The organism is Streptomyces sp. AM25 (genome assembly GCF_058146165.1).
Genome location: NZ_JBKIWN010000003.1, coordinates 308528 through 360813, shown reverse-complemented (window position 1 = coordinate 360813; position 52286 = coordinate 308528). Strand labels below are relative to the sequence as shown.

Sequence of the window (52286 nt, the reverse complement as noted above, 5' to 3'; positions counted from 1 at the left end):
GTTGCGGGCCATGGCCCGCAACGACTCACCGCCCGACACCCGAATCAAAGGCTGAAACCGCCAAAGAGAGCGGTTTCTGAGGCGATGAAGCAGATCCATCCCACTAGTGACAGAATGTGGAGATAGTTGCCCTGAACACCTTCTGAACATGGAAAGGCCCTTTGGGATGGTTCTCGCCCTGCTGCGCCGTCACCGGAGCTCCCCCTCCCGGGAGACCGCCCCGATTCCGCCCGGCGCGGGGGCACTCGACTGTCTCGTCCTCGATCCGGTGCAACTGCCGATGCACAGAGCCGAGGTCGCCGTCCGGGACCCGAACGGCCAGGAGGTCGTGCACGGTCAGACCGACCCGCACGGCCGGTTCGCCGCGACGGTCCCGCCCGGCGACTACAGCGTCGCGGTGACCGCCGAGGGGTTCCAGCCCGTGCGCCGCTCCGTCCGGGCGGAGGAGGGCGTGCGCGCCGTCCTCCACCCGGTGGCCATGGAGCCGGCCCCGCTGCCGGCCACGCCCGCACCGGGCGCCTGGCGCATCGATCCGGACCACACGGCCGTGCGGTTCGTCTCCCGGCACATCGGACTGGCCGAAGTGCACGGCCGGTTCAACCGCTTCGAGGGCACCCTCTGGATCGCCGACCGCATCGAGAACTCCCGGCTCGACGTCGTCGTCGAGACCGCCAGCATCGACACCGGGGTCGCCCAGCGCGACGAGCACCTGCGCTCCCGTGACTTCCTGGACGTCGTCAACTACCCGTACATGCAGTTCACCAGCGAGCGCTTCGTGCACCGCGGAGGCTCCCGGTGGTCGGTGCAGGGCGTCCTCAACCTGCATGGCGTCAGCCGCAACGTCACTCTCGACAGCCGGTACCTCGGCATCGGCACCGGCATCATGGGCGAGACCCGGGTCGCGTGCTCGGCCTCGACCGAACTGCACCGCGAGGACTTCACCCTCGACTGGCGCTCCATGCTCTCCCGCGGCATCGCGATGATCGGTGCGACCATCAGGGTCGAACTCGACGTCCAGGCCGTACCGGCGGAGTGACGGCCTGACGGAAGACCACAGACCTCAGGAGCCGAACAGCTGAGTCGGCAGATCGGTCGGCAGGGCCGTCGGCAGACTCGTGGGGAAGCCCGACGGCAGGGAGGTGGGAAGACCGCTCGGCCACTGCGACGGCAGCGTGAACGACGGAGAGGCCGACCCGGACGCGGAGGAGGACGGCGGGCTCGTGCCGGAGGGCCGGTCCCCGGTACCCGACTTGCCGCTGTCCCTGCCGGCCAGCGCGAACACCGCTCCCACCCCGATCGCCGCGAGCGCCACGAGGACCGCGGCCACCAACGCAATGCGCCGCCCGCCGCCCGGTGGGGGGTCCGGCTGCCAGGACGACCCGGCAGGACCGAAACCGCCCGGCGGCGGGCCCGGGGGCGGATGGTGGTGGTGATGCGGCGGTCCGTACGAAGGGTCGGGAGGAGTGGCCATACCTCCAGAGTCCTCTTGCCCGGCGTCCCGTCACCATCCGATGACGGGACTGCTACACGTTCCGCCACGGAGCATGACATTCCACGGAAACCGGATCCTGCGTGGCGCTCCTGGAAGAATGATCTTTTAACAGTACTCTTCATCCTGCCCGGACGGACGAGGAGGGCGCAACGGATGTCGCGGTACTGCTCAGCGCGCTGTGCGGAGGAACGCCTCCAGACCTGCCAGGTCGTCCGTGTTGAGATAGTCGGTGCCGGCGGCGAGCAGTTCGTGCCAGAGGGCGTCGCGGGCCGGGCCCGGCCGGTCGGGGGTGGCCCAGAACCTCACCTGCTGCCGGGCCGCGTGGGCCGTGGTGACGATCCGCCGGAGTTCGGCACGCTCCCGCTCGGGCATCGGTCCGGCGCCCTGCCAGGTGAAGACCTTCCCCCAGTCGTCGCTGACGAGCGGGGCGAAGGACGCGGGCACGCCGCTGCCGAGGTCGCTCAGCCTGGCGTCGTAGAAGGCGTGGCGCATGCGTTCCGCCTCCATCGGGGCCCGCGTACCGCGGTCGCCGGAGACCACGGCGGTCACCGCGCCGCGGCGGACCCGGCCGTCGGTGCAGGAGCTGAGCATCGACCGGTAACGGCGCAGGCGCCGGGACAGCTCCCGGTAGGTGGGGTCTCCCGCCGTCTTGACGTCGATGAGCAGTTGCAGAGTGAGGTCGTAACCCCGGTAGACCCGGCCGCCGTTGGCTCTGACCCGGTTCAGCAGCGGGTCCAGGTAGAGCGCTTCCAGCGTGCGCGCCGGGTCCAGCTCGGAGGCGTCGTGTGCGACGAGCAGCGTGCCGTCCGCCAGCCAGATGTCCGCCTCGACGCTGTTGAAACCGTGCGAGAGCGCGTCGGTGAGCGGATGCGGGTGCTCGTAGTCGTTGTGCGCGTGCGCGTGGAGCAGCGGGGGTTTGCCGCGCCCCGCGGGGTCCTGCTGCCGGGCGCCGGCGGAGGCGGGGGCCGCGAACGAGCCCGCGACGGCGGCTCCGAGGACGACGAGGGCTGCTCGGCGCGTGCGAAGGGCCATGGTGCCTCCCTGTCCGGCGGGCGGATATCCGTGGGCTGCGCATACCGACGTCAGTGAGTATCCGGGCCCGCAGGGCCGAGGGACAGGGATCACGCCGAGAGTTGCCGGGGTCGTCGACGGCCCGTTCCCTGTCGTTCTTTCGGGGCATGGTGAAGTCGCCTGTGTCGTGGCAGAGTTGACGGGACCTCTGGGGAGACAGTGAGCAGACGTGGACGCCGCCTGCGCGCGGTACTGACGGTACTGACGGCTTGGGTCTCGCTGATCTGCGGCGGTACGGCCTGGGCCGGCACGGAGGAGAGCGCCGGGCTGCGGCTCGGCGGCAGCACCGCGATCGGGCCGGGCGTGAGCTACCGGGAGTTCTCGCTGAACGGCTCGCACGGGGCGGCGTTCGGGCATCTGCTGACGGCCGACCTGCGCGAGCGGCGGGTGTCGGTGGACCTGCTGTACCCCGGCGTGGTCGGAGCACGGGGGCGGATCTCCGAACTGGCCGACCGCCGGGGCGCGGTGGGCGCGGTCAACGGGGACTTCTTCAACATCGCGGAGGCGCAGCACCCCGGCGTGGAGGCGACGGGCGCCCCGGTGGGTCCCGCCGTCGCGGGCGGGACGGACCTCAAGGCCGCGGTGCCGGACGGCCAGCGCTTCGGCCCGGCGATGCCGTCGGGCGTGACCACGGAGGACGTCTTCGGCGTGGGGACGGACCGGGTGGGCCGCATGGACCGGCTCCGGCTGCGGGGCGCGGTGCGCACCGGCGACGGCTCGCTCGCGCTCAGCGGGTTCAACCAGTACGCCCTGCCGCTGGACGGCATCGGGGTCTACACCCCCGCCTGGGGCAGGGCCTCGCGGCTCCGTGCGACGTGCGGCACCGACACCGACCGCGGTGCGCCGTGCAGTTCCGAGACCTGGGAGCTGACGGTGAAGGGCGGCCGGGTGACGTCGGCGAGCCGGACGCCGGGGCACGGGGCGATCGCGTCCGATGCGGTGGTGCTGGTGGGGCGCGAGGGCGGGGCGCGAGCGCTGCGGAAGCTGGCGCGCGGCAACCGGGTGCGCGTCGACGAGTGGCTCCAGCCGCGCCGTTACGGGCCGTTCCGGTGCGCGCTGGGCGGCTTCCCGATCCTGCGCGGCGGCCGGACCCTGGCGGGCCTGGACAACGAGACCTCCACCGTCCGCACGGCCGCGGGCCTGGCGGACCGGGGACGGCGCCTGTACCTGCTGGCCCTGGACGGCTCCGCCGACTACCGTTCCGGGCTGACCGTCGCCGAACTGGCCCGCGCGATGCGGAAGCTGGGGGCCACGGACGCCTTCAACCTGGACGGGGGCGGCTCCAGCACGCTCGTGACGCGCACGCACGGCGCGCACGCGACCGTACGCAACCATCCGTCGGGCGGCAGCGAGCGGCCGGTGGCCAACGGCATCGGGATTTTTGTACGACCTTGACATCCTCCGTCAATCCCATCCTTTTGAGTGACTGCACCCCCACAAGTGCGCTGCTAGCTTCGGGAGGGGCGGCGAGCGCGAATTCCTTCGCGGCTCCGTGATGCGCAATTCCGCGACGAACGCGACGAAGCACGCGACGAATGGGTGGGCATTCGAATATGACGACGTCTGTGGAGTCCGGCGCCGACGCCGGAATTCCCCCGGGCCGGCTGAGCCTCGGCACCGAAGCGGCCCGGAATCTGGCGACCACGACCAAGTCCGTGCCGCAGATGCAGGGGATCACCTCGCGGTGGCTGCTGCGGCTGCTGCCCTGGGTGCAGGTCTCCGGCGGCACGTACCGGGTCAACCGACGGCTGACGCACACACTGGGCGACGGACGGGTGGAGTTCGTCACCACCGGGGCCGATGTGAGCGTCATCCCGGCGGAGCTGGGTGAACTGCCGTTGCTGCACGGCTTCTCCGGGGCGGACGTGCTGGAGGAGCTGGCGGGCCGGTTCGTGCAGCGGGAGTTCCGGCCCGGCGAGGTGCTGGTCGAGGCCGGGCAGCCGGCCGACCAGGTGGTGCTGGTGGCACACGGCAAGCTCAGCAGGGCGCGCGAGGGCCGGTACGGGGATCCGGCCGCGCTCGGCGTGCTCGCCGACGGCGACTACTTCGGCGACCAGGGGCTCGCCGCCACGGAGGCCGGCACCTGGGGCTTCACCGTGAAGGCCGTCACGGCCTGCACCGTCCTGACCCTGCCGCTCCAGGAGTTCCACGAGCTGGCGGAGCGCTCGCCCGAACTGCGCGCCCACATCGAGGCGTTCCGCGAAGCCGCCTCGCGCCCGCGGAACGAGCACGGCGAGTCGGCGATCGACGTCGCGGCCGGCCACGTCGGCGAACCGGCGCTGCCCGGGGTCTTCGCGGACTACGAGCGCGCCCCCCGCGAGTACGGGCTGAGTGTGGCGCAGACGGTGCTGCGGGTCCACACCCGCGTCGCCGACCTCTACAACGAACCCATGAACCAGCTCGAACAACAGCTGCGACTCACCATCGAGGCCCTGCGCGAACGCCAGGAACACGAAATGGTCAACAACCGCGAATTCGGCCTCCTCCACAACGCCGACCTCAGCCAGCGCATCCACACCCGCAGCGGCCCACCCACCCCCGACGACCTCGACGAACTGCTGGCGACGGTCTGGAAGGACCCCACGTTCCTGCTGGCCCACCCGCGCACCATCGCGGCGATGGCCCGCGAGTTCAACCGGGCCGGCGTCTATCCGGACAGCGTCGACGTCAACGGGCACGCGGTGCCCGCCTGGCGGGGGGTTCCCATCTTCCCGTGCAACAAGATCCCGGTCACCGAGGACGGCGTCAGCTCCGTCCTGCTGATGCGCGCCGGGGAGCAGTCCCAGGGCGTGATCGGCCTGCACCGGACGGGAATTCCCGACGAATATCAGACCAGCCTTTCCGTGCGATTCATGGGAATCAGCGAACAGGCCATCATGTCCTATCTGGTGAGCGCCTACTATTCCGCCGCCGTGCTGGTCCCGGACGCCCTCGGAATTCTCGAGAACGTGGAAATCGGGCACTGAGCTCCGTCGCAGCCCGCACGCAGTGCCTCCCCGCACTGTCCGCATGCCCTGTACGTCAGTCACGCATCGCACAGTTAGGTGATCACCACTCATGACCACGTCAGTGGAGCCCGAGCCCACCGAGCAGGCGGCGGACCGGCCGCAGCTGAGCCTGGGCACGTCAGCCGCACGCCAGCTCGCGACGACCACCAAGTCCGTCCCCCAGATGCAGGGGATCTCCTCCCGGTGGCTGCTCCGCGTGCTGCCCTGGGTGCAGGTCTCGGCCGGCACCTACCGTGTCAACCGGCGCCTCACCTACACCGTTGGCAACGGCATCGTCGAATTCATCACCACCGGATCCGAAATCCGGGTCATCCCCGCCGAGTTGGGGGAGCTTCCCCTGCTGCGCGGCTTCGAGGACAACGCGGCGCTGGAGGCCCTGGCCGCCTCATGCGTCCAGCGCGAGTACGCGACGGGTGACGCCCTCGCCGAGCAGGGGCAGCCGGCCGACCAGGTGTTCCTGATCGCCCATGGCAAGCTCGCCAAGACCGGCCCCGGAAAATACGGGGACGAGACCGCCCTCGGCTCCCTGGGCGCGGGCGACTTCTTCGGCGAGCGCGTGCCCCTGGAGCCGGACGGCACCTGGGGGTTCACCGTCCGGGCCACCACGCGGTGCACGGTCCTGACGCTTCCCCTGCAGGCCTTCCAGGAAATCGCCGACCGCTCCGAGGCGTTGCGCGCCCACATCGCGGGCTTCGCCTCACGGCCCGCGCCTGCCGCGAACAAGCGCGGCGAGGCCGACATCACCGTGACCTCGGGCCACTCGGGCGAGCCGGTCATCCCCGGCACCTTCGTGGACTACGAGCCGGGGCCGCGCGAGTACGAACTGAGCGTGGCGCAGACGGTGCTGCGGGTCCACACCCGCGTCGCCGACCTCTACAACGAACCCATGAACCAGCTCGAACAACAGCTGCGACTCACCATCGAGGCCCTGCGCGAACGCCAGGAACACGAAATGGTCAACAACCGCGAATTCGGCCTCCTCCACAACGCCGACCTCAGCCAGCGCATCCACACCCGCAGCGGCCCACCCACCCCCGACGACCTCGACGAACTGCTCGCCAGGCGCCGCAAGACGCAGTACTTCCTGGCGCATCCGCGCACCATCGCCGCCTTCGGCCGCGAGTGCAACAGCCGGGGTCTCTACCCCAAGAACATCGAGGTCCTCGGTTCGGCGGTGCGCTCCTGGCGCGGGGTCCCGCTGCTGCCCTGCAACAAGATCCCGATCACCGAGCACGGCACCAGCTCGATCCTCGCCATGCGGACGGGCGAGGACGACCAGGGCGTCATCGGCCTGCACCAGACGGGAATCCCCGACGAGTACCAGCCCAGTCTGAACGTGCGGTTCATGGGGATCAGCGAGCAGGCGGTCTCGTCCTACCTGGTGAGCGCCTACTATTCCGCCGCAGTCCTGGTGCCGGACGCGCTGGGCATCCTGGAGGACGTCGAGATCGGCCGCTGAGCGGACCGGTCAGGGCCGTACGCCGCCCACGATGTGGGAGGTGGAGGAGATCCCGTTGTGGATGGTCGGCGCAACGCTGGTACTGGCCAGCAGGAAGCCCAGCAGGACGCAGACCAGGGCATGCGAGAACCGCAGGCCTCCGTTGCGCATGAAGACCACGGCCAGGATCAGCAGCAGCAGGACCACGGAGATCGATACGGCCATGGTGTACCTCCCAGGCGGAGCAGCGGACATCCGCCCGTGCAGCACGCTTGCGTGCGGTATGGCGGATGTCCGCCAGTCTGGCCCATGGGGCTGCCGTCACCGAAGCGCCGGGCATACTCCATTCGGGTATGGATTCACCGGTTCAGCCGGTCAGGCCCGTCGAAGTTCCCTGTGGGCGGCATGAGGGTGAATGTCCGTTCCGGCGTTCGACAGGCGTCCGGCTCGTGGCGTGCCTAGGCTGGCGGAATGAGCCGCACAGTCCGGGACGGCAGGCCGCCCGCCACGGTGCAGGGCACGGTGCCGGAGACACCGGCTGAGAGCGAATCCGCCTGGCAGCGCTTCCTGCATCGGGTGCCCAACGGTTTTGCGATCTTCTTCGGTCTGCTGGGCGTCTTCTGTGCGGTCACCTCACTGATCCCGCCGCTGCGGTACGCGGCGCACCCGCTGACCGACGCGCTCGACACGCTGACCGTGCCCACGGCCCCCAACCTGGCCTATGCCGTCTTCCTGCTGCTCCTCGCCACCGCGATGGCGGCGCGCAAGCGGGTCACGCTCTGGTTCGTCGTCGGCTACCTCACGCTGCTGGTGATCGCGGACGCGCTGCTGCTGGCCGTGGGGTACTGGGACACGATCCCCTCGCTGGTGCTGTCCTGCGCCGCGATCGTCCTGCTGCTCCTGGCCCGGCGGGAGTTCTACGCCGAGGTGCGGCGCGGCGCGTTCCTGCGTGCCCTGCTGGTGCTGGCCGCCGGGCTGGCCCTGGCGATCCTGGTGGGCTGGGGGCTGGTGTCGCTGTTCCCCGGCTCGCTGGAGCGCGGCGGCGGCAACCGGCTGCTCTTCGTCACCAACAAGGTGTGCGGCGGCCTGGTGAGCAACCGGCACTTCACCGGGCACCCGCCGCACTGGCTGTACTTCCTCCTCGGCCTGTTCGGCGCGCTGGCGCTGCTCAACGGGGCCATGGCGCTGTTCCGTTCGCAGCGCCTGGAGGCGTCCCTGCACAACGACGAGGAGTCGCGCATCCGCGCGCTGCTGCGCCGGTACGGCGGCCGCGATTCCCTCGGCTACTTCGCGACGCGCCGTGACAAGGCCGTGGTCTTCTCCCCCAGCGGCAAGGCCGCCGTCACCTACCGGGTCGAGGCCGGGGTGTGCCTGGCCTCGGGCGATCCGCTGGGCGACCCCGAGGCGTGGACCCCGGCGATCGACGCCTGGCTCGAGGTCGCCGGCCGCTACGGCTGGCAGCCCGCCGTGATGGGTGCCGGCGAGGAGGGCGCGCGGGCCTTCGCGCGCTCGGGGCTCGGTGCGCTGCAGCTGGGCGACGAGGCCATCCTGCGGGTCGCGACCTTCGACCTCGAGGGCCGGGAGATGCGGGTGACGCGGCAGGCGGTGAACCGGGTCGCGCGCACGGGCGCGACCACCCGCGTCCGGCGCCACTCGGCGCTCGGCGACGAGGAGATGGGCGAGGTCATCCGGCGCGCGGACGCCTGGCGGGACACCGAGACCGAGCGCGGCTTCTCGATGGCGCTGGGGCGGCTGGGCGACCCGGACGACGGGGACTGCCTGCTGGTCGAGGCCTTCGACCAGGACGGCACGATGATCGCGCTGCTGTCCTTCGTCCCCTGGGGCTCCGACGGGGTCTCCCTGGACGTGATGCGCCGCGACCGTGCCGCACCCAACGGCATCATGGAGTTCATGGTGGCGCAACTGTGCGCGCAGGCGGGACAGTTCGGCATCAAGAACATCTCGCTGAACTTCGCCGTCTTCCGCTCGGCCTTCGAGGAGGGGGCGCGCATCGGGGCGGGTCCGGTGCTGCGGCTGTGGCGCAGGCTGCTGCTGTTCTTCTCCAAGTGGTGGCAGCTGGAGGCGCTCTACCGCTCGAACGTCAAGTACAACCCCGAGTGGCACCCGCGCTTCCTGTGCTACGCGGATGCGGGGGCCCTCGCCCGGATCGGTCTGGCCTCGGGCATCGCCGAGGGCTTCGTGGCCGTGCCGAGCCTGGGCAAGATGTGGGGCCGCGGCCGTCCGAAGAGCGCCGCCCTGCCGTTGTCGACGGAGGGGCTGCCTCCGCTCGCCGAACTCGGCCTGGCCGAAGGCACGGAGGCCGGCCCGGCCACCGAGGCGGACGAGCTCGCCGGCCTGCCCGAACAGGTCCGGGTGCGGCGGCGGAAGCTGGAGCGGCTGCGTGCGGCGGGCGTCGACCCGTACCCCGTCGACGCCCGCCGCACGCACACGCTCGGCGAGATCCGCGCAGCACACGGCGGGCTGCCGGCCGCGTCGCGCACGGGCGAACGGGCCACGGTCGCCGGGCGCCTGCTGCTGACCCGCAACCACGGCGGGATCGCCTTCGCCGTCCTGCGCGACTGGTCCGGCGATCTGCAGCTGGCCTTCACCCGCGACGTCTCGGGCACGGAGTGCCTGCGCCGGTTCGCCGCGCACGTCGACCTGGGCGACCACATCGAGGCCGAGGGCGAGATCGGCACCACGGACCGCGGCGAACTCACCGTCTTCGTCAGCGGTTTCAGGATGCTCGCCAAGTGCCTGCGCCCGCTGCCCGACAAGCGGCACGGTCTCAGCGACCCGGAGACCCGGGTGCGCATGCGCTACGTGGACCTGGCCGTCTCGCCGGAGGCGCGCGCCACCGTACGGGCCCGCAGCGCGGCCGTGCGGGCGCTGCGCCAGGGGCTCCTCGACCGGGGCTTCCTGGAGGTCGAGACCCCGATGCTGCAACAGGTGCACGGCGGCGCCAACGCGCGCCCGTTCACCACGCACATCAATGCGTACGACCTCGACCTCTACCTGCGGATCGCGCCCGAGCTGTATCTGAAGCGGCTGTGCGTGGGCGGGCTGGAGAAGGTCTTCGAGCTGGGCCGCACCTTCCGCAACGAGGGGGTCTCGTACAAGCACAATCCCGAGTTCACGATGCTGGAGGCGTACCAGACCTTCGCCGACTACGACGTGATGCTCGGCCTCACACGCGAACTCATCCAGGCCGCGGCCGTCGCGGCCAACGGCGCGGCCGTCGCGCTGCGGGCGGAGGGGGGCACGGGGAAGCCGGTCGAGTACGACATCTCGGGGCAGTGGCCGGTGCGGACGGTCTACGGTTCGCTCTCCGAGGCGCTCGGGGAGGAGGTCGGCCCGGACACCCCCGTGGAGGTGCTGCGCCGGCACTGCGACCTGGTGGGGGTGCCGCACCGGCACGAGCACGGTCACGGGGCCATCGTGCTGGAGCTGTACGAGCGGCTGGTGGAGGAGCGCACCACGCTGCCCGTCTTCTACAAGGACTTCCCCACCGACGTCTCGCCGCTCACCCGCCCGCACCGGCAGGACCCGCGCGTCGCCGAGCGCTGGGACCTCGTGGCCTTCGGCACGGAGCTCGGCACGGCCTATTCCGAGCTGGTCGATCCCGTCGAGCAGCGCCGGCGGCTGACCGCCCAGTCGCTGCTGGCGGCGGGCGGCGACCCCGAGGCGATGGAGCTGGACGAGGATTTTCTGCGCGCGCTCGAATACGCGATGCCGCCGACGGGCGGGCTGGGCATCGGGGTGGACCGGCTGGTGATGTTCCTGACGGGCCTGTCGATCCGGGAGACGCTGCCGTTCCCGCTGGTCCGGAGGCTATAGAAGAGTTTCTTTGAGATCGTTATAGAATTCATTATTTGCCTTATAGATCTCGCGTTGTTAATTTCCGGGATATGACGGTGACACCGCGCACGACGACTCCCTGGATACCGATGGCCGCGACGGCCGTGCTGTGGGGATCCGCCTTCCCCGCGATCCGCATGGCCCTGCCGGACTATTCGCCGGCCACGGTCGCCCTGCTGCGGATCACCATCACGGTGCTCCTGCTGCTGCCGTTCCTGGCCCTCGGGAAGATCGGCCGGCTGCAGCGCGCCGACGCGCTGCGGATGGCGGCGTTCGGCATCACGGGCATGACGGCCTATCAAGTCCTGCTGTGCTTCGGCGAGAAGAGCGTGGAGGCGGGTACCGCGGCCATGCTGATCGCCGCGTCGCCGGTCTTCACGACGATCCTGGGCATGGCCTTCCTCGGCGACCGCCCCGGTGTCCGCGGGATCATGGGGCTGGGCGTCGCACTGAGCGGTGCGCTGCTGGTCGCCTTCACGTCGGGCAGCGGAAACGGTTCGCTCGTGGGGGCGCTCATGGTGATCGCCGCCGCCGCGACGCAGGCGACGTCGTTCGCGCTGCAGAAGCCGCTGCTGAAGAAGTACTCCGGCGCCGAATGCGTCTTCTACGGCAGCCTCTTCGGGCTGCTGCCGCTCCTGCCGCTCGCGCCGGGCGCGGTCGGACAGGTCGCGGCCGCGGAGGGGCAGCGCACGGCGGCCGTGGTGTGGCTGGGACTCGGGTGCACGGCGATGGCGTTCTGGACCTGGTCGCGGACCCTGCGGGCCACGACCGCGTCCACCGCGGCGCTGGTGCTGTACGCGGTGCCGGTGGCTGCGCTGGGACTGGACGCGGTGGCCTTCGGCAATGCGCCCGGGGCCGGGGCCGTTGCGGGCGGCGTCCTGGTGCTGGCGGGGGTTGCGGTGGCGACGGTGCGGCGCGCGGCGCCGAAGTCGTCACGGATTGCGGCGCGGGGCACCTCCGCGGTGCGTGAGGCGGCCGGGACGGGGTCGCGGGGCTAGGGGGTCCGCCCCTCTTCGCGGCCACCGCCGCTCGTCCTCACACTCCCCCGGACGGGCCGAGTTCCACCACCCGGTCGCACCAGCGGCCCAGCAGCATCCGGTCGTGGCTCACCGACAGCAGACCCGCCCCCGTCTCCTCGCGGTAGCGTTCCACCACCCCCACCAGCGCCGCCGTCGTCGATGCGTCCAGCATCGCCGTCATCTCGTCGCAGATGAGCCAGCGCGGCCGGAGCGACAACGCCCTGGCCAGGCAGGCGCGTTGGAGCTGGCCGTCGCTGACCTCGTGCGGGCGGCGGGCCAGCAGGTCCGTCGAGAGACCCACGGCGCGGGCCAAGTCCTCCACCTTTTCCGCTGCTTCCGCCTTCCGGCCCGTCGCGCGCAGCGGTTCGGCGACGAGGTCGGCCAGGCGCAGCCGTGGGTCGGCGGACAGCCGGGGCTGCTGGAAGACGACGCCGAATGCGGTGCGCTGTTCGCGCGGGGCGCGGTGGCGCCAGCCGCGGGCGGGCGTGCCGTCGATGACGACCGTGCCCGCGTCCGGGCGGTGCAGCAGTGCGGCCACGCGGGCGAGCGTGGACTTGCCGCAGCCGCTGGGGCCGAGCAGGCCGACGGCTTCGCCGTCGTCGACGGTCAGGGACACGTCGCGCACGACCGGCGCGCGCCGGTCGTATCCGGCGGTGATCCGGGACAGTTCAAGCATCGGCGGCCTCCCGCTGCCGGGGACGGTGACAGGCCACGCCGTCCGTGAGCGCCGGGACCGTCCCGCAGGCGGCCGTCGCGTCCGTGCAGCGGGCGGCGAAGGCGCAGCCGGCGGGCAGGTCGCCGAGTTCCGGGGGCATGCCGGGGATGGGCGTGAACGCGCGCTCGGGCAGGGCGTCCAGCAGGCCGCGGGCGTAGGGGTGGCGGGGGCCGGGGGTGCCGAAGAAGGCGGTGGCGTCGGCGAGTTCGACGATGCGGCCCGCGTACATCACGGCGACGCGGTCCGCGATGCGCTCGGCCGCCGCGAGGTCGTGCGTGATCATCAGCAGGGCGCGGACGTCCGCGTCCGTGTGACGGCGCAGTTCGTCGACCGTGCGGTCGACGAGGTCGCGGTCGAGGCCGGTGGTCGGCTCGTCGGCGAGCAGCAGCGGCGCGTCGCCGACGAGTGCGAGGGCGGTGGCGGCGCGCTGGGCGAGGCCGCCGGAGAGCTGGTGCGGGTAACGGTCGAGGTGGTCCGCGGGGAACGCGGCGCGTGCGGCGGCGGCCTCGGCCGCGGCCCGCAGCCCGGACCTGCGGGTGCCGGTCAGCTCCCGCACGGTCTCCTCCAGCTGCGCGCGCACGGTGCGGACCGGCGTGAGGTGCGCGGACGGGCTCTGCGGTACGAGCCCGATGCGCCGGCCCCGTACCGTACGGGCGAGCGTGCGCTCGTCGGCGGCGAGCAGGTCGAGGCCGCCGAGGAAGGCCCGTCCGGCGGTTTCGGCGTTGCCGGGCAGCAGCCCCAACAGGGCCGAGGCGAGGATGGACTTGCCGCAGCCGCTCTCCCCCACCAGCACCAGGCACTCCCCCGGCCGGAGGTCGAAGGACGCGTCGGTGACGGCGGCGACGTGCCGGCCGCCGCGCATGCGGAAGCGGACGGAGAGGCTGCGGACGGACAGGACGGGCCCGCCGGATGGCGTCGGGGTCACAGCGTCAGCTCCGATCGCCGTCGCGGGTTCAGCCGTTCCCGCCAGGCACCGGCCAGGGCGGCGATCGCCAGGGTCGGGACGATGATGAACAGGCCCGGGAAGAGCGTCGGCCACCAGTCGCCCGCGAGCAGGGAGCCGCGTGCGCTCTGGACCATCGTGCCGAGACTGGCCCGGTGCGCGGGCAGGCCGAGTCCGAGGAAGGACAGCGCGGACTCGTGCCAGATGGCGTGCGGAACCATCAGGACCGCCGCCAGTCCCGCCTGCGGCAGCACGCCCGGCAGCAGGTGCCGCGCCAGGACGCGCCGGCGGGACGCGCCGCCCGAGACGGCCGCGTCGATGTACGGACAGGAGCGCAGCGAGAGCACCTCGGCGCGCACGATCCGCGCGGTGGACAGCCAGTGGGTGAGTGCGACGGACGCGATCACCGGCCAGACGCCGGGGCGGAACATGGCCACGACGAAGACGCCGAGCAGCAGGTGCGGCACGGAGGAGAAGGTGTCCACGACGCGCATCACCACGCGGTCCGTCCAGCCGCCCAGGGCACCGGCCAGCGCGCCGACCGCGGTGCCGATGAGGGTGGCGGTGAGGGCGGCGACGACGCCGACGAGCAGGGAGACCCGCAGCCCGTAGACGCAGCGCAGCAGCAGGTCGCGGCCGACCTCGTCGGTGCCGAAGGGGTGGGACCAGGACGGGGGCAGCAGCTTGGCGCCGAGGTCCACGGCCTGTTCGTCCAGCGGGACGGCCAGGGGGACCAGCAGTGCCACCGCCACGACGGCCGCGAGGAGGGCGGCGGAGAGGCGGACGCCCGCCGAGGGTCCGGGGTGCCGTGCGGTGTCAGCCATCGAACCCCACCCTCGGGTCGGCGAGCCCGTACAGCAGGTCGGACAGCAGGTTGCCGGCGAGGACCGCCGCCGTGGCGAGCACCGTGAGGGCGGCCAGCAGCGGGAAGTCGACGCTCGTGGCGGCCTCCACGGTGGCGGAGGCGATGCCGGGCCAGCTGAAGACGGTCTCCACCAGCAGCGCCCCGGTGATCAGTTCGGGCACCCGGGAGCCGACGAGGGTGAGGACGGGCAGCAGTCCGGAGCGCAGGGCGTGGCCGAGGAGGACGGTGCGCTCGTGCAGGCCGCGGGCCCGTGCGCCGCGGACGGGGTCCTCCTCCAGCGCGTCGCCGACGCCCTGGCGCACGTAGAGCACGAACCACGGGAGCTGGGTGACGGCGAGGACGGCGGCCGGGAGCACCAGGTGCGAGGCGACCTGTCCGGCCGTGGTGGTGTCGCTTCCGGTGTCGGTGAGGCCTCCGGCCGGGAGCACGCCCAGCCGGAGGGCGAAGAACCAGACCGCCAGCAGCCCCAGCCAGAACGGCGGTGCGGCTTCGAGGACGTACGAGAGCGAGCTGACGGCCCGGTCGAACCGGCTGCCGCGCCGCCGTCCGGCGAGCACGCCGAGCGCGGTGCCCACCACCACGGCCAGGGCGAACGCGACGCCGCACAACAGGACGGACCAGCCGATGCGTTCGGCGATGGCCTGGGCCACCGGCTGCCGCAGGGAGGCGGACTGACCGAGGTCGCCGCGAAGGGCGGCGGTGAGCCAGTCCCACCAGCGCGCGGCGAACGGCCGGTCGGCGCCGAGGTTCTCGCGCAACTGCGCGAGAACCTCCTGTCCCGCGCTGAGTCCTGAGGACCCGGCGTAGGCCCTGGCCGGGTCGAAGGGGGAGGCGGCGGCGGCGACGGCGAAGACGCCGAAGGTCACGACGGCGAGCACGGGGACGGCGGCCAGCAGCCGCCGCCCTGCCATACGGGCCATCGGCCCCCAGGGGACAGTGGTGCGGGCGGTGCGGGCGGTCACTTCTTGGGCTGCCAGGCCTCGACGTTCCACCAGGGGCCGGCACCGAGGCCGTGGTCGTGCGGCTCGACCTGCGTGGTGAGGTCCTTCCAGCCGTCCTTCATCACGTAGAGGTGGTCGACGTGGGTGAGGAAGGTGTAGCCGGGGTCGTCGGCGAGGCCGCGCTGGACCTTGTCGTAGGCGGCCTTGCGGGCGTCCTTGTCGCCGCTGCGCCGGCCCTCTTCGAGGGCCTTGTCGACGTCGGCGTTGCGGTAGGCGGCCATGTTGTTGAAGCCGTCGAGGGCGAGGGAGGAGTGCAGCAGGTTGTAGAGGTCGAAGTCCGGGTCGGCAGGGTTGCCGCCGCCCGCGAGGACCGCGTCGTCCTTCATGCGCGGCTCGATGACCTCCCACGCACCGCTCTGCACCTCGACCTTGATGCCCGCCTTCTTGGCGTCGGAGGCGAAGGCGAGGGCGTGCTCCTGCCGGAGCTTGTCGCCCGCGGGGGACCACAGCGTGAACTTCGCGCTGTGCCCGTCCTTGCTGCGGATGCCGTCGTCGCCGGGCTTCCAGCCCGCCTCGTCCAGCAGCTGCTTCGCCTTGTCGAGGTCGTGGGCGCGTTCGGTGCCCTTGGCGAACCACTCGCTGTCGGTGGGGACGGGCCCGTAGCCGGCCCGGCCCGCGCCGTCGAGCAGCTTGTCGACCATGGCCTTGCGGTCGACGGCGAGATCGAGGGCCCGGCGCACGGCGGGGTCGCCGGTGACCTTGCCGGCCGTCGGCAGGGTCACGCCGCGGAAGTCGGTGGTCCGGGCGGTGAGGGTGACCTTGGAGCCGTCGCCCTTGAAGCCCTTGGCGAGGTTGGGCGGCAGGATGGCGCCGTCGAGGTCGCCGGAGCGCAGCCGGGTGGCGCGGACGTCGTCGTCCTTGATGATCGCCATGGTGAGCTTCTCGACCTTGGGCCTGCCGCCCCAGTAGCCGGGGTTGGCCTTGAAGGTGAGCTTCTCGCCCTTGCTCCAGCCGGTGAGGACGTACGGGCCGGTGCCGACCGGTGCGGTGTTGAAGGAGCCGGTGTTGACGTCCTGGCCCTTGGCCGCGTGCTCGGGGACGATCGGCAGGACGGTGCGCTCGGCGAAGGGTGCGTAGGGGTACTTGAGGCGGAAGACGACGGTGTCGTCGCCGTCGGCGGTGACCTGGTCGATGGCGTCGAGCTCGCCCTTGGCGGCGTTGTTGGTCTTCTCGTCCAGGATGGTCCGGTAGGTGAAGACCACGTCCGCGGCGGAGAACGGCTTGCCGTCGCTGAACGTGACGCCCTTGCGGAGCCGGTAGGTATAGGTGCGGCCGTCGTCGGTGACGGCCGGCAGCTCCGCGGCGAGCGCCGGCTGGAGCTTCATGTCCGCGTCGCGGCGCAGCAGACCGTCGAAGATCTTGGAGTTGCCGTCCTTGCCGTAGCCGAGGAGGGGGCTGAGCGTCTCGGGCTCGTTGGCGAGGCCGACGACGAGGGAGTCCTTGGCCGCCGCGCCGCTCCCGCCGGGGGCCGAGCAGGCCGTTGCGGTTCCTGCCACCAGTGCAACTGCCGTGGCCGTGGCGGCCACTCCCCGTATGGACCGGGCCGTCATGCCCCACACCTCTGCTCAAGATCAATTGCTATTGCGAACCAATCGCAATTAAACAGTATGCAAAGGGGTGGTCATGGGGGTGGGGGGTGGCGAGGCCATTCGTGCGCCGCCCGCCACTCGGGCGCGGACGCGCCCGTCCTCGCAGCCGGACTCTCGTCACAGGTCGTCCGCCGTGGTCCCGGCCCGGCGCAACTGGTGGCGTGCTGCCGCCAGCAGGGCCAGCACGCCCAGCATCAACGCCGCATTGGCCGCGTACTTCGCGGCGTACTCCACGCGTCCGTTGGGGTCGACGACGAACGACAGGCCCGTGTTCACCACCAGGGCCGAGCCGCTGACGGCCAGGACGTGGACACGCCCCCACCGGGCCCGGCTCGACCACCGCAGCAGCAGACCGGCACCGAGTGACAGGGTCAGCACGTCCAGGGCGACCCCTGCCCAGGTCGAAGGAACCAACTGATGGACGGCCAGCAGCACCACGGCGATGCCGGCAGTCAGCCACGGAGGCGGTACCCGCCCGGGCAGCGGCCCCCTGCGGCGCGGCAGCGTGAAGGCGGCTGCGACGAGGGCCAGCACGATGGCTGCGGTGACGCCGAGTTGGACGGGGCTCGCCATGAACTTCTTGGTGTGCTCCCTGAAGATGACCGCGGCACCGAGGCAGTACAGCAAGGCCATCACGGCCATGCCGCCCCGGCGCAGCCACGGGCGGTCGGCAAGCCGCGGGGCGAGGGATTCGACCACGGCGATCGGTGCGGCGAAGCTCCAGATCACGTGGCCCGCAAGGAAGTTCACCGTGTGCTGGAGGCTGATGCCCGGAAGGGGGAGGAAGGTGGACGACCACCCCCGGTCCCAGGAGGGCTCGTCGACGAAGTGCGGGTTGAACAGGCTCTGGTCGATCAGTCCGGCCTGGACGAGTCCGAATGCCGCGCTCAGCAGCAGGATCGTCGGCCGGCCCCGCCCGGTCCGGCGGGCGGCCTCGCGGATCATCACGGCCACGGTGCCGTAGAGCGGGGCGAGGATGAGCAGCCCGGCCAGCAACTCCCACGGGCGGCCGATGATCTGGTCGTAGCCGATCAGGTACTCGGCACAGACCGGCGAGAGCAGCAACAGTCCCAGTGCCGGTAACAGCCGGCGGTGTCGTGCGGTGTCCACGGTGCATTCCTCTCACGAACCGGCCCGGGCGGGGCGGTTGAAGCGACCCAATCATAAACCGAGCACTCAGTCTATTAATGAGGCCGACTGCTGCCGGGGCGTAGTCTCTGACCGCAGACCCAGACGGAAAGGACGTCATGAGGACGGTCGACCCGGCCAAGCACCAGGCGCGGAAGCAGCACATCGTGAACACCGCGACGGTGCTCTTCGCCACCAAGGGCTTCGAGCGCACCACGACGGCCGAGATCTGCAAGGCGGCCGGCATGAGCGCCGGCAACCTCTTCCACTACTTCCCCAACAAGAGGGCCGTCTTCCTCGCCCTCTTCGAGGGCGACCAGGACGGCAAGGCCGAGCGCCTGGTGCAGGCTCAGAACGACGAGGACCCGTGGCGAGCGCTGCTGGACGTCGTCGACCTCCTTGCCGCACCGGCGGCGGAGCCGCTGGCGCCGCCGCTGGTCATGGAGGCGATGGTTCAGGCGTACCGGGATCCCGAGCTGGAAGCCGTGCTGAGCCGCAGCAACGCCGAGGAACACGCCGCGGTCGCCGCACTGATCAGAAAGGCGGCCGCCGCCGGCCAGGTCGACCCCGATCTGGACCCGGAGGGCGCCGCCTCGTGGGTCCTGGCCATGGTCGCCTCCCTCTACACCAGTGCGGCCGGCGACCCGGCCTTCAAGCCTGCCGAGCAACTGCCCACCCTCCGGCTCATCCTGTGCCGGTTCCTCCGCGCGGGGCGGGGGGAATCAGGCTGAGCCTCGCTCGAGCGAGCCGCTGCTGGCGATCTCGCGGCGGTCGGTCATGCCGCGGATGTTCATTGCCGTGCTCCGAGGTCACGCAACCCCGGCGTCTCCCGCACAAAGCTGTCGAACCCCCGCGGGGGCCGGCCCAGTAGCTCGGCCACGTCGTTCGTGGCCCGGTCGTAGCGGTTCTCCCCGTGCAGCCGGGCCATCGTGGCGATGTGGTCGAACACGTGCGGCGGCAGGTCGAGCGGCCTCAAGTCGCGCTCCAGCCACTCCTCGTACGGCACGTCCACGTACGTCACGGGGCGGCCCAGGATCGTCGAGAGTTCGGCCGCCACGGCCGTCATGTCGCGAGAGGCCGCCCCCGTCAGCTCGTAGACCCGGCCCGTGGGCGGGGCCGGGTCGAGCAGGAGGCGGGTGATGACGTCCGCCACGTCGCGCGCCGAGACCGGGGAGGTGCGGGCCGCACCGAACGGGAGGCGGATCGTGCCGTCGCGTAGGATCGAGGCCACAGCGATGCGGGCGAAGAGCGGGTTCTCCATGAAGACCGTGGGCCGGACGTGGACGACCGGGACGCCCGACCAGTCGAGGACCTGCTCGGCGAGCCAGTGCTGGCGCTGCTGGCGGGACTCGGCGGTGCTGGTGAGGTCCATCTGCGAGACCGTCATCTGCGAGATGTTCACCAGCAGGTCGAGACGGCCGCCGTCGCGGGCGGCCGCCGCGACCGTCGTCGCGGCCTCCAGGTATGCCGGCGACACGCTCATCCCGAAGTAGGCGCGGCGGCAGCCCTCCAGCGCGTTCACGACGTCCGCGCCGCGGGTGAGGTCGCCGACGACCACGTCGACGCCCTCCACGGCCCGCAGGGCCGAGGCCCGTTCGTCGTCGTGGTGCAGCAGGGCCCGGACCGGCACGCCTGCGGCGTGCAGGCCGTCGACGACCGTTCTGCCGACTCCTCCGACGTTGCCGCCGACGCCGGTCACCAGGACGGGGTGGATGTCCAACGCAATCGCCTCCCGGCTGCAGTCTGCCAGGTGCGGGCCCGTCAGCGGCCGAGCGCCGGAACCCCTAGTACGGCGTCCCGTCCGCGAAATCCTTCTTGAACGTCGCCTCGATGCCGTTCAGTACATCCGCACTGTTGACGATCAGGCCGAGCTCGCGGTTGTTGTTGAGCGAGTTGTCGGAGAAGTTCTCCGAGCCCGCGAAGACCTTGGCCGTCGAGGTGCCGTCGTCGGCGACGATCGCCTTGGCGTGGAGGTAGAGGCCCTTGGTCGAGGAGAACGTGACGACCTTGCCGCCCGCTTCCTTGACCTGGTCGAAGTAGGTGCCGTAGCTGTCGGGGTTCATGCCGACCACGCGGACGGTGACGCCACGGTGCTCCGCCGCCACGATCGCGTCGACCAGGTTGCTGTCGCCGAACTCGAGCTCCTGGACGTCCAGGGTGTGCTGGGCGCCCTTGATCAGCGCCAGCAGGCGGTCCTCCGAGTCGGTCGGGGACCAGACGAGGTGGTCGCCGTCGGAGGGGGTGACCGCGGTCTTGGCATAGTCCGCGTCGAAGACCTTCTCCACAGCGGCGACGTCGGCGGCGTCGGTGTCGAAGACGCCGTAGTCGCGGCTGCTCGTGTAGTACGTCGAGTCCAGGTTCCCCGTCAGGATCAGGGACTTGGCGCCGTCCACGGTGATGGTCTTCTGGTGGGTGAAGACGTACTCGGAGGAGGAGTACACCACGCCCACGCCCGCGGACTTGAGGGCCTTGTAGGCCGCACTGTTCTTCGCGGTGCGCTTGGCGTCGAGGATGACGCGGACCTTCACGCCGGCCTTCTTCTTGCTCACCAGCGTGTCGACGACCTTGGTGTCGCTCAGTTCGTACATCGTCATGTCCACCGACTTGGCGGCCGAGCCGATGAAGTCGTAGACGGCGGTGTGGTCCTGGTCCGGGAAGACCAGGAGGGAGGATGCGGCGGGGGCGGCCAGGGCGGCGCCGGGGGCGGCCAGGGCCGTTATCGAGGACAGCAGCAGGGCGCCTGCCGAGAGGGCGGCCTGGCGGGCAGGGTGAGGTAAGGGCATGCCGACTCCGGTCGTGTGCATGGGCAGTGGGGGGCGTGCGGGACGCCCGGGGGCGCGCACGGCCCATGATGCGACCGGCGGAGTTTACGCGGGTAGATGTCGAAGGTTAATTTTTGGCATTGACACGACAAGCGTTCTCTCTGGAATCCCTCAAGTCTCCCGGGGCCCTCAACTCCCTGGCGGTGCAGTCGAGTCCCGGGCCAGCAGGCGCGGCGTCACGTCCTGCACGCAGCGCGCCGGGCCACCCGCGAGGAGGGCGACGAGTTCCTCGGCCGCGTGCCGGCCGAAGGCCGCGGTGTCGCGTGCGAGTGCCGTGAGCGCGGGGTGGGTGCTGCGGCAGAGCACGGAGTCGTCCCAGGCGACGATGGACAGCCCGCCGGGTACGGGCACGCCGCGCTCGGCGGCGACGGCCAGACCGGCCACGGCCATGACGTCGTTGTCGTAGACGAGCGCGGTCGGCGGCCGTGGTGCGGCCAGCACCCGGCGGGTGGCCTCGGCGCCCTCGGTGTCGGAGTAGTCGGTGGTCACCGACCGCACCTCGGGCAGGCCGCGGCGCTCGGCCTCGGCCCGCAGGCCGGCCATCCGGCGCCGGGTGTGGGCGAGTTCGGGCAGGCCCGCGATGTGCGTGATGCGGCGGTGGCCGAGCGCATGCAGGTGATCGACGACGGAGGCCATCGCCCCGGTGTCGTCGGCCCAGAGGGTGGAGATCGCGCCGTGCTCCGGGAGCGGCCGGCCGACGTCGTCCGGTGCGCCGACGATCACGGCGGGCAGGCCGAGTTCGTCCAGCAGCGCGGGGCGGGGATCGGCCGCGCGGGGGTCGACGACGAGCACGCCGTCCACGCGGTGCTCGGCCCACCAGCGGCGGTGGACCGCGCACTCGGCCCCGACGTCCTCCACGACCTGGAAGAGCAGCCCGAGTCCGTGGGCCGAGAGGACCTCCTGCACCCCGGAGACCAGGCGGAGGAAGAAGGATTCGACGCCCAGCGTGCGGGCGGGCCGGGCAAGGACCAGGCCGACGGTGGCAGCACCTTCGCCGGACAGGGCGCGGGCTGCGGTGCTGGGCTGCCAGCCGAGCTGTTCGGCGACGCGGCGCACCCGGCTGCGGGTCGCCTCGGACACCCCCGGGCGGCCGTTGAGGGCGAAGGAGACCGCGCTCTCGGAGACGCCGGCGCGGCGTGCGATGTCCTTGATCGTCGGGCGGCGGCGGGCCGGAGTGCGGTGCATGACGGGTGCCTTCCTGAAGCGCTGCTGCGCTGTGGCGGCTTCACACTAAAGCGCATTAGTCCTCGACGGAAGTATTGACGCAACTCCCCTTCGGGGTGCACCTTTTGACCGCACCTCCCGGCCCGTTCACCGGATCGAAGGAGCTCCGCCGGCCATGACCGCATCCCGATTCCGCAGAGCAGTCCCCGCCTCTGCAGTCCTCCTGGCCTCCGCCCTGACGCTCACCGCTTGCGGAACCGGTGGCGGCGGAGGGGGATCCGACGCGAACGGCAAGGTCGAGGGCGGCATCACCTTCCAGACCTGGAATCTGCGGGCCAATTTCAAGGACTATTTCGACGGCCTGGTCAAGGAGTTCGAGAAGGCGCACCCGGGCGTCACGGTCCGCTGGCTGGACCAGCCCGCCGAGAACTACGCGGAGAAACTCGGCGCCGACGCGGGCGGCGGCACGCTGCCGGACGTCGTGAACGTCTCGCCCGACCTCGCCCACCCCCTCGCCAAGGCGGGACTCCTCGTCGACCTGGACCGGGAGAAAGCCGCAGCGGCCTTCAAGAACGACTACACGCCCGAGGCGTGGAAGGGCAACGAACTGCCCGGGCTCGGGGGCGCGTACGCCTTCCCCTGGTATCTCAACACCGGGCCGCTCTTCTACAACAAGGACCTCTTCAAGCAGGCCGGCCTGGATCCCGAGAAGCCGCCGAAGAGCTATGCCGAGCTGTTCGACTGCGCCGAGCGGATCTCCCGGCAGTCGGGCGGCAGGATCGCGACGCTGGCGAGCAGCCCGACCATCGAGGACTTCGGCCGCTACGGGGTGCGCCTGACCAACGACGACGCCACGGCCTTCACCTACAACGAGCCGAAGGGCGTCGAACTCCTCACCCGGTACCGGGAGCTGTACCGCAACGGCGGGCTCGACCCGCAGGCGCTCAACAGCACTCCGGAAAGGGCGGGCCAGAAATTCCTGGAGCAGAAGGTCGCCATCAATCCCGGGAGCGCCCACGACCTCGGCACGTTCAAGCAGAACGCCCCGAGCCTCTACCGGAATCTGGGTATCACCGACGCGCCCAACAACACCGGTAGGCCCAACATGTACGTGATGGGCCTCGCGGTCGGGCAGCACAGCAAGCACAAGGCGGCGGCCATCGCCTTCGCCCACTTCGTCACCGACCGGAAGAACCAGGAGGAGTTCGCCCACAAGGTGGCCGTCTTCCCGAGCACGCAGGGCTCGCTGGAGGACCCGTACTGGACACGGGACGACGGCACCGACGAGGGGCGGGTCCGGGTGGCCTCCGCGAAGATGCTGAAGGGCGCGGTGAATTACACGCCGGTCGTGATGAGCGACGAGATGAAGACGATTCTGAAGAACGAGGTCGCCAAGGCGCTCCAGGGAAAGAAGTCCCCGCAGCAGGCGCTCGACGACGCGGTGGCACAGAGCAACAAGCTGCTCAAGCAGGGTTGATGGCCATGAGCGTCCGCACCCACCGGGCCGTCAGCCCCTGGCTCTTCCTGCTGCCCGGTCTCGCCGTCGTCGCCGCCTTCAGTCTCTACCCCTTTCTCACCACTCTCGGCAAGGCATTCACCGACGCCCGCACCCTCGCTCCCGGCCGGTGGACCGGGCTGGAGAACTTCCGGGACATGCTCCACGACGAGCAGTTCTGGGTGGCGCTGCGCAACAGCACCCTGTACGTCGTGCTCGTCGTGCCGTTCACGGTCCTGCTGCCGCTGCTGCTCGCGCTGCTGGTGCAGAAGCAGATCCCCGGCGTCGCCTTCTTCCGCTCCGCCTTCTACACGCCGGTCGTGGCCTCCGTGGTCGTGGTGGCCCTCATCTGGGTGTGGATGCTCGACGACCGCGGGCTGGTCAACGGCCTCCTGCAGCTGTTCGGTGCGGGACCTGTCGACTTCCTCGGCGGCTCATGGCTGTTGTTGTTCAGCGCGATGGCGCTGACGGTGTGGAAGGGCCTGGGCTACTACATGGTCGTCTACCTCGCCGCGCTCGCCAACGTCCCCCGCGAACTGCACGAGGCCGCAGCCGTCGACGGGGCCGGGGCGCTGCGCCGGTTCGTCAGCATCACCGTCCCGGCCGTCCGCTCGACCATGGTGCTGGTCGGTGCGCTCTCGTCCGTGGCGGCGTTCAAGGTGTTCTCGGAGGTCTATCTGATGGCCGGGCCGACCGGCGGTCCGGCCGGTCAGGACACCACCCTCGTGATGCTGGTGCAGCGCACCGGCACCGGCCTCAACGGCCGCACCGGCTACTCCTCCGCGCTCTCCCTCGTCGTCTTCGCGGTCGCGCTGGTGCTGATGCTGCTGGTGCTGCGCGCCGACCGCAGGGGGGAAAACGTATGAAGCACCGGATGCCCGGCTGGGAGAAGGCGCTGCGCTATCTCCTCATGCTCGCCGTACTGGCCGTCGCCGTCGGCCCGTTCCTCTGGCAGCTGTCCACCTCGCTCAAGAGCACCACCGAGGACATCTACACCTCTCCCCCGCGTTTCCTGCCCGCGCACCCCACCCTGCACAACTACGCCGAGGTCGCGGACATCATCCCGGTCTGGGACTACGCCCTGAACTCCGTGAAGGTGGCGGCCGCCAGTGTGCTGACCAATCTCGTCGGCGCCTCGATGGCCGGGTACGCGCTGGCCCGGCTGCGCTTCCGGGGCCGCAGGCTCGCGGGGCTCGCGTTCGTCATGGCGCTGCTGGTGCCCGTCGAGTCGGTGATCATCGCGCAGTTCACCATGATGCGGGACCTGCACCTCAACAACACCCTCACCGCCGTCGTCCTGCCCGGCTCCGTCGGGGCGCTGAACGTGCTGCTGATGCGCAACGCGTTCGCCGCCCTGCCGTACGAGACCGAGGAGGCGGCCGTCATCGACGGGGCGAACGTGTGGCAGCGGTTCGTGCGGATCGCGCTGCCGTCGGTGCGCGGGACGCTCGCCGTCGTCGCGATCTTCGCCTTCATGGGGGCGTGGGACGACTTCCTGTGGCCCCTGATCGTTCTCTCCGATCCGGACCGCTTCACGCTGACCGTCGGACTGAACTTCCTGCACGGCACGTTCCAGCAGAACCCCCGGCTGGTGGCCGCCGGAACCGTCATCGCGGTCGCGCCGCTGCTGGCCATGTTCGCCTGCCTCCAGCGGTACTTCTTCCGCGGCGTCGGCGAGGGCGCCGTGAAGGGCTGATCCAAGGGCCGGCCCCAAGGCTGGTCCTTCACACGGGTTCGCATGAATTCTCACGGAGAGGTCACTGCATGTCTTCTTCCGCTCCTCGCTTCGGCGTCAACTACACGCCGACGCACGGGTGGTTCCACCACTGGCTGGACTTCGATCTCGACGAGGTGCGGGCCGATCTCGACTCCCTCGCCGCCCTCGGCCTGGACCACCTCCGCGTCTTCCCGCTCTGGCCGGTCTTCCAGCCCAACCGCACCCTCGTGCGACCGCGCGCGGTCGAACAGCTCGTGCAGCTGGTGGAGGCGGCCGGGGAACGGGGGCTGGACGTCGCCGTGGACGGGCTGCAGGGGCATCTGTCCAGCTTCGACTTCGTCCCGTCGTGGACCACGACGTGGCACCGGCGGAACATCTTCACCGACCCCGACGTCGTCGAGGCGCAGGCCGTCTATCTTTCCGCTCTCGCCTCCGCACTGTCCGGCCGGCCGAACTTCCTCGGCATGACCGTCGGGAACGAAATCAATCAGTTCTCCGGAGCACCGCATCCGGACCCCGACCGGATCGACTCCGAACAGGCCGGAAGATGGCTGCGGCGGATGCTGGACGCGTGCGAGAAGGGTGCACCCGGGCGGTCACACGTGCACGCCTCGTACGACATCGCCTGGTACGACGACGACCACCCCTTCACGCCGGAGCACTCGGCCCGGATCGGGGCCATGACGGCCGTGCACTCCTGGGTGTTCGACGGCACGGCGCAGCGGTACGGGCACAGTGGTGCGCCCGCGGAGCAGCACGCGGCCTATCTGATCGAGCTGTCGAAGGCGTGGGCCGAGGACGTGCACCGTCCGGTGTGGCTGCAGGAGGTCGGCGCGCCCGCGCCGCACGTTCCGCCCGAGCGGGCGGCGGCGTTCACGGACGCGACCGTGGCCGCTGCGCTGGACTGTCCGGACCTGTGGGGCATCACGTGGTGGTGTTCGCACGATGTGGACCGGGGGCTCGCGGACTTCCCCGTACTGGAGTACGGGCTGGGGCTGTTGACCAATGACCGGCGGGTCAAACCGGCCGGGAAGGTGATGGCGCGGTTCGCGCGGGAGCGGCCTTTTGCGGCTGCGGCGCCGCGGAGGGTCGGGCTGGTGCTGGATGCCGGGGATGCGGAGGAGGCGCTGTTGCGGGCGCAGTGTGCGCCCGGTGGGGCGTATTTCGAGGCGTGGATGCGGCTCGCCGCGCGGGGGGCGCGGCCGGCTTCGGTGCTGGCGCAGCGGGCGGGGGATGCGGCGTATCTGGCGGCGCGGGGGATTGCGGATCTGGTGGTGGTGCGGGATGTGTGAACGAGGCCCCGGTCCGACCTTCCGCTTCCTCTGCGGCACCTGTGGGCATGCCTACTACGCGCCCCCTGCTCGCATCACCCGTCGCTGGCCGACCTCCCGGTAAGGACTCCCGATGCACAACGACCGCAGCATCACCGAAGCCCGCCTGAAGCGGGTGCTGGACGAACGCATCCGCCCCGCCGTCTACCCCGAGTCGGTGCCGCTGGACGTGTCCGTGTGGAACGCGCCGGGCGAGCCCGTCCCCGTCGCGGAGGGGCTCGCGGCACCGCGCACGCCGGTCGGGGCGGGGGCCATGTGGGGGCCGCCCTGGGGCACCAGCTGGTTCACGGTGTCGAGGGCCGTGCCGCAGGAGTGGGCGGGCCGTACGGTGGAGGCCCTGCTCGACCTGGGCTTCGACGACAACATGCCGGGCTTCCAGTGCGAGGGGCTCGTCTACCGGCCGGACGGTTCCCCCGTCAAGGGCCTGAACCCGCGCAACCAGTGGGTGCGCATCAGTGACCGGGCCCGCGGCGGCGAGCCGGTGCTGCTGCACATCGAGGCCTCGTCCAACCCCGTGATCCTCGACTACCGCCCGTTCACCCCCACCGAGCTGGGCGACCGCGAGACCGCCGACGACGTGCCCCGCTACCGGCTGGCCCGGATGGATCTGGCCGTCCTCGACCGCACGGTGTGGGAGCTCGTGCAGGACCTGGAGGTGCTGGACGGGCTGATGCACGAGCTGCCGGAGGACGCGCCGCGCCGCTGGGAGATCCTGCGGGCCGTCGAGCGCGCTCTGGACGCGGTCGACCTCCAGGACGTGGGCGGCACGGCGGCCCGGGCGCGCGAGGCGCTCACGGGCGTGCTGTCCTCCCCCGCGCACGCCTCCGCACACCGCATCAGTGCCGTCGGGCACGCCCACATCGACTCGGCGTGGCTGTGGCCGCTGCGCGAGACGGTGCGCAAGGTGGCCCGGACGACCGCGAACATGACGGCGCTGCTGGAGGACGAGCCCGAGTTCGTCTACGCGATGTCGCAGGCGCAGCAGTTCGCCTGGATCAAGGAGCACCGGCCCGAGGTGTACGCGCGCGTGAAGAAGGCCGTCGCGGAGGGGCGGTTCGTGCCGGTCGGGGGCATGTGGGTGGAGTCGGACACGAACATGCCGGGGGCGGAGGCGCTGGCGCGGCAGTTCGTGCACGGCAAGCGGTTCTTCCTGGAGGAGTTCGGGATCGAGACGGAGGAGGTGTGGCTGCCGGACTCGTTCGGCTACTCGGCCGCGCTGCCGCAGCTGGTGCGGCTGTCAGGGTCGAAGTGGTTCCTGACGCAGAAGATCTCCTGGAACCGGACCAACAAGTTCCCGCACCACACCTTCTGGTGGGAGGGCCTCGACGGCACCCGGGTGTTCACCCATTTCCCGCCGATCGACACCTACAACGCCCAGCTGTCAGGGAGGGAGTTGGCGCATGCGGTGCGCAACTTCCAGGAGAAGGGCGGTGCGACGCGTTCGCTGGCGCCGACCGGCTGGGGCGACGGCGGTGGCGGCACGACGCGGGAGATGCTGGCGCGGGCGAAGCGTCTGACGGATCTGGAGGGTTCGGCGCGGGTCGGCTTCGAGAAGCCGTCGGCATTCTTCGCCAAGGCGCACGCGGAGTACGCGGATGCACCGGTGTGGGCGGGCGAGCTGTATCTGGAGCTGCACCGGGCGACGCTGACCAGTCAGGCCCGCACCAAGCAGGGCAACCGGCGCTCGGAGCACCTGCTGCGCGAGGCGGAGCTGTGGGCGGCGACGGCTGCGGTACGGGCCGGATCCCCGTATCCGTACGAGCAGTTGGACCGGCTGTGGAAGACCGTTCTGCTGCACCAGTTCCACGACATCCTGCCGGGCACGTCGATCGCGTGGGTGCACCGGGAGGCCGCACAGACGTATGCGGCGGTGGCGCAGGAGCTGGAGGGGCTGATCGCGGACGCGCTGGCGGTGCTGGCCGGTGAGAAAACGTCTGACGGCACTGTGGTCTTCAACGCGGCACCGCACGCGCGCGGTGGCGTCGCGGCGCTCGGGGCGGTGCCCGCGGGTCCGGCCCCGGCGCCGGCCGCCGCGCGGCCGCGCGAGGGCGGCGGCTTCGTGCTGGACAACGGCCTGCTGCGGGTCGGGGTCGACGGGCGCGGGCTCGTGGTCTCGGTGTACGACCCGGCGGCGGACCGGGAGGCGATCGCCCCGGGCGGGACGGCCAATCTGCTGCAACTGCACCAGGACTTCCCGAACATGTGGGACGCGTGGGACGTCGACCACTTCTACCGGAACACGGTGACCGACCTGACGGACACCGAGTCGCTCCGGGCAGCGGACGACGGGAGCGTGCACGTCGTCCGTGTCTTCGGCGACTCCCGCGTCGAGCAGCGGATCAGCCTGCCGGCCGGGGCGCGCCGGGTGGAGGTGGAGACGGAGGTCGACTGGCACGAGACGGAGAAGTTCCTCAAGGCCGCCTTCCCGCTGGACGTGCATGCCGAGCGGATCGCCGCCGAGACCCAGTTCGGGCACCTGTACCGGCCCACGCACACCAACACCAGCTGGGACGCGGCCAAGTTCGAGGCCTGCGCGCACCGATTCGTCCACCTGGAGGAGCCGGGCTGGGGCGTGGCGCTGGTCAACGACTCGACGTACGGCTACGACGTGAGCCGCACGGCGCGCGGGGCGGGCACCGGGACCACCACGACGGTGCGGCTCTCGCTGCTGCGCGCCCCGCGCTTCCCGGACCCGCGCACCGACCAGGGGGTGCACCGCTTCCGCTACGCGCTGGTGCCGGGCGCCTCCGTGGCGGACGCGGTGCGCGAGGGGTATGCGATCAACCTGCCCGAGCGCCGGGTGCCGGGGGCGGGCGAAGTGCCGCCGCTGGTACGGGTGGAGGAGGACGACCGCGGCGCGGTGGCCGTGTCGGCGGTGAAGCTGGCGGACGACGGGAGCGGTGACGTCGTCGTCCGCCTCTACGAGTCGCTGGGCGGCCGGGCGCGGGCCCGCCTCGCCGCGGACTTCCCGCTGGGCACGGTGGCGTACTGCGACCTGCTGGAGCGGCCGACGGGGCCGGCGGAGGAGGTTGACGGTGCCGTCCGCCTTGCCCTGCGGCCGTTCGAGATCGTCACGCTGCGGCTGGCGCGGAGCGGCAGCGCCTGAGCGGGGCAGCACGGCGGAGGGGGTGTCGGTGCCGCGGGGTAGCGTGACCGGGTGACAACGTTCGTGGCGCTGCTGCGCGGTATCAACGTGGGCGGCAAGAAGCGTGTCCCCATGCAGACCCTGCGGGATCTGCTCACCGGCATGGGCTGCGGCTCCGTACGCACCCACCTCAACAGCGGCAATGCCGTGTTCACCCACCCGGACGCCGGGGAGGGGGCGCTCGCCGCCGGACTGGAGCAGGCCATCGACCGGGAGCTCGGGCTGTCCGTGGCCTGCCTGGTGCGCGAAGCGGGTGAGCTCCGGCGCATCGTCGACGGCAATCCGTTCACCGGGCAGGAGGTCGATCCGGCGCGGTTCCTGGTGCTCTTCCTGTCCGCTCCGGCCGATCCGGCCACCGTGGCGGACCTCGACCCGGCGGCGTACGCACCCGAGGAGTTCACGCTCGGCGAGCGTGCCGTGTACCTGCACTGCGCAGCCGGCATCCGGGACTCGAAGCTGGCCAAGCAGCTCACCGAGCGCCGCCTGGGCACGACCGTCACCGCGCGCAACTGGAACACCGTGACCAGGCTCGCCGACATGGCGGAGGATGCCACCGCTTAGCATGCGGGAATGAAACTGCGCATCCCCGGGCGCCGGCGGCTGCTCGCCGCCGTGAGCGCATTCGCCGTGCTCGCCGGCATCGGCACCTGGACGGTGGCGGAGGCCGCCGGTGGTGATCCCCCGGTGCACCGGGAGGACCGGTTCATGTCCATGCCGGGGGCACGGATCGACACCTCCTTCTTCACCTCCGGCGCCGCGGACCACCGCCGGCCCGCCGTGCTCCTCGCGCACGGTTTCGGCGGCAGCAAGGACGACATGCGCGGCGAGGCCGAGCGGCTGGCACGGTCCGGCTACGCGGTGCTGACCTGGTCCGCGCGCGGCTTCGGGCACTCGGGCGGACGCATCGGCCTCAACGACCCGGAGCACGAGGTCGCCGACGTGAGCCGGCTGATCGACTGGCTCGCCGAGCGGCCGGAGGTCGAGCTGGACGCGCCGGGCGACCCCCGGGTCGGCATCGCGGGCGCCTCGTACGGCGGCGCCGTCTCCCTGCTCGCCGCCGGGAACGACAAGCGCGTCGACGCCATCGCCCCGCAGATCACCTACTGGAACCTGGCCGACTCGCTCTTCCCCGACGACGTCTTCAAGAAGCTCTGGGCAGGCATCTTCTTCACGACCGGTTCGACCGGTACCGGGATCACTCCCCGCACCGGCCCGCAGCCGCAGGCCGGCGGCTGCGGCCGGTTCGAGCCGGAGCTGTGCGCGATGTACGAGCGCGTGGCCGTCGCCGGCCGGCCCGACGCGGCGGCGCGCGAACTGCTGGAGCGGCGCAGCCCGTCCGCCGTCGCCGGCCGCATCAAGGTGCCCACACTGCTCGTCCAGGGTCAGAGCGACTCGCTCTTCCCGCTCGGCCAGTCCGACGCCGCGGCCGCGGCCGTGCGCCGCAACGGCGCGCCCGTGGCCGTCGACTGGATCGCCGGCGGGCACGACGCGGGCTCGACCGAGAACGACCGGATCGAGCAGCGCACGCGCGCGTGGTTCGACCGCTACCTCAAGGGCGACGAGAGCACCGGCACGGGCCCGGCCTTCCGGGTCAGCCGGACCGGCGGCATCGACACCACCGACGGCAAGGCCCGGCTGCGCGGCGCGACCAGCGACCACTACCCCGGGCTGCGCAACGACCCGCGCACGGTGCCGCTGACCGGCCGCGAGCAGTCCTTCGGCAACCCGGCCGGAGCGGCACCGCCCTCGATCTCCGCCGTGCCGGGCCTCGGCGCGGTCTCCCAGCTGTCCGGGCTCGGGGTCGGGATGTCCCTGGACTTCCCCGGTCAGTACGCCCGTTTCGACTCCGCACGGCTGGACGAGAGCGTCCATGTGACCGGCTCGCCGACCGCCAAGGTGAAGGTGGCCTCCGACACCGGTGAGGCCGTCCTCTTCGCCAAGGTCTACGACGTCGGGCCGGACGGGCAGCAGCAGTTGCCCGGGCAGCTCGTCGCCCCGGTCCGCATCGGCGACGCCAAGCAGGGCAGAACCGTCGAACTGCGGCTGCCCGCCGTCGACCACACCTTCGAGGCGGGGCACCGCATGCGGCTGGTGCTCTCCTCGACGGACCTGGCATACGCCTCGCCCGCCCGACCGGCCACGTACACCGTCTCCCTGGCGGGCGGCCTGAGCGTGCCGGAGGCACCCGAGGTGCGGACCGCCTCGGCCGCCCTGCCGTGGTGGACGTGGGGACTGCCGCTCGGCGGTGTGGCCGTCGCGGCGGGCGTGCTGCTGGCCGGGCGCCGCCGCGACGCCGCGCCCGCCCCCGACCCGGAGCTGGCCGAAGTGCCCCTGCAGATCACCGGGTTGAGCAAGCGCTACGCCCGCTCCGCCGACCTCCCCCATAGCCTTAACGGCATGGGAGGTGCCCCCATCGCCGTACGCGACCTGTCGTTCCGCGTCGAGCGGGGACAGGTGCTCGGCCTGCTCGGGCCCAACGGCGCGGGCAAGACCACCACGCTGCGCATGCTCATGGGCCTCATCCGCCCCGACGGCGGTGAGATCCGCGTCTTCGGGCACGCGATCCGGCCGGGCGCCCCCGTGCTGTCCCGGGTCGGGGCGTTCGTGGAGGGCGCGGGCTTCCTGCCGCACCTGTCCGGCCGGGCCAACCTCGACCTGTACTGGCAGGCCACCGGCCGCCCGGCCGAGGACGCCCACGTGGACGAGGCCCTGGAGATCGCCGGCCTCGGAAGTGCGCTGGAGCGTGCCGTGCGCACGTACTCGCAGGGCATGCGGCAGCGGCTGGCCATCGCCCAGGCCATGCTGGGGCTGCCGGACCTGCTCATCCTGGACGAGCCGACGAACGGCCTCGACCCGCCGCAGATCCGGGAGATGCGCGAGGTGATGATCCGGTACGCGGCCGCCGGGCGCACCGTCATCGTCTCCAGCCATCTCCTGGCCGAGGTCGAGCAGTCCTGCACGCACCTCGTCGTGATGGACCGCGGGCAACTGGTCACCGCGGGCCCGGTCGCGGAGATCACCGGCTCCGGCGACACACTGCTGGTCGGCGTCGAGGGCGAACTGTCCGACGCGGCCGTGGAGAAGGTGGCCGCGCTGCCGGGCGTCGCCTCGGCCGTGCGCGACGGCGGCGGCGAGGGGCTGCTGGTGCGGCTCGACGGCGCACGAGCGCCGGAACTGCTGGTGGAACTCGTCCGGCTGGAGATCCCGGTCGCGAGCATCGGGCCGCACCGGCGGCTGGAGGACGCGTTCCTGACCCTGATCGGAGGCCCGTCATGAGCATCGCACCGCCGGTTGCCGCGCCCGGATACCGGGCTCGGCGCACGCTTCCCCTCCGGGTGGAGGCGGCACGGCAGTTGCGGCGGCGCCGCACGCTGGTGATCGGGGGGATCCTGGCGGTGCTGCCGTTCGTCCTGATCGCGGCCTTCGCGATCGGCGGGCAGCCGGCCGGGCGCGACGGGCGGGTCACCCTGATGGACACCGCCACGGCGTCCGGGGTGAACTTCGCCGCGACGTGCCTGTTCGTCTCGGCAGGCTTCCTGCTCGTGGTGCCGGTGGCGCTGTTCTGCGGCGACACCGTGGCGTCGGAGGCGAGCTGGTCGTCGCTGCGGTACCTGCTGGCCGCGCCGGTGCCGCGGGGGCGGCTGCTGGTGAGCAAGCTGACCGTGGCGCTGGCGTTCAGCGCGGCCGCGATGGTGCTGCTGCCGCTGGTCGCGCTCGCGGCCGGGACGGCCGCGTACGGCTGGGGCCCGCTGCGGATCCCCACCGGGGGCACGCTGGACGCCGGGACGGCGACGTGGCGGCTCGCCGCCGCCGTGGCGTTCGTCTTCGCGAGCCAACTGGTCACGGCCGGGCTGGCGTTCTGGCTGTCGACGGTCACGGATGCGCCGCTGGGCGCGGTGGGCGGGGCGATGGGCCTGACCATCGTGGGCAACGTCCTGGACGCGGTGACCGCGCTGGGGTCGTGGCGGGAGCTGCTGCCGGCGCACTGGCAGTTCGCGTGGGCGGACCTGCTGCAGCCGCATGCGGAGTGGGGCGGGGTGGTGAAGGGGGTCGCCTTGTCGGCGACTTATGGGGTGGTTCTGGTTGCCCTGGCCTTTCGGCACTTCCGGGGGAAGGACGTGGTGTCCTGACGGTGGGGGGCGTACCGCCCATCGTCACTCCGGCCGCACCTGCTCGGCTTGCATGCCCTTCTGTCCCTGCACGGCGACGAAGGACACGCGTTGCCCTTCGTCCAGGGACTTGAACCCGTCCGACTCGATTGCCTTGAAGTGCACGAAAACGTCGTCGCCTCCCTCATCCGGGGCGATGAACCCGAATCCCTTGTCGTTGTTGAAGAACTTCACAATGCCGCTCTGTCGGTCAGCCATGAGTGCTCCCTGAGTCACGTGTGGGCCGTGGCAGTGGGGGCACACGGGAGACGGCCCCTGACTTCAGCATGCGCAGCGCGCCCCGGTCGGCATGCCGACCGGGGCGGAGACTAGCCCGAACGGGTGACGGCAGCGCCCTCCCCCGCCCCGTACACCGGCAGCCCCTCCCGCACCCCTGCCAACAGCCGACGCGCAGCGTCCCCCGCCTCCGTCGGCGTCCACCGCCCGCCCTTGTCCGCCGTCGGGCCCCGGTGCCAGCCCTCCATCACCGTGATGCGGCCGGCCTCGGCCTCGAAGACCTGTCCCGTGACGCCTGCCGAAGCCGGCGACCCCAGCCACGCCACCAACGGCGCGACGTCCTCCGGCGTCGACGCCAGGCCCTCCCCGAACACCCCCTCCGTCATCCGCGTCCGTGCTGCGGGCGCAACCGCGTTGGCCCGTACCCCGTAGCGGGCCAGTTCGGCCGCGGCCACCAGCGTGAGCGCCACGATGCCGGCCTTCGCGGTGGCGTAGTTGGCCTGGCCCACGCTGCCCAGCAGCCCCGCGCCCGACGTGGTGTTGACGATGCTCGCCCGTACCGCCCGTCCCGCCTTGGACTCGGCGCGCCAGTGCGCCGCCGCGCAGCGCATGGGCAGGAAGTGGCCCTTGAGGTGGACGCGGACGACCGCGTCCCAGTCGTCCTCGTCGAGGTTGACCAGCATGCGGTCCCGCAGGAACCCCGCATTGTTGACGAGGACGTCCAGGCGGCCGAAGGCGTCCAGGGCGGTGGCGACGAGGGAAGCCGCGCCCTCCGCCGTCGCCACGTCCCCGGCGTGGGCCACGGCTTCCCCGCCCCGGTACCGGATCTCTCGTACGACCTCCTGCGCGGGGCCCTCGGAACTGCCCTCGCCCGCAAGGCCCGTTCCGAGGTCGTTCACGACCACGCGCGCTCCCTCCGCCGCGAGCGCCAGGGCGTGCGCCCGGCCGAGGCCGCGGCCGGCGCCGGTGACCACGGCGACCTGTCCGGTGCAGATTCCGGTCATCCGCTCAACCCCCTCGATTGACGTTCGCCGCGCCGAGAAACGCCGGCCGCTCTCCCCCGCCGTGGACGAGCAGGCTCGCGCCGGTGATGTAGGCGGCCCGGTCGGAGGCCAGGAAGACGGCCGCCTCGCCCACTTCGTCCGGCTCGGCCAATCGGCCCGCCGGGACGGTGCGGGCGACGGCAGCGACGCCGTCCGCGTCGCCGTAGTGCAGGTGGGCCGACTCCGTGCGCACCATGCCGAGCAGCAGGGTGTTGACGCGCACCGTCGGAGCCCACTCCACCGCCATGGTGCGGGCGAGGTGTTCCAGTCCGGCCTTGGCGGCGCCGTAGGCGGCGGTGCCGGGCGAGGGGCGGGTGCCGCTGACACTGCCGATCATCAACACCGAACCGCCGTCGGGCTGTTCCCGCATCATGCCGTGGGCCGCGAGCGAAACGGTCAGCGGTGCCACAAGATTGAGCTCGACGATACGGGCGTGCGCGGCGGCATCCGCCTCGCCGAGCGGGCGGAACGGCGTTCCGCCGGCGTTGTTCACCAGGACGTCCACGCGGCCCGACCACGCAGCGATCTGGTTGAACATCTCTTCCACCGCCGCCGGTCGGCGCACGTCGGCCGGCAGGAAGCGGGCCGCACGGCCCTCCGCCGCCACCGGCTCCGCCGGAGGCCGGCGCGCGCACACGACCACCTCCGCCCCCGCGCGCAGGAACGCGCGGGCCACTCCCGCACCCACTCCCCGCGTCCCTCCCGTGACGACGGCGACGCGGCCCTCCAGGCCGCACACTCTGCCCACTCGGCGCCTCCCGTGGCAGGCGGTCCACTGGTACCGTCACCACGATACCTAACAAACGTTTGGTGGAAAGGCAGCCGATGGGCATCTCCACCGCACGTCCCGAACCGGGCATCGCCGTCGTCACCGTGGACTTCCCCCCGGTCAACGCCCTTACCGTGCAGGGCTGGTACGACCTGGCCGACACCGTCCGCCGCACCGGAACCGACCTGCACGTCCGCTGCATCGTCCTCGGCGCCGCCGGGCGCGGCTTCAACGCCGGGGTGGACCTCAAGGAGGTGCACCGCACTCCCGGCCACCGGGCGCTGACCGGCGTCAACCGCGCCTGCGCCGCGGCGTTTTCCGCCGTGTACGAGTGCGAGGTGCCCGTCGTCGCCGCGGTGCACGGCCACTGCCTGGGCGGCGGCATCGGGCTCGTCGGCAACGCCGACGCCGTCGTGGCCTCGGAGGACGCCGTCTTCGGACTGCCCGAGCTGGACCGGGGTGCGCTCGGCGCCGCCACCCACCTCGCCCGGCTCGTCCCGCAGCACCTGATGCGCACCCTCTACTTCACCGCACGCACCGTCAGCGCGCAGGAGCTGTACCGCCACGGCTCCGTGTGGCGGGTCGTACCGCGCAGCGAACTGGCCCTCACCGCCGTGCAGTTGGCGCGTGAGATCGCCGCCAAGGACGGCTCGCTGCTGCGCCTGGCCAAGGCCGCACTCAACGGCATCGACCCCGTCGACGTCCGCCGCAGCTACCGCTACGAGCAGGGCTTCACCTTCGAGGCCGCGCTCGGCGGGGTCGCCGACCGGCTCCGCGAGGCGTTCGTCTCCGGCAAGGACGGGAAGGACCACTCTTGACGGCCGACAAGCGCATGACGGCGGACGAGGCCGTCTCCCGGCTGGCGAGCGGCATGACGATCGGCATCGGCGGCTGGGGTTCGCGGCGCAAGCCGATGACCCTCGTCCGGGCCCTCCTGCGCTCGGACCTCACCGATCTCACCGTCGTCTCCTACGGCGGTCCGGACGTCGGCCTGCTGGCCGCCGCCGGGAAGATCCGCAGACTCGTGGCGGCCTTCGCCACACTGGACTCCATCCCGCTCGAACCGCACTTCCGCGCCGCCCGGCAGAACGGCACGCTCGAACTGACCGAGATGGACGAGGCGATGGTGATGTGGGGGCTGACGGCCGCCGCGCACCGGCTGCCGTTCATGCCGGTGCGGGCCGGGCTCGGTTCGGACGTGATGCGGGTCAACCCCGGCCTGCGGACGGTCACTTCGCCGTACGCGGACAGGGAGGAGCTGCTCGCCGTGCCCGCCCTCGCCCTGGACGCCGCGCTGGTGCACCTCAACCGGGCGGACGTCCTCGGCAACGCCCAGTACCTGGGCCCGGACCCGTACTTCGACGACCTCTTCTGCGAGGCCGCGCGGGAGGCGTACGTCTCCTGCGAACGCATCGTCGAGAGCGCCGAGTTCACCGCCGACGGCACGGCCCTGCAGACACTGCTGGTGCAGCGGCACTGCGTCACCGGGGTCATAGAGGCCCCGGGCGGTGCGCACTTCACCTCCTGTGCACCGGACTACGGGCGCGACGAGGCGTTCCAGGCGGCCTATGCCAAGGCCGCGGCCGATCCGGCGGCCTGGCGGGAGTTCGCCGGGCGCTTCCTGTCGGGGGACGAGACCGAATACCGGGCCGCGGTCGCGGAGTTCGCCGGGGAGGGCGCGTGAGCGGCGGCGCGAGCAGGGCCGAGGTGTGCGTCGTGGCCTGCGCGGAGGCCTGGCGCGGGGACGGGGAGATCCTGGCGAGCCCGATGGGGCCGGTGCCCGCGATCGGCGCCCGGCTGGCGCGGCTCACCTTCTCCCCCGGCCTGCTGCTCACCGACGGCGAGGCGCTGCTGACCGCCGAGGACCCGGCGGCCGGGGACGGGGCCCGCGTCGTCGAGGGGTGGCTGCCGTACCGCCGGCACCTGGCCCTGGTCACGGGCGGGCGGCGGCACGTGATGATGGGCGCGAGCCAGCTGGACCGGCACGGGAACCAGAACATCTCCTGCATCGGCGACTGGCGGCGCCCCGACCGGCAGCTGCTCGGGGTGCGCGGAGCGCCCGTCAACACCCTCAACAACCCGGTCAGTTACTGGATCCCGCGGCACTCGACCCGGGTGCTGGTCGAGCAGGTCGACATGGTCTGCGGCGTCGGCCACGACCGGGCGACGGCCGCCGGCCCGGCCGCGTCCCGTTTCCACTGCCTGCGCCGGGTGGTCACCGACCTGGCCGTGCTGGACTTCGAGACCCCGGACCGCACGCTGCGCGTCCGTTCCCTCCACCCGGGCGTCACCGCACAGGACGTGCAGGCCGCCACCGGCTTCCCGCTCGACGTCCCCGGCGACGTGCCGGTCACGCGACTGCCGACGGAGGCCGAACTCCGCCTGATCCGGGAGGTTCTCGACCCCGCTGGGCTGCGCGACCGCGAGGTGCGGCCGTGACCGCCCCCGAGCTGCCGACCGCCCTGACGCGGCTCGTGGGCGTGCGGCACCCGGTCGTGCAGACCGGCATGGGGTGGGTCGCGGGCCCCCGGCTCGTCTCGGCGGTGGCCGCGGCCGGGGCGCTGGGCATCCTGGGCTCGGCGACCATGACGCCGGACGAACTCAGGGCCGCCGTCCGCGACGTGAAGGCCCGTACGCAGGAGCCCTTCGGGGTCAACCTCCGCGCGGACGCGGGCGATGCGGCGGAGCGGGCGGACATCATCGTCGACGAGGGCGTGCGCGTCGCCTCGTTCGCACTCGCGCCCTCCTACGAGCTGATGGCCCGGCTCAAGGACGCGGGGGTCGTCGTCATTCCGTCCGTCGGCGCCCGGCGGCACGCGGAGAAGGTGGCCGCCTGGGGAGCCGACGCGGTGATCGTGCAGGGCGCGGAGGGCGGCGGGCACACCGGGGACGTGGCGACGAACGTGCTGCTGCCGCAGGTGGTCGACGCCGTCGACATCCCGGTCGTCGCGGCGGGCGGCTTCCACGACGGCCGCGGCCTCGTCGCGGCACTCGCGTACGGCGCAGCGGGCATCGCCATGGGCACGCGGTTCCTGCTGACGGCCGACAGCACGGTGCCGGCGCCGGTCAAGGCCGCCTATCTCGGCGCGTCCGTACGGGACGTCACGGTCACGTCCAAGGTCGACGGGCTCCCGCACCGGATGCTGCGCACCCCCTTCGTCACGGAGCTGGAGCACTCGGGCCCGGCCGCCGTGCTGCTGCGGGCCCTGCGGCATGCCGCGTCCTTCCGCAGGCTCTCCGGGCTGGGCTGGGCGGACCTGGTGCGCGACGGCCTGGCCATGAAGAACGGCAAGGCGCTGGGCTGGTCGCAGGTGCTGCTGGCCGCGAACACGCCGATGCTGCTGAAGGCCGCCCTGGTCGACGGGCGGACGGACCTCGGGGTGATGGCCGCCGGCCAGGTCGCCGGGGTGATCGACGACCTGCCCCCGGTGGCCGCCCTGGTCGACCGGATCATGGCGCAGGCGCAGGCGACTCTGCGAGGCTTGCCCGAGCCGGGATGAGCCGGCGCGGACGGAGGCATTCATGGAAGCGGCGCGCACCCTCTGGCAGTTGACCGAACCCGTGCACGCGGTCACCTACTTCGCGCCCGAGGCGCTGGACGCCTTCCGGGAGGCGGGGCTGCGGGGCTGGCGGCGCGGCTACTTCGCGGGCCGGGCCGCACCGCTGGGCCCCGTCGGCCCGGAGCCGGTGACGGCGGCCTTCTTCAACTTCGCGCCGTCCATGGTGGCGCGGGCCCTCCCGGAGGTCTGGGGGATCACCCCGCCCGAACGGGCCCTGGAACTGCGCCTGTCGGGCGCCCGGGCCGCGCTGCGAAGGCTCCTGGCCGGCCGGGAGAAGGAGGCGGAGCGGGCGGCGGAGCTGCTGGCGGCGTGCGTGGCCGGGCTCGACTGCGGCGGCCGGGTGCTGGCCGCCGCGAACGCGGCGCTCGGCCTGCCGGAGGAGCCGCTGGAGCGGCTGTGGCAGGCGGCGACCGTGCTGCGGGAGCACCGCGGGGACGGGCATGTGGCGGCGCTGGTCGCCGCCGGGCTGGACGGGTGCGAAGTCCTGGTGCTGCGGGCGGGGATCGACCTGCCGCGGTCGGAGCTGCAGCCGTACCGCGGGTGGACGGACGAGGAGTGGGAGGCGGCCGGCTCGCGGCTGCGGGAGCGGGGGTTGCTGAGGGGTGACGGGCGGGCCACGGACGCGGGCTGCCGCCTGCGCTTGGAGGTGGAGGAGGCGACGGACCGGGCCGCGGGGCGGGCCGTTCCGGCGAATGCCGGTGAACTGGCGGATGTACTGGAGCCATTGGCCGAGGCCTGTGCGGTGGCGCTGCGCTATCCGAATCCGATCGGGTTGGGGAGGTGACCAACCACCCCGACGCCGCATCCTCCTCACGCCATGAACCGATCACGCGCGGTCATCCCGAGATGCCGAGATGTTGATCAGAGCTGTTCTCGGTGTCCACCATCTGTCCCGCCCCCCTGCCCCCTGCCCCCGAAACGTCGGCGTTGTTTCAGGGCTAAGGTTTCTCCGGGGTTACGCAGGGCCACGGAGCCTGCGTTTCACGACAGGACCGGCCGTGAAGGGACGACATGGCTCAGCGCAGGGTGAAGCAGCCGGACGCCGTGGCGCCGTCAGCCGGCCCGGCTGCTGTCCGGGCTGGAGCGACGACGTCGGCCAGTTCGTGGCCGACGTGCGTGAAGATCTCCTCGAGGGTGCGGGCGAGCTTCAGCTCGTAGGCGGTGGGCTCGTGGTCACGTGTTTGGTTCGGGGCGAGGCAGGGCCACGTGCTGCTGGTCGTTTCGGTGGTCATGAAGATCTCCGTAGGGACCACAGGTCCAGGACGAGGCGGTCCGAGGCACAGCGTGAGACGCAGAGCATCATCGTCTCGCCTGTGGCGCGTTCGGACTCGCTGAGCAGAAAGTCACGGTGGTCGGACGCGAAGTGGTTGCGCGAGCCGACCACGCAGACCGTCCGGCCGGGGCCCGGCTTGGTGTGCATGTGGCGTGAACCGCCATGTGAGGAAGGTTCGTTGAACACGGCCAGGCGATAGACCGCCGGGGCGTCCGGGTCGGGACGAACCCTTGCCTGCCTGCTTCACAAAGGGGGTAAACCATGAGTACTGAGAGATTTAGCGCTGAGTCAACCGTCTCGTCCCCCTCTGTCGCCGAGCCGGCGTACGGCTCTCCAGCCACCGTCGGCCGGCCCGAACCCTCCCGTGCGTACCCTGTGCTTCACGGCATCAGTGCATGGGTCCGGAGGACCTCTCCATGACGGCCGACACCCCCCGTGGCACCGCAGACCGCACCGCGGACACGGCGGCGCCCGCCGCCGTCATCGGCGCCCGCTTCGAACGTTTGCCCCTGTGCCGCTGGCACGTCACCGTCCGGCTCGTCATCGGCGTGGTGACCTTCTTCGAGGCCTTCGACCAGTTGCTCATCGCCTACGCCCTGCCCGAACTGCGGGCCGAGTGGCGGCTGACCACCGGGCAGACCACCTCCCTGATCACGGTCGGGTCCATGGGCATGCTCGTCGGCGCGCTGCTGTCCGGCCGCCTGGCCGACCGCATCGGCCGGGTCAAGGTGATCGCGGCGTGCATCGCGCTTTCCGGCGTATGCAGCCTGCTGCTCACGTTGTGCGCCTCGCCGGGTCCGTTCATGGCGCTGCGCTTCGTCCAGGGCCTCGCCATCGGTGGCGAGGTGCCGGTCGCCGCCGCCTTCATCACCGAGATCACCCGCGCCCGCAAACGCGGGCGATTCGTGCTGCTGTACGAGCTGGTCTTCCCGGCGGGTCTGACGGCATGCGGCTTGCTGGCCTGGTGGTTGATGCCGCTGCTCGGCTGGCGCTGGGTGCTCGGCCTCGCGGCGATCCCCGGCGTGCTGTGCCTGCTGGTCACCCGCCGCGTACCGGAGTCGCCGCGCTGGCTCGCGGACCGCGGCCGGCACGAGAAGGCCCTCACAACGATGGCCTCCATCGAGGCGAAGGTGGAGAAGATCACCGGTGAGCCACTGCCGCAGCCGGCACCCACGGCGGCCACCGCACGGAAGCACGCCGCCAAGGGCGGACTGCGCGAGATCCTCTCCGGCCGCTACCGCAAGCGCACCCTGGTCGTCTGCGCCCTGTGGTTCAGCGGCTACTTCGTCAACTACGGCATCTCGTCGGCAACTGGAGGATGTGGCGCCGTAAGTGACCGTCCCCGACTCCGTCGAACCGCGCTTCCGGCGGAGCGCCGACTTCAGCGGTCCTGTGGCCGCCATTCGAAGAGCAAGATGGTCGCGTCGTCCCGCAGTTGGCTGCGCTGGTGGTCGAGGATGGCGTGGATGAGCAGTCGCAGTACCTCGGCCGGGCGCTGGCCGGCGGCGGAGAAGCGGATGATGAAGTCGGTGAACTGGTCGAGGCCGAACTCCGAGCCCTCCGCGTCGCGTGCCTCCACGACGCCGTCGGTGTAGAGCAGGACGCGGTCGCCCGGTTCCAGGGTCGTCTCGTGGACCTGCCGGGCAGGGAAGGGGAGTTGGCCGGCCAGGCCGATCGGGGGCTGTGCGGGGCTGTCGAGTGCCCCGTCGAGCACCCGCTCGGCACGGATCAGCAGCGGGGGCGGGTGGCCGCAGTTGACCCAGCGCAGCGCCCCGGTGTCCGCGTCGAGCCGGCACATCACGCCGGTGCAGAAGTGGTCGGGAAGCCACTCGGCGAGCGCCTGGTCGACGGAGCCGACGACGTCGACCAGGTCGCCGCCGCCGCGGCGGGCGTTGCGCGCCGCCGCCATGGCGACCGACGTGGTCAGGCCGGAGGTCAGATCATGGCCCATGGAGTCGAGGATCATGGCGTGCAGGACGTCCTTGACCACGGAGTGGTCGTAGGCGTCCCCGGCGACGTCGTACGCCGGCTCCAGGACCGCGGTCGAGACGCATTTGCTGCTGCCGACGGTGTGGGGCGGCAGGAAGGCCCGCAGCATCTCGGTGGGCAGCCGCATGGTGGCGGTGCGGGCGAGGCCGGCGAGCCAGTCGCTGTAGGCACGCTTGGAGGTGATCAGCATCGCGACCAGGTGCGCCAGCATCCGGCTGCGGCGCATCCGCATCCCGTCGAGCGAAGCGGTCCGCACCGCCAGCACGCCCAGCCGCTCCGCACCGTCGACCAGCGGCAGCCAGACGATCATGCCGTCCTCGGCGTCGGCCACCCGGGGGGATACCGTGCGGTACGCCCAGCCGGCCGACGTGCGGTCCACCTCCAGCCGCTCCGAGGCCTCGTCGAGGGGGATGAGCAGCTGTTGCTGCAGGTCGACGAGGTAGATCAGCGCAGAGCTCAGGCCGAGGGCCGTGGCGCAGCGGTTCGCCAGGTCGGGCAGCTCGAACGGCAGGGCCGTCTGCGCCTCGACGATCAGCTCTTCCAGCCGGTTCTCGTCGACGGCGCCGGGACGGCCGGGCGCGAGCGGAGGCTCCGACACGGGGAATCACCCCTTCCGTGCCCAGTCTCACACCGATCCCGGCCGCTCTCACGTCAGGCGGTGGCGGGCCGGGCCGGCCTCACACCCGCTCCAGCACCGTCACGTTCGCCTGCCCGCCCCCCTCGCACATCGTCTGCAGGCCGAGCCGGCCGCCCGTCCGCTCCAGCTCGTGCAGGAGCGTCGTCATCAGCCTGGCCCCCGTCGCCCCCAGCGGATGCCCCAGCGCTATCGCGCCGCCGTTGACGTTGACCCGCTCCGGGTCGGCCCCGGTCTCGCGGAGCCAGGCCAGGACCACCGGCGCGAAGGCCTCGTTGATCTCCACGAGGTCGACGTCGTCCATCGTCAGGCCCGCCTTCTTCAGCGCCCGCGCCGTCGCCGGGATCGGTGCCGTGAGCATCCGGATCGGGTCCTCGCCCCGCACCGACAGGTGGCGGATGCGGGCCCGGGGGGTCAATCCGTGCTCCCGCACCGCGCGTTCGCCCGCCACGAGCAGGGCGGCCGCGCCGTCCGAGACCTGGGAGGAGACGGCCGCGGTCAGCAGCCCGCCGGGGAGCACCGGCTTCAGGGCGGCCATCTTCGCCGGGGACGTGTCCCGGCGCGGGCCCTCGTCCGCCGTCACGTCCCCGTACGCCACCGTCTCGCGGGCGAAGCGGCCCTCGTCGAGGGCGCGCACCGCGCGTTCGTGGGAGCGCAGCGCGTACTCCTCCATGGCCTCGCGCGTGATGCCCCACTGCTCGGCGATCGCCTCCGCGCCGTGGAACTGGTCGACGGGCCGGCCGCCGTAGCGCGCCCGCCAGCCCTGCGAGCCGGCGAACGGGCCGCGGTCCAGGCCGAGCGGTTCGGTGGCCCGGCGGGCGGCGTAGCCGATGGGGATCTGCGACATGTTCTGGGTGCCGCCCGCGACGACGAGGTCCTGGGTGCCGGAGAGCACGGCCTGGGCGGCGAAATGGACGGCCTGCTGGGAGGACCCGCACTGCCGGTCGACGGTGACGCCGGGCACCTCCTCGGGCAGCCCGGCCGCCAGCCAGCTCGTCCGGGCGATGTCGCCGGCCTGCGGGCCGACGGTGTCGACGCAGCCGAAGACGACGTCGTCGACGGCGGCCGGGTCCACGCCGGTCCGTTCCATCAGGGCCTTGAGGACGTGCGCCCCGAGGTCGGCGGGGTGCGCGGCGGCGAGCCCCCCGCCCCGCCGCCCGACCGGCGTGCGCACGGCTCCGACGATGAATGCCTCGCTCACCACAGCCTCCTAGACGGACTTGTCGAAGCCCGTGCGGTACCGCGCCCCGAAGGGGCGCGGAGAACTGCGCGATCAGCCACAGACAACCCGCAGCCGACAAACCACGCTTCCAGCAGAGCGCTACGGCACGGCCAAACCATCCAGCACCATCGACAGGTACTGCCGGGCGATCTCCTCCGGCCCGTGCTCCCCGTCCGGCCGGTACCACGAGGCCGCCACCCACACCGTGTCGCGCAGGAAGCGGTAGGCGAGGCGGGGGTCGAGGTCGGTGCGGAAGGCGCCCTCGGTCGCGCCCCGCTGCAGGGTGCCCAGCCAGGCCTGCTCGAACTTCCGCTGGGACGCGGCGAGATAGCCGAAGCGGGGCAGGCCGACGAGGTGTCGCCACTCCTTCTGGTAGACGGCGACGGCGTCCCGGTGCCGGTCGATCTGCCGGAAGGATTCGGTGACGAGGGCCTCCACGGTGGCGCGGGGGCCGAGGCCGGCCGCGAGCACGGCGTCGTAGCCGGTCCACAGTTCGCCGAGGAAGGCGGAGAGGATCTCGTCCAGCATCGACTCCTTGGAGTCGAAGTGGTAATAGAGGCTGCCCGCGAGCATGCCCGCCTCGTCGGCGATGCGGCGGACCGTGGTGGCGCGGTAGCCGTGTTCGGCGAACACCCGGGCCGCGGTCGCGAGCAGTTCGGTCTTCTTGCTGGTCGGCTTACTGGTCGGCACGGTGTCATTGTCCGTCACGCGCGCTGGCTGCTGACGGCGACGGTCTCGCCGGTCATGTAGGAGGAGTAGCCGCTGGCGAGGAAGACGATCACGTTGGCGACCTCCCAGGGCTCGGCGGAGCGGGCGAACGCCTCGCGTGAGGTGAGCTCCTCCAGCAGCTCCGGTCCGGTGACCCTGGCGAGGTGCGGGTGGACGGCGAGGCTGGGGGCGACGGCGTTGACGCGCACCCCGTAGGCCGCGGCCTCGACGGCGGCGCAGCGGGTGAGGGCCATGACACCGGCCTTGGCGGCGGCGTAGTGGGCCTGGCCGCGCTGGGCGCGCCAGCCCAGGACCGAGGCGTTGTTGACGACGACGCCGCCGCGCCCGGCGGTCCGCATGCGGCGCAGGGCGGCGCGGGTACAGCGGAAGGTGCCGTTCAGGGTGACGTCGAGGACGGTGTGCCACTGCTCGTCGCTCATGTCCGCGAGGTCGGCCGTGCCGCCGAGGCCCGCGTTGTTGACGAGGATGTCGAGGGTGCCGTGGCGTTCCTCGGCGTGGTCGAGGAGGGCGGCGACCTGGTCCTCCTGCGTGACGTCGCAGGGCAGGCCGGCCACCTTCTTCTCGCCGAACTGCTCGGCGCAGTCGGCGACTTTGCTGCGCAGCCGGGCCTCGTGGGCGTCGCCGAGCACCACGCGCGCGCCCTCTTCGAGGAAGCGCCGGGCCGTCGCGCCGCCGATGCCGGTGCCGGCGGCGGCGGTGATCACGGCCGTCCGGCCGGCCAGCAGGGCGTGGCCCGGGAGATAGGGCGGAGCACTGGCGAGTGACTCCTCGACGCTGCTCATGTCCGCACGGTAACCTACCAAGCACTTGTTAGGGAAGGATGGCCATGACCACTGCCCCGACAGTGCGCTACGAGCGGCTCGGCCCGGTCGCGACGGTCACCATGAACCGCCCCGAGTACCGCAACGCCCAGAATTCCGCGATGACTTACGCCCTCGACAGCGCCTTCTACGAGGCGTCCGCCGACGACGCGGTGAAGGTCGTCGTCCTCGCGGGCGCGGGCGACCACTTCTCCGCGGGCCACGACATCGGCACTCCGGAGCGCGATGCCCATCTGCCGTTCGCGCGCCGGGCCGGACTGTGGTGGGACCACGCGGACAAAAAGGGAGCCGAGCAGCGGTTCGCGCGGGAGTCGGAGGTCTATCTGGGCATGTGCCGGCGCTGGCGGGAGCTCCCGAAGCCGCTGATCGCCTCCGTCCAAGGGGCCTGCGTGGCGGGCGGGTTGATGCTGGCGTGGGTGTGCGACGTGATCGTGGCGAGCGAGGACGCGTTCTTCGCCGACCCGGTGGTGCGCATGGGCATTCCCGGGGTCGAGTACTTCGCCCACCCCTGGGTGATGCCGCCGCGGATCGCGAAGGAGTTCCTCTTCACCGGCGACCGGATGGGCGCGCGGCGCGCGTACGAGATCGGGATGGTCAACCGCCTCGTCCCGCGGGAGGAACTCGCGGCGGCAACACGGGAGTTGGCGGAACGCATCGCCCGGATGCCGCGCATGGGCCTCACGCTGGCCAAGCGGGCGGTCAACCAGGCGGAGGACCTGCAGGGGCTGCACACGGGCCTGGACTCCGTCTTCGGGCTGCATCACCTGGCGCACGCGCACAACGCGGAGACGTCGTCGGACCCGCTGCGCGGCATGGATGCCCGAAGCATGAAAGAGGCGTGATGGACCTCGACTTCAGCGCCGAAGAGAACGCCTTCCGCGCCGCGGCGCGGTCCTGGCTCGCCGTGCACGTGCCGCGCACGCCGCTCCCCTCACTGGAGACGGCGGAGGGCTTCGCCCGGCACCGCGCGTGGGAGCGGACCCTGTACGAGGGCGGCTGGTCGGCGGTCTCCTGGCCGGAGACCTACGGCGGGCGCGGCCGTTCGCTGCTGGAGTGGCTGGTCTTCGAGGAGGAGTACCACGCGGCGGGCGCCCCCGCCCGGGTCTCCCAGAACGGCGTCCACCTCCTCGCGCCCACCCTCCTCGCGCACGGCACCGAGGAGCAGCGCGCCCGCGTCCTGCCGCCGATGGCGCGCGGGGAGACGGTCTGGGCCCAGGCGTGGTCCGAGCCGGAGGCGGGCTCGGACCTGGCCTCGCTGCGCTCCGTGGCGCGCCCGGCCCCGGGCGGCTGGCTGCTGAGCGGGCACAAGACGTGGTCCTCGCGGGCCGCCTTCGCCGACTGCGCCTTCGGGCTGTTCCGCAGCCATCCGGGGGCCGGGCGGCCGCACCAGGGGCTCACGTACGCGATGTTCCCGCTCGGCGCGGAGGGCGTGACCGTGCGGCCCATCGGCCGCCTCGACGGCAGGCCCGCCTTCGCGGAGCTGTTCCTGGACGAGGTCTTCGTGCCGGGCGCGGACGTCGTCGGTGCGCCGGGCGACGGCTGGCGGGTGGCGATGAGCACGGCGGGCAGCGAGCGCGGGCTGACGCTGCGCAGCCCCGGCCGGTTCACGGCGGCCGCCCGGCGGCTGGTGGAGCTGTGGCGCGCGACGGCGGATCCGGGCGACACGGCGCTGCGGGAGCGGGTCGCGGACGTGGCGATCCGGGCGCGGGCGTACCAGCTGTACGGCTACGGGCGGGCATCGGGGGACGGGGACGGCGCGGGGACGGCGGAGTCCAGTCCTGTCAAGGTCTTCTGGTCGGAGCTGGACCTCGCCCTGCACGAGACGGCGCTGGACCTGCTGGGCGCGGACGGCGAACTCGCGGGCACGGACTGGGCGGAGGGCTGGACCTTCGCCCTCGCGGGGCCGATCTACGGCGGGACGAACGAGATCCAGCGCGACATCATCGGCGAGCGGCTGCTGGGGCTGCCGAAAGGACGGCGCGGGTGAGGTTCCTGCCGGACGCGGAGCAGAGGGAGTTCGGGCGCACGCTGGACCGGATGCTCACGGCGTCCGGCACCCCGCCGACCGTCCGGGCCTGGGCGCGGGGCGACTGCGCGCCGGGGCTGGCGCTGTGGCAACGGGTGGCGGATGCGGGGGTGTTCGACCTGGCGGCGCCGGAGGCGTACGGCGGGGTGGGGCCGCTGCCTGTCGAACTGGCGGTGGCGTTCGTCGAGTTGGGGCGGCACTGCGTGCCGGGCCCGCTGGCCGAGACGGTTGCGGCCACGGCGCTGCTCGCGCACCTGGGGGAGGCGGGGCCTGCGCGGGAGTGGGTGCCGCGGGTGTGCGCGGGGCGGGCGCCGGTGACGCTGACCTTGCCGGGCGGGGGTCCGTACGCACTGGACGCGGAGGCGGCGGAGGCGGTGTTCACCGTGGCCGGCGAGGACCTGTTCCTCTCCCCCGGCCACGGGCCGGTGCGACCCTCGGTCGACCCCGCGCGCCGGCTGGCCCGCCCGGCCGGCGGCGGCGCGCTGCTCGCCTCCGGGCCGGCGGTGCAGGCGGCGGCCGCGCTCGCGGCCGACTGGGCGGCCTTCGCAACGGCCGCGCAGGCGCTGGGCGTCGGGCTCGCCCTGCTGGACCGGACGGTCTCCCACGCGCGGCGGCGGACCCAGTTCGGTGCGCCGATCGGCTCGTTCCAGGCGGTCAAGCACCGGCTGGCGGACGCGTTCATCGGGCTGGAGTTCGCCCGGCCGCTGGTGTTCGGGGCCGCGGTGGCGCTGGCGTCGGGGGCGCCCACCGCGCGGGCCGAGGTGGCGGCGGCCAAGGCCGCGTCCTGCGACGCGGCCCATGCGGCGGCCCGCACGGCGCTGCAGGTGCACGGTGCGATCGGGTACACGGCGGAGTACGACCTGTCGCTGTGGATCGGCAAGGCGCGGGGGCTGCGGTCGGCGTGGGGCGGCCCGGCGGAGTGCAGGGCCCGCGCCATCGAGATATTTTCCAAGTAAAACACTTACTAACCACCTGCTAATGTCTTTGCATGGCAAAGCCCCCACGCGTCCGGCCGCTGCCCCTGCGCGGCCTCCTGCGACTGAACCGGCCCGCGGACATCTGGCCCAAGCCGGCCTTCAGCGCGGCCCTCGCCATGGCGGTACCCGACCTCGTCCTGCTGACGCTCGGCCGCCTCGACCTGGTCCTGTACACCGCCGCGGGCGCGCTCTGCGCGCTGTACGGGCACGACCGGCCCTACGCGGCGCGGGCCCGCACGCTGGCCTGGGTGGTCCTGGGGGCGGTGGCCGGCGCGGGCGCCGCCCTGACCAGTGCCGCGCTCGTCCCGTCGACGGCGGTGCTGGTCCTGCTCGCGGCGCTGGTGGCGGCGGTGCACAAGGTGCTGTGCGACGCGACGCGCGTCGGCCCGCCGGGCAACATCGTGCTGACCTTCGTCTCGTCGACCATGTTCTTCGTGCCCCAGCGGATCGGGGACGTCCCCGCGCACCTGGGTCTGGTCCTGGCCGCGGGCGCCTTCGCCTGGCTGGTGTGCATGGCCCCGGCGCCGGTGCGCCCGCACGGGCCCGAACGCATCGCCGTCGCCCGCGCGTTGGAGGCGGCCGGACGGCTGCTCCGCGCGGAACCGTCCGGCGCCGCCCGGGCCCGGCACGCGGCGGCCACCGCCTCCGGCGCCGCCCGCCGGGCGCTCGCCGGCACCCCGGCCCACGTCGCCGGACCGCTGCACCACCTCGTCCTGCAGGCCGAGGCCGCGCTGACGGGCCACGGGGGCGACGCCGGGCAGCTGGCCGACCGGGCCCGCGCCCTGCGCAAGGGCGGGCCGCTGCCCGCGGAGGCCACGCCTCCGCCGCCCCCCGGCACCCCTCCGGGACCGCTCCTCGGCAGGCTGCGCCCCGGCTCCCCGCTGCTGCCGCTCGGGGCCCGGGTCGCGGTCGGGGCGACGCTGGCCGGGTGGGCGTCCCTGGCCCTGGGCAGCACCCACCCCTACTGGGCCGTGGTGACCGCCGCGTCCGTCTTCCAGGCCAACACCACGCTGTCCTGGCAGCGCGCGGTGCAGCGCGTCGTCGGCAACGTCCTCGGCCTGGCGCTCTTCACCGCGCTGCTGCCGCTCACCCGCTCGGGCGCGGTGGCAATGGTGCTCACCGCGCTCGTCCTCCAGGTGGGGGCCGAGGCGTTCATCTCCCGGAACTACTGGCTGGGCACCCTGTGCGTCACGCCCATGGCGCTGCTGTTCAACGAGTTCGCCGGGAGCCGGCCCGCCGCACAGCTGATCGGCGACCGCTGGACGGACACCCTCGTCGGCGCCGCGGTCGGGCTGCTCACGTGCATGCTCGTCACCAACCGGCGCGCGGCGGACCGGACCGAGGCCGCCCTGGCCCGCGTCCGCGAACTCCGGCACGCGGCCGCCGCGGACCCCGCCCCGCACCGGGACCGGCTCGCCGCCGCGCTCGTCGAGCTGCGGGAGGCGGCGGACGTCGCGGCCGGCGAGTGGTGGCAACGGGCACTGCCCGACGAGCGGTTGACGGAGGAGGAGCACGAGGGCCACCGCACGCTGGCCGCACTCACGGGGCGGACCCCGGAGCGCGCGACGGCGGCGTAGCCGGGGGCGTGTCCCATGGGTCGGCACAGACTGTGCGGCGCCGAGGACCGACAAGGTCGGAGAGCCTCCGTTCCCGGGCACGTACTGCTCACTGTGCAATCCCGAACCGGGAAGCCCGGCCTCACCGTGCGAACAGACACCGAGGCCCCTCTCACGCTGTCCTAGCGTCTGTCACCAGCGATTCACGCCCCTGCGGCGTGCAGGCACTCGGCCACTTCGCCCGACGACGAAACGAGAATCCCGCATGTCCAAGCGACGCATCATGCAGCTGGCCGCGGTCGCGGCCGCGATCCCCGCTCTGCTCATGGGCACGTCCGGCTCCGCCTCGGCCAGCGGCCCCATCACCTGGACCAACGACGCCACCGGTGGCTGTCTGGTCAACGCCATCAAGAACGACAACAGCGGATACCACGTCTACGCGAGAGTTCCCAGTTCGAACGACCTCTGGACCTGTGGGTTCGACAGCGACACGGACACGAAGAAGTGGGTCGATTCCCAGAACAACCTCGAGAACCCCGACGGCGCGTGGGCTCAGCGTTCCGGTTTGAACGGCGATTACTGCCTCGCCATGTGGCCGGACTCCAACGAGCAGGGGCACGTCTACTTGGAACCCTGCTCCAGCCCTGTGAACTACTACCAGCAGTGGTACGAGAAGTGGGACGGGCACCGTTTCAACCTCGTCAACCGCCAGACCGGAATGTGCCTCGACAGCAACAAGCGGGAAGAGGTCTACGCCATGAAGTGCAACGGCGGCAACAACCAGCGCTGGTTCTAGGAAAGCGGCGCCGCCCGGTCCCCCACGCCGGCCCGGTCCAGGTCAAGTGCCTGGCACAGGTGCACCGTTCATGCGCCTTCCGTGAGCGTCATGACGCGTCGCGCCAGCCACAGGTCGTAACGCACGCTGGGAGAGCGGAGCAAAGACCGTTCGAGGAGCGCCTCGACGCGTGCGAGCCGTTTGCGCGTCGCGGTCGTCGAGAGGGAGAGGGCGGCGGCGGTCGGGCCGAGCCGCCCGTCGTTGCACAGGTAGACGGTCAGTGTCCGGTCGAGTTCGTCCGAGGAAGGCAGCGCCCTGATCGGGCCGAGCTGTCGGCGGGCCCATGACACCACGGCCGGCTGCACGAGGAGTTCGTCGAGTGAAGGGACCGTCCCGGTATCCCGGTTGTCGGACGGCGTCGTGTCCGCGCGGACGGCCAGGGCCAGGAGGGACTGGTCGGCCAGGCGGTCGAGGTCCAGATTCAGCAGTTCCTCGATATGTCTGAGGCGGGCCGACAGCGTGTTCCGGTGGATCTTCAGGTGTGAGGTCGCCTGGGAGGAGAAGGTCAGCCACGACGCAGCCGTGGCCAGAAGCTCCCCGCTGTCGGGGTCCTGGGGGCGTTTCGCCGAGTAGGCGCGCAGGGGTGCCAGCACTCCCTTCGCCCAGATTGCCGCGGCCGGCCCGATGGTGAGCGCCAGATCCGGTCGGCACGCGAACTTCGCGTGC

At 72.2% G+C, this 52286-nt stretch carries 47 protein-coding genes and 1 pseudogene; 26 read left to right on the top strand and 22 right to left on the bottom strand.

Annotation, left to right across the window (positions count from 1 at the left end):
- The first annotated feature begins 166 nt into the window (after positions 1–166).
- Positions 167–1036, top strand: coding sequence for a YceI family protein (locus ACLHRZ_RS05615; RefSeq protein ID WP_490417220.1), 870 nt, complete (start codon positions 167–169; stop codon positions 1034–1036).
- Positions 1037–1060: 24 nt separating this feature from the next.
- On the opposite strand, the gene ACLHRZ_RS05610 is transcribed toward ACLHRZ_RS05615, so the two are convergent.
- Both ACLHRZ_RS05610 and ACLHRZ_RS05605 read right to left on the bottom strand, forming a co-directional pair.
- On the bottom strand, positions 1061–1471 hold the full coding sequence (locus tag ACLHRZ_RS05610; protein WP_490417119.1) for a hypothetical protein: 411 nt from the start codon (positions 1469–1471) through the stop codon (positions 1061–1063).
- A gap of 189 nt (positions 1472–1660) precedes the next feature.
- Positions 1661–2524, bottom strand: a complete 864-nt coding sequence (locus ACLHRZ_RS05605; RefSeq protein WP_490417118.1) for a phosphatidylinositol-specific phospholipase C/glycerophosphodiester phosphodiesterase family protein — start codon at positions 2522–2524, stop codon at positions 1661–1663.
- Between the two features lie 198 nt (positions 2525–2722).
- Here ACLHRZ_RS05605 and ACLHRZ_RS05600 point away from each other — a divergent pair, with 198 nt between their 5' ends.
- From ACLHRZ_RS05600 to ACLHRZ_RS05590, 3 genes are all read left to right on the top strand, one after another.
- On the top strand, positions 2723–3958 hold the full coding sequence (locus tag ACLHRZ_RS05600; RefSeq protein WP_490417117.1) for a phosphodiester glycosidase family protein: 1236 nt from the start codon (positions 2723–2725) through the stop codon (positions 3956–3958).
- 158 nt (positions 3959–4116) lie between these two features.
- On the top strand, positions 4117–5529 hold the full coding sequence (locus ACLHRZ_RS05595) for a family 2B encapsulin nanocompartment shell protein (RefSeq protein ID WP_490417116.1): 1413 nt from the start codon (positions 4117–4119) through the stop codon (positions 5527–5529).
- 91 nt (positions 5530–5620) lie between these two features.
- Positions 5621–7030 carry a family 2B encapsulin nanocompartment shell protein gene (locus tag ACLHRZ_RS05590; protein WP_490417115.1) on the top strand — a complete coding sequence of 470 codons (1410 nt, stop codon included), beginning with the start codon at positions 5621–5623 and terminating at the stop codon, positions 7028–7030.
- A gap of 9 nt (positions 7031–7039) precedes the next feature.
- Here the strand turns inward: ACLHRZ_RS05590 and ACLHRZ_RS05585 are convergent, their stop codons facing one another.
- Positions 7040–7234, bottom strand: a complete 195-nt coding sequence (locus ACLHRZ_RS05585; RefSeq protein WP_490417114.1) for a hypothetical protein — start codon at positions 7232–7234, stop codon at positions 7040–7042.
- A gap of 246 nt (positions 7235–7480) precedes the next feature.
- Here ACLHRZ_RS05585 and lysX point away from each other — a divergent pair, with 246 nt between their 5' ends.
- Positions 7481–10846, top strand: coding sequence for a bifunctional lysylphosphatidylglycerol synthetase/lysine--tRNA ligase LysX (gene lysX / locus ACLHRZ_RS05580; RefSeq protein ID WP_490417113.1), 3366 nt, complete (start codon positions 7481–7483; stop codon positions 10844–10846).
- 71 nt (positions 10847–10917) lie between these two features.
- A complete protein-coding gene (locus tag ACLHRZ_RS05575) occupies positions 10918–11865 on the top strand; it encodes a DMT family transporter (RefSeq protein ID WP_490417112.1) in 948 nt (315 codons plus the stop codon).
- Positions 11866–11902: 37 nt separating this feature from the next.
- Here the strand turns inward: ACLHRZ_RS05575 and ACLHRZ_RS05570 are convergent, their stop codons facing one another.
- From ACLHRZ_RS05570 to ACLHRZ_RS05545, 6 genes are all read right to left on the bottom strand, one after another.
- Complete coding sequence (locus ACLHRZ_RS05570; RefSeq protein WP_490417111.1) at positions 11903–12562, bottom strand: ABC transporter ATP-binding protein; 660 nt, start codon at positions 12560–12562, stop codon at positions 11903–11905.
- On the bottom strand, positions 12555–13463 hold the full coding sequence (locus tag ACLHRZ_RS05565; RefSeq protein ID WP_490417219.1) for an ABC transporter ATP-binding protein: 909 nt from the start codon (positions 13461–13463) through the stop codon (positions 12555–12557). Before ACLHRZ_RS05565 ends, ACLHRZ_RS05570 begins: the two co-directional genes overlap by 8 nt.
- Before the next feature lie 59 nt (positions 13464–13522).
- On the bottom strand, positions 13523–14368 hold the full coding sequence (locus ACLHRZ_RS05560) for an ABC transporter permease (protein ID WP_490417110.1): 846 nt from the start codon (positions 14366–14368) through the stop codon (positions 13523–13525).
- Positions 14361–15329, bottom strand: coding sequence for an ABC transporter permease (locus ACLHRZ_RS05555; RefSeq protein ID WP_490417109.1), 969 nt, complete (start codon positions 15327–15329; stop codon positions 14361–14363). The genes ACLHRZ_RS05560 and ACLHRZ_RS05555 overlap by 8 nt, the downstream gene beginning before the upstream one ends.
- A 38-nt stretch (positions 15330–15367) precedes the next feature.
- Positions 15368–16960, bottom strand: a complete 1593-nt coding sequence (locus ACLHRZ_RS05550; RefSeq protein WP_490417108.1) for an ABC transporter substrate-binding protein — start codon at positions 16958–16960, stop codon at positions 15368–15370.
- 156 nt (positions 16961–17116) lie between these two features.
- Positions 17117–18109 carry an AF_0692 family protein gene (locus ACLHRZ_RS05545; protein WP_490417107.1) on the bottom strand — a complete coding sequence of 331 codons (993 nt, stop codon included), beginning with the start codon at positions 18107–18109 and terminating at the stop codon, positions 17117–17119.
- Positions 18110–18246: 137 nt separating this feature from the next.
- On the opposite strand from ACLHRZ_RS05545, the gene ACLHRZ_RS05540 reads away from it, so the two are divergent.
- Positions 18247–18858 (top strand): TetR/AcrR family transcriptional regulator, encoded by a 612-nt coding sequence (locus ACLHRZ_RS05540; protein WP_490417106.1) that lies wholly within the window; start codon positions 18247–18249, stop codon positions 18856–18858.
- A 59-nt stretch (positions 18859–18917) separates the two neighbouring features.
- On the opposite strand, the gene ACLHRZ_RS05535 is transcribed toward ACLHRZ_RS05540, so the two are convergent.
- The 3 genes from ACLHRZ_RS05535 to ACLHRZ_RS05525 form a co-directional block, all read right to left on the bottom strand.
- Entirely contained in the window at positions 18918–19847 is a 930-nt protein-coding gene (locus ACLHRZ_RS05535) for an NAD(P)H-binding protein (protein WP_490417105.1), read from the bottom strand.
- Positions 19848–19911: 64 nt separating this feature from the next.
- A complete protein-coding gene (locus ACLHRZ_RS05530; RefSeq protein WP_490417104.1) occupies positions 19912–20910 on the bottom strand; it encodes a phospholipase D-like domain-containing protein in 999 nt (332 codons plus the stop codon).
- Between the two features lie 168 nt (positions 20911–21078).
- Positions 21079–22134 (bottom strand): LacI family DNA-binding transcriptional regulator, encoded by a 1056-nt coding sequence (locus ACLHRZ_RS05525; RefSeq protein WP_490417103.1) that lies wholly within the window; start codon positions 22132–22134, stop codon positions 21079–21081.
- 154 nt (positions 22135–22288) lie between these two features.
- On the opposite strand from ACLHRZ_RS05525, the gene ACLHRZ_RS05520 reads away from it, so the two are divergent.
- The 8 genes from ACLHRZ_RS05520 to ACLHRZ_RS05485 all read left to right on the top strand — a co-directional run bounded on the left by ACLHRZ_RS05520 (position 22289) and on the right by ACLHRZ_RS05485 (position 33931).
- Positions 22289–23590: an ABC transporter substrate-binding protein gene (locus ACLHRZ_RS05520; RefSeq protein WP_490417102.1), complete on the top strand. Its 1302-nt coding sequence runs from the start codon at positions 22289–22291 to the stop codon at positions 23588–23590.
- Complete coding sequence (locus ACLHRZ_RS05515) at positions 23590–24474, top strand: carbohydrate ABC transporter permease (protein WP_490417101.1); 885 nt, start codon at positions 23590–23592, stop codon at positions 24472–24474. The genes ACLHRZ_RS05520 and ACLHRZ_RS05515 overlap by 1 nt, the downstream gene beginning before the upstream one ends.
- A complete protein-coding gene (locus ACLHRZ_RS05510; RefSeq protein ID WP_490417100.1) occupies positions 24471–25304 on the top strand; it encodes a carbohydrate ABC transporter permease in 834 nt (277 codons plus the stop codon). Before ACLHRZ_RS05515 ends, ACLHRZ_RS05510 begins: the two co-directional genes overlap by 4 nt.
- Before the next feature lie 68 nt (positions 25305–25372).
- Positions 25373–26617: a glycoside hydrolase 5 family protein gene (locus tag ACLHRZ_RS05505; protein ID WP_490417099.1), complete on the top strand. Its 1245-nt coding sequence runs from the start codon at positions 25373–25375 to the stop codon at positions 26615–26617.
- 112 nt (positions 26618–26729) lie between these two features.
- A complete protein-coding gene (locus ACLHRZ_RS05500) occupies positions 26730–29762 on the top strand; it encodes an alpha-mannosidase (RefSeq protein WP_490417098.1) in 3033 nt (1010 codons plus the stop codon).
- Between the two features lie 51 nt (positions 29763–29813).
- Positions 29814–30362 (top strand): DUF1697 domain-containing protein, encoded by a 549-nt coding sequence (locus ACLHRZ_RS05495; protein WP_490417097.1) that lies wholly within the window; start codon positions 29814–29816, stop codon positions 30360–30362.
- A 9-nt stretch (positions 30363–30371) separates the two neighbouring features.
- On the top strand, positions 30372–33077 hold the full coding sequence (locus ACLHRZ_RS05490; protein ID WP_490417096.1) for an alpha/beta fold hydrolase: 2706 nt from the start codon (positions 30372–30374) through the stop codon (positions 33075–33077).
- Positions 33074–33931, top strand: a complete 858-nt coding sequence (locus tag ACLHRZ_RS05485) for an ABC transporter permease (RefSeq protein WP_490417095.1) — start codon at positions 33074–33076, stop codon at positions 33929–33931. The genes ACLHRZ_RS05490 and ACLHRZ_RS05485 overlap by 4 nt, the downstream gene beginning before the upstream one ends.
- A gap of 24 nt (positions 33932–33955) precedes the next feature.
- Here ACLHRZ_RS05485 and ACLHRZ_RS05480 read toward each other — a convergent pair whose 3' ends face one another.
- From ACLHRZ_RS05480 to ACLHRZ_RS05470, 3 genes are all read right to left on the bottom strand, one after another.
- Positions 33956–34168, bottom strand: coding sequence for a cold-shock protein (locus ACLHRZ_RS05480; protein WP_490417094.1), 213 nt, complete (start codon positions 34166–34168; stop codon positions 33956–33958).
- 110 nt (positions 34169–34278) lie between these two features.
- The gene (locus tag ACLHRZ_RS05475; protein ID WP_490417093.1) at positions 34279–35190 is read right to left on the bottom strand and encodes an SDR family oxidoreductase; all 912 of its coding nucleotides are present in this window, start codon (positions 35188–35190) and stop codon (positions 34279–34281) included.
- 4 nt (positions 35191–35194) lie between these two features.
- The gene (locus ACLHRZ_RS05470; protein WP_490417092.1) at positions 35195–35977 is read right to left on the bottom strand and encodes an SDR family oxidoreductase; all 783 of its coding nucleotides are present in this window, start codon (positions 35975–35977) and stop codon (positions 35195–35197) included.
- 77 nt (positions 35978–36054) lie between these two features.
- Here ACLHRZ_RS05470 and ACLHRZ_RS05465 point away from each other — a divergent pair, with 77 nt between their 5' ends.
- The 5 genes from ACLHRZ_RS05465 to ACLHRZ_RS05445 are packed head-to-tail and all read left to right on the top strand — an operon-like array spanning position 36055 to position 40342.
- The gene (locus ACLHRZ_RS05465) at positions 36055–36816 is read left to right on the top strand and encodes an enoyl-CoA hydratase family protein (RefSeq protein WP_490417218.1); all 762 of its coding nucleotides are present in this window, start codon (positions 36055–36057) and stop codon (positions 36814–36816) included.
- A gap of 14 nt (positions 36817–36830) precedes the next feature.
- Positions 36831–37682 (top strand): CoA transferase subunit A, encoded by an 852-nt coding sequence (locus ACLHRZ_RS05460; RefSeq protein WP_490417217.1) that lies wholly within the window; start codon positions 36831–36833, stop codon positions 37680–37682.
- Positions 37679–38437 (top strand): CoA-transferase subunit beta, encoded by a 759-nt coding sequence (locus ACLHRZ_RS05455; RefSeq protein WP_490417091.1) that lies wholly within the window; start codon positions 37679–37681, stop codon positions 38435–38437. The genes ACLHRZ_RS05460 and ACLHRZ_RS05455 overlap by 4 nt, the downstream gene beginning before the upstream one ends.
- A gap of 11 nt (positions 38438–38448) precedes the next feature.
- Entirely contained in the window at positions 38449–39498 is a 1050-nt protein-coding gene (locus ACLHRZ_RS05450) for an NAD(P)H-dependent flavin oxidoreductase (RefSeq protein WP_490417216.1), read from the top strand.
- Positions 39499–39520: 22 nt separating this feature from the next.
- A complete protein-coding gene (locus tag ACLHRZ_RS05445) occupies positions 39521–40342 on the top strand; it encodes an SCO6745 family protein (protein ID WP_490417090.1) in 822 nt (273 codons plus the stop codon).
- A 232-nt stretch (positions 40343–40574) separates the two neighbouring features.
- Here ACLHRZ_RS05445 and ACLHRZ_RS05440 read toward each other — a convergent pair whose 3' ends face one another.
- Both ACLHRZ_RS05440 and ACLHRZ_RS05435 read right to left on the bottom strand, forming a co-directional pair.
- Positions 40575–40790: a recombinase-like helix-turn-helix domain-containing protein gene (locus ACLHRZ_RS05440; protein WP_490417089.1), complete on the bottom strand. Its 216-nt coding sequence runs from the start codon at positions 40788–40790 to the stop codon at positions 40575–40577.
- Complete coding sequence (locus ACLHRZ_RS05435; RefSeq protein WP_490417227.1) at positions 40787–40978, bottom strand: hypothetical protein; 192 nt, start codon at positions 40976–40978, stop codon at positions 40787–40789. Before ACLHRZ_RS05435 ends, ACLHRZ_RS05440 begins: the two co-directional genes overlap by 4 nt.
- 269 nt (positions 40979–41247) lie before the next feature.
- Between ACLHRZ_RS05435 and ACLHRZ_RS05430 the strand changes: the two are divergent.
- Positions 41248–42138: pseudogene (locus ACLHRZ_RS05430) on the top strand (MFS transporter); the annotation flags it as partial.
- A 74-nt stretch (positions 42139–42212) separates the two neighbouring features.
- Here ACLHRZ_RS05430 and ACLHRZ_RS05425 read toward each other — a convergent pair.
- The 4 genes from ACLHRZ_RS05425 to ACLHRZ_RS05410 all read right to left on the bottom strand — a co-directional run bounded on the left by ACLHRZ_RS05425 (position 42213) and on the right by ACLHRZ_RS05410 (position 46187).
- On the bottom strand, positions 42213–43418 hold the full coding sequence (locus tag ACLHRZ_RS05425; RefSeq protein WP_490417088.1) for a PP2C family protein-serine/threonine phosphatase: 1206 nt from the start codon (positions 43416–43418) through the stop codon (positions 42213–42215).
- A 79-nt stretch (positions 43419–43497) separates the two neighbouring features.
- Complete coding sequence (locus ACLHRZ_RS05420; RefSeq protein WP_490417087.1) at positions 43498–44655, bottom strand: acetyl-CoA C-acetyltransferase; 1158 nt, start codon at positions 44653–44655, stop codon at positions 43498–43500.
- Positions 44656–44775: 120 nt separating this feature from the next.
- Complete coding sequence (locus tag ACLHRZ_RS05415; protein ID WP_490417086.1) at positions 44776–45366, bottom strand: TetR/AcrR family transcriptional regulator; 591 nt, start codon at positions 45364–45366, stop codon at positions 44776–44778.
- 14 nt (positions 45367–45380) lie between these two features.
- Complete coding sequence (locus tag ACLHRZ_RS05410) at positions 45381–46187, bottom strand: SDR family oxidoreductase (protein WP_490417085.1); 807 nt, start codon at positions 46185–46187, stop codon at positions 45381–45383.
- 44 nt (positions 46188–46231) lie between these two features.
- Here ACLHRZ_RS05410 and ACLHRZ_RS05405 point away from each other — a divergent pair, with 44 nt between their 5' ends.
- The 5 genes from ACLHRZ_RS05405 (at position 46232) to ACLHRZ_RS05385 (ending at position 51581) form a co-directional block, all read left to right on the top strand.
- Complete coding sequence (locus ACLHRZ_RS05405) at positions 46232–47068, top strand: enoyl-CoA hydratase (protein WP_490417084.1); 837 nt, start codon at positions 46232–46234, stop codon at positions 47066–47068.
- Positions 47068–48213, top strand: coding sequence for an acyl-CoA dehydrogenase family protein (locus ACLHRZ_RS05400; protein ID WP_490417083.1), 1146 nt, complete (start codon positions 47068–47070; stop codon positions 48211–48213). Before ACLHRZ_RS05405 ends, ACLHRZ_RS05400 begins: the two co-directional genes overlap by 1 nt.
- The gene (locus tag ACLHRZ_RS05395; RefSeq protein ID WP_490417082.1) at positions 48210–49208 is read left to right on the top strand and encodes an acyl-CoA dehydrogenase family protein; all 999 of its coding nucleotides are present in this window, start codon (positions 48210–48212) and stop codon (positions 49206–49208) included. Before ACLHRZ_RS05400 ends, ACLHRZ_RS05395 begins: the two co-directional genes overlap by 4 nt.
- 32 nt (positions 49209–49240) lie before the next feature.
- Positions 49241–50806: an FUSC family protein gene (locus ACLHRZ_RS05390; RefSeq protein ID WP_490417081.1), complete on the top strand. Its 1566-nt coding sequence runs from the start codon at positions 49241–49243 to the stop codon at positions 50804–50806.
- A 244-nt stretch (positions 50807–51050) separates the two neighbouring features.
- A complete protein-coding gene (locus tag ACLHRZ_RS05385; protein ID WP_490417080.1) occupies positions 51051–51581 on the top strand; it encodes an RICIN domain-containing protein in 531 nt (176 codons plus the stop codon).
- Between the two features lie 68 nt (positions 51582–51649).
- Here ACLHRZ_RS05385 and ACLHRZ_RS05380 read toward each other — a convergent pair.
- A partial coding sequence (locus ACLHRZ_RS05380) for a helix-turn-helix domain-containing protein (protein WP_490417079.1) occupies positions 51650–52286 on the bottom strand: 637 nt, incomplete at its 5' end.

Bases quoted from the DNA above. Each gene is read 5' to 3' on its own strand.
- ACLHRZ_RS05615 (WP_490417220.1), top strand. From the start codon at position 167: ATGGTTCTCGCCCTGCTGCGCCGTCACCGGAGCTCCCCCTCCCGGGAG.
- ACLHRZ_RS05610 (WP_490417119.1), bottom strand. From the start codon at position 1,471: ATGGCCACTCCTCCCGACCCTTCGTACGGACCGCCGCATCACCACCAC.
- ACLHRZ_RS05605 (WP_490417118.1), bottom strand. From the start codon at position 2,524: ATGGCCCTTCGCACGCGCCGAGCAGCCCTCGTCGTCCTCGGAGCCGCC.
- ACLHRZ_RS05595 (WP_490417116.1), top strand. From the start codon at position 4,117: ATGACGACGTCTGTGGAGTCCGGCGCCGACGCCGGAATTCCCCCGGGC.
- ACLHRZ_RS05590 (WP_490417115.1), top strand. From the start codon at position 5,621: ATGACCACGTCAGTGGAGCCCGAGCCCACCGAGCAGGCGGCGGACCGG.
- ACLHRZ_RS05585 (WP_490417114.1), bottom strand. From the start codon at position 7,234: ATGGCCGTATCGATCTCCGTGGTCCTGCTGCTGCTGATCCTGGCCGTG.
- lysX (WP_490417113.1), top strand. From the start codon at position 7,481: ATGAGCCGCACAGTCCGGGACGGCAGGCCGCCCGCCACGGTGCAGGGC.
- ACLHRZ_RS05575 (WP_490417112.1), top strand. From the start codon at position 10,918: ATGACGGTGACACCGCGCACGACGACTCCCTGGATACCGATGGCCGCG.
- ACLHRZ_RS05570 (WP_490417111.1), bottom strand. From the start codon at position 12,562: ATGCTTGAACTGTCCCGGATCACCGCCGGATACGACCGGCGCGCGCCG.
- ACLHRZ_RS05565 (WP_490417219.1), bottom strand. From the start codon at position 13,463: ATGCGCGGCGGCCGGCACGTCGCCGCCGTCACCGACGCGTCCTTCGAC.
- ACLHRZ_RS05560 (WP_490417110.1), bottom strand. From the start codon at position 14,368: ATGGCTGACACCGCACGGCACCCCGGACCCTCGGCGGGCGTCCGCCTC.
- ACLHRZ_RS05555 (WP_490417109.1), bottom strand. From the start codon at position 15,329: ATGGCCCGTATGGCAGGGCGGCGGCTGCTGGCCGCCGTCCCCGTGCTC.
- ACLHRZ_RS05550 (WP_490417108.1), bottom strand. From the start codon at position 16,960: ATGACGGCCCGGTCCATACGGGGAGTGGCCGCCACGGCCACGGCAGTT.
- ACLHRZ_RS05540 (WP_490417106.1), top strand. From the start codon at position 18,247: ATGAGGACGGTCGACCCGGCCAAGCACCAGGCGCGGAAGCAGCACATC.
- ACLHRZ_RS05530 (WP_490417104.1), bottom strand. From the start codon at position 20,910: ATGCCCTTACCTCACCCTGCCCGCCAGGCCGCCCTCTCGGCAGGCGCC.
- ACLHRZ_RS05525 (WP_490417103.1), bottom strand. From the start codon at position 22,134: ATGCACCGCACTCCGGCCCGCCGCCGCCCGACGATCAAGGACATCGCA.
- ACLHRZ_RS05520 (WP_490417102.1), top strand. From the start codon at position 22,289: ATGACCGCATCCCGATTCCGCAGAGCAGTCCCCGCCTCTGCAGTCCTC.
- ACLHRZ_RS05515 (WP_490417101.1), top strand. From the start codon at position 23,590: ATGGCCATGAGCGTCCGCACCCACCGGGCCGTCAGCCCCTGGCTCTTC.
- ACLHRZ_RS05510 (WP_490417100.1), top strand. From the start codon at position 24,471: ATGAAGCACCGGATGCCCGGCTGGGAGAAGGCGCTGCGCTATCTCCTC.
- ACLHRZ_RS05505 (WP_490417099.1), top strand. From the start codon at position 25,373: ATGTCTTCTTCCGCTCCTCGCTTCGGCGTCAACTACACGCCGACGCAC.
- ACLHRZ_RS05500 (WP_490417098.1), top strand. From the start codon at position 26,730: ATGCACAACGACCGCAGCATCACCGAAGCCCGCCTGAAGCGGGTGCTG.
- ACLHRZ_RS05490 (WP_490417096.1), top strand. From the start codon at position 30,372: ATGAAACTGCGCATCCCCGGGCGCCGGCGGCTGCTCGCCGCCGTGAGC.
- ACLHRZ_RS05485 (WP_490417095.1), top strand. From the start codon at position 33,074: ATGAGCATCGCACCGCCGGTTGCCGCGCCCGGATACCGGGCTCGGCGC.
- ACLHRZ_RS05480 (WP_490417094.1), bottom strand. From the start codon at position 34,168: ATGGCTGACCGACAGAGCGGCATTGTGAAGTTCTTCAACAACGACAAG.
- ACLHRZ_RS05475 (WP_490417093.1), bottom strand. From the start codon at position 35,190: ATGACCGGAATCTGCACCGGACAGGTCGCCGTGGTCACCGGCGCCGGC.
- ACLHRZ_RS05465 (WP_490417218.1), top strand. From the start codon at position 36,055: ATGGGCATCTCCACCGCACGTCCCGAACCGGGCATCGCCGTCGTCACC.
- ACLHRZ_RS05460 (WP_490417217.1), top strand. From the start codon at position 36,831: ATGACGGCGGACGAGGCCGTCTCCCGGCTGGCGAGCGGCATGACGATC.
- ACLHRZ_RS05445 (WP_490417090.1), top strand. From the start codon at position 39,521: ATGGAAGCGGCGCGCACCCTCTGGCAGTTGACCGAACCCGTGCACGCG.
- ACLHRZ_RS05440 (WP_490417089.1), bottom strand. From the start codon at position 40,790: ATGACCACCGAAACGACCAGCAGCACGTGGCCCTGCCTCGCCCCGAAC.
- ACLHRZ_RS05435 (WP_490417227.1), bottom strand. From the start codon at position 40,978: ATGCACACCAAGCCGGGCCCCGGCCGGACGGTCTGCGTGGTCGGCTCG.
- ACLHRZ_RS05410 (WP_490417085.1), bottom strand. From the start codon at position 46,187: ATGAGCAGCGTCGAGGAGTCACTCGCCAGTGCTCCGCCCTATCTCCCG.
- ACLHRZ_RS05405 (WP_490417084.1), top strand. From the start codon at position 46,232: ATGACCACTGCCCCGACAGTGCGCTACGAGCGGCTCGGCCCGGTCGCG.
- ACLHRZ_RS05400 (WP_490417083.1), top strand. From the start codon at position 47,068: ATGGACCTCGACTTCAGCGCCGAAGAGAACGCCTTCCGCGCCGCGGCG.
- ACLHRZ_RS05390 (WP_490417081.1), top strand. From the start codon at position 49,241: ATGGCAAAGCCCCCACGCGTCCGGCCGCTGCCCCTGCGCGGCCTCCTG.
- ACLHRZ_RS05385 (WP_490417080.1), top strand. From the start codon at position 51,051: ATGTCCAAGCGACGCATCATGCAGCTGGCCGCGGTCGCGGCCGCGATC.